At 39.3% G+C, this 56,875-nt stretch carries 47 protein-coding genes and 2 pseudogenes; 42 read left to right on the top strand and 7 right to left on the bottom strand.

Going from position 1 to position 56,875, the window contains the following annotated elements; all coding sequences use genetic code 11:
• Window positions 1-466, bottom strand: a 466-nt coding sequence (locus tag G622_RS25425) for an IS91 family transposase (RefSeq protein WP_044957905.1), incomplete at its 3' end; no start/stop codon positions are given.
• Between the two features lie 296 nt (window positions 467-762).
• Here G622_RS25425 and G622_RS0116050 point away from each other — a divergent pair.
• The 3 genes from G622_RS0116050 (at window position 763) to G622_RS0116060 (ending at window position 3,096) form a co-directional block, all read left to right on the top strand.
• On the top strand, window positions 763-1,542 hold the full coding sequence (locus G622_RS0116050) for a CheR family methyltransferase (RefSeq protein WP_026511548.1): 780 nt from the start codon (window positions 763-765) through the stop codon (window positions 1,540-1,542).
• A 61-nt stretch (window positions 1,543-1,603) separates the two neighbouring features.
• A complete protein-coding gene (locus tag G622_RS0116055) occupies window positions 1,604-2,584 on the top strand; it encodes a phage tail tip lysozyme (protein ID WP_026511549.1) in 981 nt (326 codons plus the stop codon).
• 38 nt (window positions 2,585-2,622) lie between these two features.
• Window positions 2,623-3,096, top strand: coding sequence for a hypothetical protein (locus tag G622_RS0116060; RefSeq protein WP_026511550.1), 474 nt, complete (start codon window positions 2,623-2,625; stop codon window positions 3,094-3,096).
• Between the two features lie 362 nt (window positions 3,097-3,458).
• Here the strand turns inward: G622_RS0116060 and G622_RS0116065 are convergent, their stop codons facing one another.
• Window positions 3,459-3,719 (bottom strand): hypothetical protein, encoded by a 261-nt coding sequence (locus tag G622_RS0116065; protein WP_026511551.1) that lies wholly within the window; start codon window positions 3,717-3,719, stop codon window positions 3,459-3,461.
• A gap of 294 nt (window positions 3,720-4,013) precedes the next feature.
• Between G622_RS0116065 and G622_RS23265 the strand changes: the two genes are divergently transcribed.
• From G622_RS23265 to G622_RS0116130, 13 genes are all read left to right on the top strand, one after another.
• Window positions 4,014-4,472, top strand: a complete 459-nt coding sequence (locus tag G622_RS23265) for a CAP domain-containing protein (protein WP_049945906.1) — start codon at window positions 4,014-4,016, stop codon at window positions 4,470-4,472.
• 280 nt (window positions 4,473-4,752) lie between these two features.
• Window positions 4,753-6,444 carry a DUF3502 domain-containing protein gene (locus G622_RS23270; RefSeq protein ID WP_049945907.1) on the top strand — a complete coding sequence of 564 codons (1,692 nt, stop codon included), beginning with the start codon at window positions 4,753-4,755 and terminating at the stop codon, window positions 6,442-6,444.
• Window positions 6,445-6,593: 149 nt separating this feature from the next.
• Window positions 6,594-7,736, top strand: a complete 1,143-nt coding sequence (locus G622_RS0116080) for a glucose-1-phosphate adenylyltransferase (protein ID WP_026511552.1) — start codon at window positions 6,594-6,596, stop codon at window positions 7,734-7,736.
• Window positions 7,736-8,854 carry a glucose-1-phosphate adenylyltransferase subunit GlgD gene (glgD, locus tag G622_RS0116085; protein WP_026511553.1) on the top strand — a complete coding sequence of 373 codons (1,119 nt, stop codon included), beginning with the start codon at window positions 7,736-7,738 and terminating at the stop codon, window positions 8,852-8,854. The genes G622_RS0116080 and glgD overlap by 1 nt, the downstream gene beginning before the upstream one ends.
• Window positions 8,855-9,024: 170 nt before the next feature.
• Window positions 9,025-10,446 (top strand): amidophosphoribosyltransferase, encoded by a 1,422-nt coding sequence (locus G622_RS0116090; RefSeq protein ID WP_026511554.1) that lies wholly within the window; start codon window positions 9,025-9,027, stop codon window positions 10,444-10,446.
• 204 nt (window positions 10,447-10,650) lie between these two features.
• Window positions 10,651-10,929, top strand: coding sequence for an HU family DNA-binding protein (locus G622_RS0116095; protein WP_022761419.1), 279 nt, complete (start codon window positions 10,651-10,653; stop codon window positions 10,927-10,929).
• 455 nt (window positions 10,930-11,384) lie between these two features.
• Window positions 11,385-12,878: an ArnT family glycosyltransferase gene (locus G622_RS0116100; protein WP_026511555.1), complete on the top strand. Its 1,494-nt coding sequence runs from the start codon at window positions 11,385-11,387 to the stop codon at window positions 12,876-12,878.
• A gap of 148 nt (window positions 12,879-13,026) precedes the next feature.
• Window positions 13,027-14,616, top strand: a complete 1,590-nt coding sequence (locus G622_RS0116105; protein WP_026511556.1) for a helicase HerA-like domain-containing protein — start codon at window positions 13,027-13,029, stop codon at window positions 14,614-14,616.
• A gap of 117 nt (window positions 14,617-14,733) precedes the next feature.
• Window positions 14,734-16,701, top strand: coding sequence for a hypothetical protein (locus G622_RS0116110; protein ID WP_026511557.1), 1,968 nt, complete (start codon window positions 14,734-14,736; stop codon window positions 16,699-16,701).
• A gap of 67 nt (window positions 16,702-16,768) precedes the next feature.
• Window positions 16,769-17,830: a glycosyltransferase gene (locus G622_RS0116115; protein ID WP_026511558.1), complete on the top strand. Its 1,062-nt coding sequence runs from the start codon at window positions 16,769-16,771 to the stop codon at window positions 17,828-17,830.
• Window positions 17,831-17,842: 12 nt separating this feature from the next.
• The gene (locus tag G622_RS24835; protein WP_049945908.1) at window positions 17,843-18,361 is read left to right on the top strand and encodes a hypothetical protein; all 519 of its coding nucleotides are present in this window, start codon (window positions 17,843-17,845) and stop codon (window positions 18,359-18,361) included.
• 136 nt (window positions 18,362-18,497) lie between these two features.
• A complete protein-coding gene (locus tag G622_RS0116125) occupies window positions 18,498-19,982 on the top strand; it encodes a methyl-accepting chemotaxis protein (protein WP_026511559.1) in 1,485 nt (494 codons plus the stop codon).
• 30 nt (window positions 19,983-20,012) lie between these two features.
• Window positions 20,013-20,264, top strand: coding sequence for a hypothetical protein (locus tag G622_RS0116130; protein ID WP_026511560.1), 252 nt, complete (start codon window positions 20,013-20,015; stop codon window positions 20,262-20,264).
• A 56-nt stretch (window positions 20,265-20,320) separates the two neighbouring features.
• Here G622_RS0116130 and G622_RS24840 read toward each other — a convergent pair whose 3' ends face one another.
• Window positions 20,321-21,361: a CPBP family intramembrane glutamic endopeptidase gene (locus G622_RS24840; protein WP_049945909.1), complete on the bottom strand. Its 1,041-nt coding sequence runs from the start codon at window positions 21,359-21,361 to the stop codon at window positions 20,321-20,323.
• Window positions 21,362-21,628: 267 nt separating this feature from the next.
• Between G622_RS24840 and tnpA the strand changes: the two genes are divergently transcribed.
• Window positions 21,629-22,084 carry an IS200/IS605 family transposase gene (gene tnpA / locus G622_RS0116140; protein WP_026511561.1) on the top strand — a complete coding sequence of 152 codons (456 nt, stop codon included), beginning with the start codon at window positions 21,629-21,631 and terminating at the stop codon, window positions 22,082-22,084.
• Between the two features lie 145 nt (window positions 22,085-22,229).
• Here tnpA and G622_RS24845 read toward each other — a convergent pair whose 3' ends face one another.
• Window positions 22,230-23,762, bottom strand: a complete 1,533-nt coding sequence (locus tag G622_RS24845; RefSeq protein ID WP_026511562.1) for a GGDEF domain-containing protein — start codon at window positions 23,760-23,762, stop codon at window positions 22,230-22,232.
• 380 nt (window positions 23,763-24,142) lie between these two features.
• On the opposite strand from G622_RS24845, the gene G622_RS0116150 reads away from it, so the two are divergent.
• The 10 genes from G622_RS0116150 (at window position 24,143) to G622_RS0116195 (ending at window position 39,559) form a co-directional block, all read left to right on the top strand.
• The gene (locus tag G622_RS0116150; protein ID WP_155831527.1) at window positions 24,143-25,621 is read left to right on the top strand and encodes a hypothetical protein; all 1,479 of its coding nucleotides are present in this window, start codon (window positions 24,143-24,145) and stop codon (window positions 25,619-25,621) included.
• A 319-nt stretch (window positions 25,622-25,940) separates the two neighbouring features.
• Complete coding sequence (locus G622_RS0116155) at window positions 25,941-26,888, top strand: TAXI family TRAP transporter solute-binding subunit (RefSeq protein ID WP_049945910.1); 948 nt, start codon at window positions 25,941-25,943, stop codon at window positions 26,886-26,888.
• Window positions 26,889-27,992 carry a GNAT family N-acetyltransferase gene (locus tag G622_RS0116160; protein ID WP_026511565.1) on the top strand — a complete coding sequence of 368 codons (1,104 nt, stop codon included), beginning with the start codon at window positions 26,889-26,891 and terminating at the stop codon, window positions 27,990-27,992. It abuts the gene before it with no gap.
• 7 nt (window positions 27,993-27,999) lie between these two features.
• Window positions 28,000-28,947 (top strand): phosphatidylglycerol lysyltransferase domain-containing protein, encoded by a 948-nt coding sequence (locus G622_RS0116165; RefSeq protein WP_026511566.1) that lies wholly within the window; start codon window positions 28,000-28,002, stop codon window positions 28,945-28,947.
• A gap of 26 nt (window positions 28,948-28,973) precedes the next feature.
• Window positions 28,974-31,898 carry an MFS transporter gene (locus tag G622_RS0116170; protein WP_026511567.1) on the top strand — a complete coding sequence of 975 codons (2,925 nt, stop codon included), beginning with the start codon at window positions 28,974-28,976 and terminating at the stop codon, window positions 31,896-31,898.
• Window positions 31,895-33,547, top strand: a complete 1,653-nt coding sequence (locus tag G622_RS0116175; RefSeq protein ID WP_026511568.1) for a PP2C family protein-serine/threonine phosphatase — start codon at window positions 31,895-31,897, stop codon at window positions 33,545-33,547. Before G622_RS0116170 ends, G622_RS0116175 begins: the two co-directional genes overlap by 4 nt.
• A 326-nt stretch (window positions 33,548-33,873) precedes the next feature.
• Window positions 33,874-36,213: a glycoside hydrolase family 127 protein gene (locus tag G622_RS23290; RefSeq protein ID WP_044957904.1), complete on the top strand. Its 2,340-nt coding sequence runs from the start codon at window positions 33,874-33,876 to the stop codon at window positions 36,211-36,213.
• A 130-nt stretch (window positions 36,214-36,343) separates the two neighbouring features.
• The gene (locus G622_RS0116185) at window positions 36,344-36,814 is read left to right on the top strand and encodes a GNAT family N-acetyltransferase (protein ID WP_026511569.1); all 471 of its coding nucleotides are present in this window, start codon (window positions 36,344-36,346) and stop codon (window positions 36,812-36,814) included.
• Between the two features lie 144 nt (window positions 36,815-36,958).
• Complete coding sequence (locus G622_RS0116190) at window positions 36,959-38,551, top strand: hypothetical protein (RefSeq protein WP_026511570.1); 1,593 nt, start codon at window positions 36,959-36,961, stop codon at window positions 38,549-38,551.
• Between the two features lie 150 nt (window positions 38,552-38,701).
• Complete coding sequence (locus G622_RS0116195; RefSeq protein WP_026511571.1) at window positions 38,702-39,559, top strand: aminoglycoside 6-adenylyltransferase; 858 nt, start codon at window positions 38,702-38,704, stop codon at window positions 39,557-39,559.
• A gap of 218 nt (window positions 39,560-39,777) precedes the next feature.
• Here the strand turns inward: G622_RS0116195 and G622_RS0116200 are convergent, their stop codons facing one another.
• Window positions 39,778-40,842, bottom strand: a complete 1,065-nt coding sequence (locus G622_RS0116200; RefSeq protein WP_026511572.1) for a hypothetical protein — start codon at window positions 40,840-40,842, stop codon at window positions 39,778-39,780.
• A gap of 331 nt (window positions 40,843-41,173) precedes the next feature.
• On the opposite strand from G622_RS0116200, the gene G622_RS0116205 reads away from it, so the two are divergent.
• The 7 genes and pseudogenes from G622_RS0116205 to G622_RS0116235 all read left to right on the top strand — a co-directional run bounded on the left by G622_RS0116205 (window position 41,174) and on the right by G622_RS0116235 (window position 47,068).
• Window positions 41,174-42,151, top strand: a complete 978-nt coding sequence (locus G622_RS0116205; protein ID WP_026511573.1) for an aminopeptidase — start codon at window positions 41,174-41,176, stop codon at window positions 42,149-42,151.
• 177 nt (window positions 42,152-42,328) lie between these two features.
• The gene (locus G622_RS0116210; RefSeq protein WP_026511574.1) at window positions 42,329-42,685 is read left to right on the top strand and encodes a hypothetical protein; all 357 of its coding nucleotides are present in this window, start codon (window positions 42,329-42,331) and stop codon (window positions 42,683-42,685) included.
• Between the two features lie 14 nt (window positions 42,686-42,699).
• On the top strand, window positions 42,700-43,248 hold the full coding sequence (locus G622_RS0116215; protein WP_026511575.1) for a DUF2087 domain-containing protein: 549 nt from the start codon (window positions 42,700-42,702) through the stop codon (window positions 43,246-43,248).
• Between the two features lie 313 nt (window positions 43,249-43,561).
• Window positions 43,562-44,548, top strand: a complete 987-nt coding sequence (locus G622_RS0116220) for a serine hydrolase domain-containing protein (RefSeq protein ID WP_026511576.1) — start codon at window positions 43,562-43,564, stop codon at window positions 44,546-44,548.
• Window positions 44,549-44,807: 259 nt separating this feature from the next.
• Window positions 44,808-45,758 carry an L-lactate dehydrogenase gene (locus tag G622_RS0116225; RefSeq protein WP_026511577.1) on the top strand — a complete coding sequence of 317 codons (951 nt, stop codon included), beginning with the start codon at window positions 44,808-44,810 and terminating at the stop codon, window positions 45,756-45,758.
• Between the two features lie 503 nt (window positions 45,759-46,261).
• Window positions 46,262-46,429, top strand: a pseudogene (locus G622_RS0116230) (ATP-binding cassette domain-containing protein); the annotation flags it as partial.
• Between the two features lie 42 nt (window positions 46,430-46,471).
• Window positions 46,472-47,068: a hypothetical protein gene (locus G622_RS0116235; RefSeq protein ID WP_026511579.1), complete on the top strand. Its 597-nt coding sequence runs from the start codon at window positions 46,472-46,474 to the stop codon at window positions 47,066-47,068.
• A 101-nt stretch (window positions 47,069-47,169) separates the two neighbouring features.
• On the opposite strand, the gene G622_RS0116245 is transcribed toward G622_RS0116235, so the two are convergent.
• Window positions 47,170-48,021 (bottom strand): LysR family transcriptional regulator, encoded by an 852-nt coding sequence (locus tag G622_RS0116245; RefSeq protein ID WP_026511580.1) that lies wholly within the window; start codon window positions 48,019-48,021, stop codon window positions 47,170-47,172.
• Window positions 48,022-48,175: 154 nt separating this feature from the next.
• Here G622_RS0116245 and G622_RS0116250 point away from each other — a divergent pair, with 154 nt between their 5' ends.
• The 8 genes and pseudogenes from G622_RS0116250 to G622_RS23305 all read left to right on the top strand — a co-directional run bounded on the left by G622_RS0116250 (window position 48,176) and on the right by G622_RS23305 (window position 54,531).
• Window positions 48,176-49,033: an aldo/keto reductase gene (locus G622_RS0116250; protein ID WP_026511581.1), complete on the top strand. Its 858-nt coding sequence runs from the start codon at window positions 48,176-48,178 to the stop codon at window positions 49,031-49,033.
• Window positions 49,034-49,080: 47 nt separating this feature from the next.
• Entirely contained in the window at window positions 49,081-49,707 is a 627-nt protein-coding gene (locus G622_RS26610) for a DUF4405 domain-containing protein (RefSeq protein WP_049945911.1), read from the top strand.
• A gap of 24 nt (window positions 49,708-49,731) precedes the next feature.
• The gene (locus tag G622_RS0116260; protein ID WP_026511582.1) at window positions 49,732-50,178 is read left to right on the top strand and encodes a flavodoxin family protein; all 447 of its coding nucleotides are present in this window, start codon (window positions 49,732-49,734) and stop codon (window positions 50,176-50,178) included.
• Window positions 50,179-50,879: 701 nt separating this feature from the next.
• Window positions 50,880-52,214, top strand: coding sequence for a hypothetical protein (locus tag G622_RS0116265; protein ID WP_026511583.1), 1,335 nt, complete (start codon window positions 50,880-50,882; stop codon window positions 52,212-52,214).
• A 102-nt stretch (window positions 52,215-52,316) separates the two neighbouring features.
• Window positions 52,317-52,637 (top strand): annotated as a pseudogene (locus G622_RS23300) (PDDEXK nuclease domain-containing protein); the annotation flags it as partial.
• Between the two features lie 15 nt (window positions 52,638-52,652).
• Complete coding sequence (locus tag G622_RS0116275) at window positions 52,653-53,216, top strand: hypothetical protein (protein ID WP_026511585.1); 564 nt, start codon at window positions 52,653-52,655, stop codon at window positions 53,214-53,216.
• A gap of 24 nt (window positions 53,217-53,240) precedes the next feature.
• Window positions 53,241-53,792, top strand: a complete 552-nt coding sequence (locus G622_RS0116280; protein WP_044913552.1) for a GNAT family N-acetyltransferase — start codon at window positions 53,241-53,243, stop codon at window positions 53,790-53,792.
• Window positions 53,793-53,871: 79 nt separating this feature from the next.
• A complete protein-coding gene (locus G622_RS23305) occupies window positions 53,872-54,531 on the top strand; it encodes a flavin reductase family protein (RefSeq protein ID WP_049945912.1) in 660 nt (219 codons plus the stop codon).
• A 370-nt stretch (window positions 54,532-54,901) separates the two neighbouring features.
• Here the strand turns inward: G622_RS23305 and G622_RS0116290 are convergent, their stop codons facing one another.
• Window positions 54,902-56,680, bottom strand: coding sequence for a sensor domain-containing diguanylate cyclase (locus G622_RS0116290; protein ID WP_026511587.1), 1,779 nt, complete (start codon window positions 56,678-56,680; stop codon window positions 54,902-54,904).
• Window positions 56,681-56,875 lie beyond the last annotated feature (195 nt).

Here is a 56,875-nt window from a genome sequence, read left to right on the forward strand (position 1 = left end):
GATTCCATTCCAAAGGACGACCAAATGTGTGAAGGACCAGAATGTAACCAGGTGTAAAGTTCTGACTCTTGTTGATTTTGTAGAACATCCGGTTAATAACACTGCTGACAGCTTCGAAAAGACAGTTAAGAAGGTCGCGATCTTCGAGAAAGAAATGGCGTAATTCTTTTGATATGGTGAATACGCAGTGACGGTGCTGACAGTTTATGAGCTTAAATGACATAGCCTGAGAACGTTTCTGTGAATACATGGCACCACATGTAGGGCAGAATCTTGAATGACAACGAAAGGGAACAAATTTGAGAGTACCACAATCAGGGCAGCCGTACATAGCGCCGCCATAAGCAGGATCCCCGCAATTGATCATCTTATCGATGTTTTCCATTTCGGTCTTGCGGGGATGAAGAGTATATTGAATTTCTTCATAATGATCGCGGAACAGATCTTGTAGAGTATTTCGTTTCATAAAATCATTATGAATGAGTTGAGGCAAAAAACAACCCCACCCCTCATGATTGAGGGGCAGGGGAGTTGAGGTGCCGTAGGCACTTTTTTATCTTATGGGTATACCTCAGGATTTCCTGTAAATTAAAAACACTCTATGAGGATGCACAGCTCATGTGCCTGACTCCGATAATTTCAAAAGAGTAATATTTACTTAATTTTGTTTATATTTATTTAATTTTACACAAACAGCAGGGTTAGTTATACTTGAACTAAGTAGTAGTTGTACTATTTTTGATTTATAACGGAGGCTTACAAATGGCTGTAGATTACGAGTGGTTCAAGGGTGAAGTTTTTAAACTTACAAAAATTGATCTTAATGCTTACAAAGAAAAGCAGATGAAGCGCAGGATTGATACACTTATAGGTAAGACAGATTGTAAGGGATATGATCAATATATGGATCTTATCAAGAAGGATCAGACTGCCCGCGAGACGTTCATCACATATCTGACCATCAATGTGTCTGAGTTTTTCAGAAACATCGATCAGTGGAATCTTATGGATAAGCAGATGGTGCCTGAACTTATTAACAGATTCGGCAAAAATCTGAAAATCTGGAGTGCTGCATGCTCAACAGGTGACGAGCCTTATACAATTGTAATGCTTCTGTCTAATCATATGCCACTGAATCAGATAAATGTAATGGCATGGGATATTGATACTGTTGCTTTGGCGAAAGCGAGAGCAGGCGTATATGATGCTAAGGAAGTATCCGGAGTTCCGGCAGATCTGAAGAAGAAATATCTCACTCAGGAAGGCGATAAGTGGCGCGTTAGTGATGATATCAAGAAGCGTGTAAACTTTAAGCAGGCTGATCTTTTGAGAGAGCCTTATCCGAAGGATTATCACCTGATTGTTTGCCGAAACGTTCTTATCTATTTTACTGAGGAAGCGAAGGACGAGATCTTTAGAAAATACTATAATTCTCTGGCTCCCGGTGGAGTTCTTTTCATTGGAAGTACAGAGCAGATAATTAATTACAAGGAGATTGGATTTATAAGAAAGAGCTCATTCTATTATGAGAAGCCTATGTAAAGACGCTGGTGTGACGCCTTTTGGCTAAAATAATTTAACATTTTAATAAAGGGGAAAGGGTATGAAAAGAGTAAATCATTTTTGGGGAAAATTATTTGCAGGATTATCGATTATTGTAGGATGCAGTCTGTTTATGCCACATGGAGGTGTAAAGGCTGCATCTTTGCGTGGTCAGAACAATGAGGAAAAGATATTTTATTTTCTCAGGGAAGAGATGCATTTCAACAATGCCGCAGGTTCAGGGGCTCTGGCGAATGTAGAAAAGGAGTCATCATTTAATCCTAATGCCAGCGGTGATGGAGGTACAAGCTACGGAATTTGCCAATGGCATAACGACAGAATGTCCAGATTAAGAGCCTGGTGCTCAGACCATGGATATGATTGGAGAGATCTTGAGGGACAGCTTTTTTACCTTGAGTATGAGCTTGAGACTTATTATCCCAATACGCTTTCAATGATAAAGGGATCTGGTAACTCGGCAGGAGGAGCTTACGAAGCGGGATTTAACTGGTGCTACTACTATGAAATCCCTGCTGACAGGCTAAATACCTCAACTGAAAGAGGAAACCTTGCGAGGGATGTATACTGGCCTAAGTATAAAAAGGTAAAAACAAAGCTCTCAAAAGGAAAAAGCTACGCGGCAGATGGTATGGTGTTTAAGGCAGTAGGTGATTTTGAAGTGGCCTTCAAGGGTGTTGTTGATGAAGAGGCCATAGAGATAGATATACCAAATAAAATACAGATAGGGGATGTCACAGCAAAGGTGGTTCAGATCGCCGCTAATGCCTGCAAGGACAATACTAAACTTGAGACACTGACTATTGGTGCTAATGTAACTAAAATCGGCAAAACAGCCTTTTATGGATGCGAGAATCTGCAGGAGATCAACATCAAATCCAAGAAGATAAAGACCTTCTCAAAAAAATGCTTTAAGAAAATAAGTGATGAAGCGGTGTTCTATGTAAAGGGCGGTGTAAAGAAGGACTATGCCGGCAAAATCAAAAAGGTAGCACCAAAGAGCATAAAGGTCAAAAAATTGTAACAAGAATTTTGATGAGTTTTTCTATGAGGGTGGGAAATATGCATCATAATAATATCTATCTGATTTATACGCTGGGAATATTCTTAATAGGCATGGGATTCTTTATAGTAGGGGAGTTTAACAGACCGCCTAAGCCTGAACTTAAGGATCCAAGTCTTATAGGACATGAGGATGAAGAGGAAGAAAGTACAGAGCCGGGAGTAGCTGAGATTTCCGGCGAGGATATTCAGATGCCTGTTCCTGAACCTGAAGAGCCGACTATTGAAAACATTGCTCTTGTTAATTCTGAAGAGGGTGAGGATGAGGGAGAAGAAGAGGCAGAGGAAACTTCTGAAGAAGAGGAAGAAACTGAACCTCCGATTTACGACGGCCATGAAGAAGAGAGAATCGAGCTTATAAAGGAAAATTATGTTCTTCAGGAAGCCTATGACAGCTCACGCACAACAACCTTTATTGGATTTGCCTTCTGGGGAATGTCCCTTGTCTGCGCAATCCTATATTTTAGAAGTTAAACAGCTTCACTAGTGCTGCTGTCATTAAATACCTCGACTTTTTGCGAAGTATAAATTGTTCTTCTGCAAGGCGGAGGAATGAGTCGTACCGGGCGGTACGGCGATTGACGCCAACGCAGCAGAAGACAATTTAGACAAGTAATAAAGTCGACTTATTTGATGACAGTAGCACTAGGCCATATAAAACTTCACTAAATGGCATTGAATGGTTAACACGAAAACCACCGAATCCATATAAGTACTCCAATTAAAAACGCACTCCGGAGTTCACCGGAGTGCGATATTTTTACCCTCAAGAAGAAATCTGATGTGCTTTAAATCCGTAGTGTTTTTTTACATTTAGTCTGCCCGACGGATAATGCTCACGCATTTATGGGCTTCCAAGTAAGTTCATAGATGCTTTCCATAAGTTTTCTAAGCTCATTTTTCATGGACTGACAAGCACTGTTTTCATCCTTGAAACACATGAGCCCAATCTTTTCTGCATGATCTAAGAAATAAACCTCCCAAAAATCTTTGTTTTTAGTCAGACATACCTTGCCGTCAATCGCTTTGCCAATCTCATAAAGCTTGGATGGAACGAGATGGTCTGTAAAAAACTCTTTTAATTCTGTTACTGTCATACCTGCCTCCAATCAACGGCTTATGCAGAAATGTTATCTGTAAAACCCTTATACATAGTTTTTAAAACTACATATAGGTTAACACATAACCTATAATACTTCAATATATTTTAAACAAATTAAGTGAAATTGCACAAAAATAGAGGGAACGAAATCGGTATAGTTTCTGCAATAATCATAAAAATACTGATTAAGACAAAAATTTACACATATTTTATAATATTTTGAAATTTTTATACGATAATAGATTTATAAGATTTCTTTGGTTGAAGAGGTTTTATGAGGGGGATACAAATGAATAATGAGAAGACAGCACTATTTAAGATGTACTTTATCTTGTGTCTGGTGATAATGGTGTTCATCAGTCAGGGGATAACAGTACAGGCAAAAACAGTAAACACGGGTGAAGTAGTTGCGTACATGAATGCACTGAGAGGAGAATTGGGACTCCCGGCTTTTACGGTGAGTGATTCCTTAAATCAGGCTGCTTCAGTACGGGCAGGTGAATTAGCCGTCAGATTCGATCATACAAGACCTGACGGAAGTGCCTGGTACACTGTAGGCACCGGAGTTAACGGTGAAAATCTTGCAAGAGCAGATAAGGAAGAAGAGAAAGGTACTCTGAATATTATCGCCGGATGGTACTTGAGCCCATCCCACAGAGCAAACCTTTTAAGCGGATCAACTCAAATCGGGATAGCTGCCTATGAGGATGCCAACGGTGTTGCTTATATAGCCTGTGAATTCAATTGAATATTGTAAATGAAATCAAGGATATGTATTTATGATTAACTCTTAAACGGTTTAGTATAAATACATATCCATTTTTTATGCCTTATTGAGCAGAGCACTTTGGCAGGCTTCTTCTTGTTGTAATAAATAAGTTATGAAAATGTAATAATTATATCTGTTTATTTGTGACATAATTAAAGTAGATTATTATTGCATTCATAATAAATCCAATTGCTTTAGCTAACGTATCTGAAAATCCTGATGATGTAATGAACTGAGACATTGATTTTGAGGTAAACCGATGATTAAAAGAGTAATGGCATTTGCGCTAAGTATAATGATCACTTTTTTAGCTTCAGGCTGTAGCAGCGCGGCAGCGGACGAAAATGCGAAGGAAAGTGCCGCTGAGGAAAAGAAGGGCTTTGTGGTTTCTGAGGAACTGCAGGAATCCATGTCTAAAGACAATTCATCAGATGAGGGTGACGATAAGGGCTTTGATGTTTCCAGACTTGATACCTCTGAGCATGTTGTCATTACTTATCTTACAATAGGGGACAAACCATCAGGGAAGGCTGAAGAAAGACTCCTTGCTACAATTGCGGAATTAAATGAGATTCTAAGTGAAAATGTAAATGCGGAATTAAGCATAGAGTATATCAGTTGGGACAATTATCTTGAAAAATACAATGAAAAGCTTTCAAAAAAGGATGGAAGCATCGATCTTGTAGGAGCTTCTACGAACTGGCTTGAGGGATGGCAAAATGTAAAAAAGGGAGTTTTTCTTCCTTTGCCGGTCAGTATGCTGCAAAAGTATGCGCCCAGAACCTATGAGTCAGTTTCCCAGGAACATTGGGATATGTGTAAATATAATGATGAAATTTATTTCATGCCTGAGGACAATTATACTCAGTGGACTAACCACGGCTTTATTTACAGAATGGATTTTGCCAGGGAAGCAGGACTTCGAAACGGTGTAGAAGATTGGGAGGATCTTACGGATTACTTCAAATACATCGTGGAGTTTCATAAAGAATTGAAAGTTCCGTGGGATGCTGATGGAACCCAATATATAAATATGACAAACGGATGGCTGTCATCAAACACAGACTTTATTCCCGTCAGCGGCTTTTGCAGTGGGGATATGTTCGGAGGATCCCTTGATGAGCCATACACAATCTATGCTCCCGTGATGACAGATACAGATGTTTACGTTGAGTATGCCCAGCTTATGAAAATATGGGATACGATAGGCGTATGGCCTACTAATGTTTTGAAAAATTCTAGTGCCGATAATCGTGCAGAATACAGAAAAGGGCTGGTAGCGGCAGAAGAGCATCACACGCAGACCTTTGCAAATCTGTGCTCTGACAATGAAGAAAACCAGCTATATATAGATAATCCGGATGCAGAATCAGCATTCTTCGCTTTTGGAATTGATAATGATAACATTGTTTCATCGACTATCACTCATGGTGCAATGAGTATTTCAGCGGGTTCCGGGAATCCTGAGAGAGCACTTATGGTCTATGATCTTCTAAGAAATGATCCAACATGCTATAAACTATTGTGCTATGGAATCGAGGGAGTGTCTTATTCGATAAATGAAGAGGGGCTAAGAGATAGGCCTGAAGGATTTGATCCCGATAGTGACAATATCAATGCCCTTACCAACTTCTGGTGGGGAAGAAATGATGATATTGAAATCAGAGACGCTGAGACAAACTGGGATGTAATCGATGAATTATACACGATCTATGACAGGGAAAAGACAGAGTACCCTTATGGACAATTTGTTCCGGACGATTCTGAAATATCAGCAAAGCTTGAGAAGTGTAATCAGATCTACTGTGATTATATGAAAGAGATATCCTACGGAAAATACAGTGGGACTGCAGAGGCTATCGTTACAAAGATGCAGGAAGAGCTTGCACTTGAGGGAATTGATGATATTGTAGTCGCACTACAGGAGCAGATTGATTCATTATACAGATAATATCTATTAATTTGATCAGCGCACAGGAAGAGTTTTTACTGATTAATTTTTGCTATAAAGAGCCTGTTTCTCCATTTTTGATTGAAATAATTATATAATACGCTTAGAATAATGTTATAAATATTTTATATAAAGAGAGGGGATATAATATGGCTCAAACAAACATGTTGGCTATGATACTTGCAGGTGGCAGGGGAAGCCGTCTTCATGAGCTCACTAACAAGGTGGCAAAGCCAGCAGTAGCATACGGTGGTAAATACCGTATCATTGATTTTCCGCTAAGCAACTGTGCAAACAGTGGAATAGATATAGTGGGAGTTCTTACACAGTATGAATCTGTACTGCTTAACAGTTATGTAGCAGCAGGAGGACGCTGGGGCCTTGATACCAAAGACAGCGGTGTATTTGTTCTTACACCCAGAGAGAAAGCTGATTCAGGTTTTGATGTCTATCGTGGAACAGCAGATGCTATTTCTCAGAATATCGATTTTATCGATGCCTATGATCCGGAATATCTTTTAGTTCTGTCCGGAGATCACATTTACAAAATGAATTATGACAAGATGCTCAGATTCCATAAGGAGCATGGCGCAGATGCAACTATTGCGGTAAGAGGTGTACCTATGAAAGAAGCCTGCCGTTTCGGTATCATGAATACCGCAGAGGATGGCAGAATTGTGGAATTTGAGGAGAAGCCTCCGAAGCCGAAGAGCAACCTTGCATCAATGGGAATTTATATTTTCAACTGGAAGACCATGCGCAAGATGCTTATTGAGGATATGAAGAATCCTGATTCAAGCCATGATTTTGGTAAGGATTTTATTCCTGTAATGATAGAACAGGGCAAGGCACTTTATGCTTATGAATTCTCAGGATACTGGAAGGATGTTGGAACAATCGATTCACTTTGGGAAGCTAATATGGATCTTCTTGACAGTGAAAATGAATTGAACCTCGATGATACTTCCTGGAAGATATATACCGAGGATACAGGCATAACACCCGCATATATTGGTGAGACAGCAAAGATAGACCGCGCATACATAAACCAGGGTGCAGCTATTAAAGGTGAGGTTAAGAATTCGGTTATTTTCCCGAAGGTAACCATAGAGCCCGGTGCAAAAGTAACTGATTCGGTTCTTATGCCCGGAGTTACAGTGTTTGAAGGGGCTACGGTAAACAGAGCTCTTGTAGCTGAAAATATCCGCATTGGTAAAAATGCTAACGTAGGAAACAAGAAGAGTGAGGAAATCCTCCTTGTTGCTAAAAATGTAAAGGGGGAGGATAAATAATGGCAAATAGAGCATTTGGCGTGATTAACTCCGCCGCTAATTATATTCGTGTGGAAGGACTTCATGATTACAGACCTATTGGTGCATTTTCCTTCCTTGGAAGATTTCGTGTTATTGATTTTCCTATTTCAAACATGAGCAACAGTGGTTTCGACAGAATTCAGGTTTGCTTAAACAGCAGACCCCGCTCCATAGTTGAGCATATAGGCTCAGGAAGACATTACAACATCAATTCCAAGCGCGGCGCAATTCAGATGTTTTTCACACAGAATAACGGAGCAAGCTCAATCTATAATACAGATATCAATGCATATATTGAAAACCTTGAGCAGATAGAGCGTATGCCTCAGGATTACGTAGTAATAGCGCCAAGCTACATGATTTATAAGCAGAACTTCCAGGAGCTTCTTGATCAGCACGTTGCGTCAGGAACAGATATCACACTTTTGTATCATAAGGTTGATCAGGCCAAGGAATTCTACAGAGCCTGCAATGTTGTGACACTCAACAGACAAAAGGGTGTAGAATCTCTGGAACGCAACATGGGTACAGCTAAAGAAAAGAACATCAGCATGGATACCTATGTTATGAGTAAGGAAATCTTTATCGACCTGATAAAGAAATCAAGAAAAGAATCATCAGCATATTCACTTGCAGATATGATAGGTCTTGCCTGCAATGAGCTTGATGTAAGAGGAATTCAGCACAAAGGATATTTTGCAGCAATCACAAGTCTTGATGATTATTATCGTGCCAATATGGAGATGCTTGATTTTGCAACTTCAATGGAGTTCTTTAAGTCAGATTGGCCGTTCTATACCAAGACAACAGATGCATGTCCTACACAGTATTTCCATGGAGCGAAGGTTACAAATTCACTCATTTGTAATGCCGGTCTTATCGAGGGAACTGTAGAAAACTCAATTATTGGACGTAACGTTCACATCGGTAAGGGCGCAGTAGTAAGAAATTCAATTGTTCTGGCATATAACAACATCGCAGATGGTGTTTATATCGAAAATGCAGTAATTGATAAATGGGCTGATATTAAACATGTAAAAAAGGTTGTTTCCAATTCAGTAACACCTGCTTACGTAAAGAGAAACGACAGACTCTAATAGATGAATGTACAAAACCGGCATCGGATACTCGAATATCCATGTCGGTTTTTTATATAAATAAATTGTATTCGTCTTTTTTTAGGTTATTGTAATGCAATTTTGGACCTCTTTATGCTATTATTGTTGCTGTAGTATTTTTCTGAATATATATCTGTTTGGAGGTTCCCATGGGTGGTTTTTTTGGAGTTGCATCGCGTGATAGCGCAGTCTTTGATCTGTTTTACGGAACAGATTATCATTCTCATTTAGGTACTCGCAGGGCAGGACTTGCCGTATATGACAAGAAAAAAGGTTTTGACCGTGCAATACATAATATCGAGAGATCTTATTTCAGACCGAAATTTGAAGAGGATATGCTCAGGATGGAGGGGAATCTTGGAATTGGCTGTATTTCTGATTTCGAGCCTCAGCCTCTTATTGTCCGTTCACATCACGGTACTTATGCTATAACAACAGTTGGTAAGATCAACAATATCGAAGAGATAACAAACAAGTTATTTGCGGATAACAGATCGCACTTCCTTGAGATGAGCGGAGGCGATATAAATCCTACGGAGCTTGTTGCATCTATAATTAATCAGAAGGTTACGATAGTTGAAGGAATAAGGTATGCCCAGGAGATAATCAAGGGCTCCATGACGCTTCTTGTCATGACTCCTGAGGGAATATATGCGGCAAGAGACAGGTTCGGAAGGACACCTGTGGAAATAGGACACAAGGATGAAGGCTTCTGCGTATGCTTTGAGAGTTTTTCGTATTTAAATCTTGGTTACGATCCCTATAGGGAGCTGGGCCCCGGAGAAATAGCATATATCACTCCGGAGAGTGTTGAGATAGTGGCACCGGCATTTGAGGAAATGCGTATCTGTACATTTTTATGGATATACTATGGATTCCCGGCATCATCCTATGAAGGATTTAATGTAGAAAATATCAGGTATGGCTGTGGTAAAAAGCTTGCCGAGAGAGATATGCAAAGGGGATTGCATCCTGATCTTGTAGCAGGAGTTCCTGATTCAGGTGTAGCACATGCAATTGGTTATTCAAATGCATCAGGGATACCTTATTCAAGACCTTTTGTAAAATATACGCCTACCTGGCCCAGATCATTCATGCCTACAATTCAGTCAAGGCGTGATCTTATTGCAAAGATGAAACTGATTCCGGTTAATCAGCTTATAAATAATAAGAGCCTTCTTCTTATAGACGATTCTATCGTAAGAGGAACTCAGCTCAGGGAGACAACAGAATTCCTTTATAAGAGCGGAGCAAAGGAAGTGCATATAAGACCTGCATGTCCTCCGCTTATTTATGGCTGTAAGTATCTCAATTTCTCAAGATCGAATTCCGAGATGGAACTCATCACAAGACGGGTTATTGAAAAGCTTGAAGGCTATCCAAAGCCGGGTGAAGAGACTGTAAGAAAATATACTGATCCGGATTCACCCCGCTACGAAGCAATGCTGGAAGAGATAAGAAAGGAACTTAATTTTACTTCACTCCACTATCACAGACTTGATGATATGGTCGAGGCAATACCCCTTGAACCATGCAAATTATGTACCTACTGTTGGAGCGGAAAGGAATGATTTTAGGCTAAAAAACCACTATTTAATGGAAGTTTCAATATCTGTTTTTCACAAGAATACACTGTTTTTTTGATTAAATTCACCAAAAAGCGCATAAATAGGCAAAAAATCGGGTTTTTTTCTTGAAAAAGGCTTGTTTTTAGGGTTTTCGGGTGCTAGTATAGTCAATGTAGTTAAATTTTCTTATATTTGGAGGAAAACAATATGAACAAGACAGAATTAGTAGAAGCAATCGCAAAGGAGACAGGCCTTTCAAAGAAGGATTCTGAGAAGGCAGTTAAGGCTTTTGTTGATGTTGTTTCAAAGCAGCTCAAGAAGAAGGATAAGGTTCAGCTTGTTGGCTTTGGTACATTTGAGACCACAAAGAGAGCAGCTAGAACAGGTAAGAACCCTCAGACAGGCGAGAGCATCAAGATCCCTGCTTCTGTAGCTCCTAAGTTCAAGGCTGGTAAGGCTCTTAAAGATCTTGTTAATAAGAAATAATTGTTTTTTTATGGAGAACCGGTAGTCATATGGCTGCCGGTTTTTTTCTGTATTTTAGCAGAGCATTTGACGAGGTTTCGAGGCATGCAAGTACCACTATGAGTCTTTTTAGAGCTTGTTAATCGTATATAACAGATTGTATGAAGTTACTGATAAATGTATAATAAAATTTAATTGGGGATGTTTTATATCGGTTTTGAGTATTATAGTGTCGAGTAAACTATGAAAACTAATGACCTTCCTGAAGAATTCACTGCTAGTGTCTTGTCTGAATGACAATTTGATAAATTACTTGTCTAATTCTCAATATGCTTCGTCATCTTCAATCGCCGTAGCCACCGCTACGACTCATTCAGATTCCTAGCCTATTGAGAATGATACTTCGTAATTAAATCAAAAGTCACTCAGACAAAACACTAGCGGATTCTTTAGGACATTGTATGATGGGGGATTGTATGAAAAAAGGTTATCGAAGCATGTTCTGGGTTTGTCTGATGGTCGTATTCGTCTTTATTGACGCATATATGATATTTCACAATCTTGGAAAGGGGTATCTTATCCAGACAGATGAGGCTTATCATGCCACTAATGCGTATGAAATGTTTAAGCAGGGGAACTGGATGATAAATACCTATCGCTATGCGGCGGATTATTTTAATTCCAAACCACCGATAAGTCTGGACGCCATGATATTATCCTTTAAAATATTTGGAGTGAGTTCTTTTGCGGTAAGGTTCCCATCGGCACTCATGGGCATAATGACCTGCTTACTAATAATAGGTTTCTTTTTCTACACAAAGGATTCATATGCAGGAGTGTTCTTTTCTGTACTCTTTGGGGCATGCACTCCGTTTTTTACCTTCCATATGTATCGTGCAGCAGAGATGGATGCACTTTACAATCTATTTTTTACGATTTCAATGTTTTCTTTATATCTCATGTCTTATAGATATAGTTTCATGTATCTCTATGCGATTTCCATGGGAATGGCATTTATGTGCAAAGGCCCCCATGCAGCGCTTATTTTTATCATAGGTCTTTTATATATCCCAAAAATCAGAAATTCATTTGGCTTCATAAAGAGAGTTGTGGTTTCCGTAATCCTTGCGGCAATGCTGCCCATTATGTGGATGATAAAAAGGTATTTCTTTGATGGCTTTGAGTTTCTGAATGCGCTTTTTGTTGGAGAAGTTGCAGACAGAGTATCATCAGCAGACAGTAGCTTCTTAGAGCCTCTTAATGATTTCTTCACATCAAATATTGTAATGATTTTCGCTGTGGCACTGCTTTTTATTGTTATAGGATTGATTGTAAAAAGAGATAAAGCAAATTCTGAAAAGCTGATGTCACTAAGAGTATTTGTAAGTGAAAACAGTTTATTCCTTTTATGGACGATAGTACCGGTTGCTTTTTTTTCACTGACAAGAAGCTATCTGACCTGGTATACCTACACTTCACAGATTGCTATGTGTATTCTTACCGCTAAGCTTATTTCATTTTTTATAAATGATATATGTAGTGAACAACTTATCTCTACGGTAGTTATATCGGGAGTAGTAGTGGCCATGTGTATATATTTCATGATTCCCACTATAAGGACCATAAATCTTGCGGGAACAGGTGGACATCCCGTAGATCAGTTTGTGGAGGATGTACAGGATTTTGCAGCTGTAAACGGGAAAAGCTATGCAGGAAAAAACGCCTACCTGATCTCTGATTTTAGAATAAACAAAGCTGTGTCAGATCACTGGGAGCCTGAATATGTGGCTCCTGCTGAGATGTATCTGGATGTTATTCCCGTGGACGGAACCGTTGAAAATTTCCTCAGTGATCCTGATTCAATCCTTATAATAGATAAGGATCTGTGGGAAGATTATGCAGATGTTCTTACAGGGCATGTGATTCTGCATGACAATTCATATCTGATATTTAGTAATGAGATGTATTAATAGGTTATTGCTTACTCTGCATGCGAGCACCATAAGGTGTGAACAGTAATGCTGATATGGGAGACTGCTGCTTGTTGTTTTGTGGACGATTTAACGTTAAAATAGAAGTGACGTTTACTTGAAATTTCTTATGACAGGAGGGCGTAAAATGGTTAAAGACGGTAAGGTATTTGTCGCAAGAACAGATAGTGGGGATGAAATATATCTTCTGCCAAAAATGGCGAACAGGCATGGACTTATTGCGGGAGCAACAGGCTCTGGTAAGACTGTAACCCTGAAGGTTCTTGCGGAATCCTTTTCTGATATGGGAGTTCCGGTATTTCTGGCCGATGTAAAGGGTGACCTTGCCGGAATGATACAGGAAGGTTCAGGAATGGAGGAGAGGATAGAGCGGCTTTCTCTCCGGGATGCCGGATTTGAGTATAATAAGTACCCGGTGACATTCTGGGATTTGTTTGGTGAAAAGGGAATTCAGCTTCGTACAACGGTTACGGAGATGGGACCGATTCTACTTTCACGTATTCTTGGACTTAACGAGCTGCAGAGTGATATTCTCACGATTGCGTTTAAGATTGCGGATGATAACGGCCTGCCACTCTATGATACAAAGGATTTAAAGGCTCTGCTTAATGAGCTTTCTGAAAATAATAAAGATTATGCAGCGGATTATGGTAAAATGAGCCCAGTGTCCATCAGCGCTATTCTAAGGAGCGTTGTTGCGCTTGAAACTCAGGGGGCTGAAACTTTCTTTGGTGAGCCTGCACTTAATCTTACTGACTGGTTAGTGACTGATACCAGAGGAAAGGGAATGATAAATATCCTTGATTCCGAGAGCCTTATAAATAATGGAGTTTTATATTCCACATTCCTTTTGTGGATGCTCTCAGAGCTGTTCGAGACTCTGCCTGAGGTTGGGGATATGGAGAAGCCTAAGATGGTATTCTTTTTTGATGAAGCGCATCTTCTTTTTAAGGATACTTCGAAAGCACTTCTGAATAAGATAGAGCAGGTTGTAAAGCTTATTCGTTCTAAAGGTGTCGGCGTATATTTTGTAACTCAGAATCCAAGAGATATTCCTGATGGAGTTTTGGCACAGCTTGGCAATAAGATTCAGCACGCCCTTCATGCGTACACTCCTGCGGATCAGAAGGCAGTTAAGGCTGCAGCTGAATCGTTTCGTGAGAATCCGGAATTCAAGACCTTTGATGCTATAATGGAGCTTGGAACAGGTGAGGCAGTAGTGTCATTACTTGATGAGAACGGAACACCTGAAATTGTAAAGAGAGCATTTGTGCTTCCCCCAATGAGTAAGATTGGCGGAATAGATGATAGTCTCAGAGACAGTACAATAAAGGGAAGCCTTTTGTACAGCAGATATGCCAATGCGATAGACTCAGACTCAGCTTATGAGATCTTAAAGAGAAAGGGTGCCATGTTAGCTGAAGAGGCGGAGAGAGAAAAGGCAAGAGCTGAGGAAGAAAAAGCCAAAGTATTGGAAGAAAAGGCAAGACAGAAGGAGCTTACAGCTGCTGAAAAAATCAAGGAAAGAGAGAGACAAAAGGCCGAAAACGCAAAGAAGAGAGCGGCTAAATCCGTAGCCACCACAGTCAGCGGAACTGTAGGCAGAGAAATGGGTAAAGCTGCCGGACAGGGCTTTGGAAAATTTGGCAAAACACTGGGTGGAAACCTTGGTGCAAGCCTTGGAAGAGGCCTCATTGGTACTCTTTTTAAACTGTGAGAACTTAGATAGGTACTTTTGAGCCTGGTTCGAACAGTTGTTACGCTGAATTAATGAAGCGTAACAACCTCTGTATAATTTGCGAGGTTATATAAATATATTATCAGGAGACTATAAATGTGGTTTTTAATACCAATTTCGTTTTTTATTACTGCGGCACTTTTGGCAGTCAAATTCAAGGAAAGCATTTGTGATACCATCGCGATCGCAGGTGCGATCCAGATACTTACTTTATATGTACTGGCTATGTTCAGGGGACTTAAACTGGTATATCTGACTTCTGCATTTACAATAGTAATTTTTGCAGTACTCATACTGGCAGATTTTCTTTATAAAAAGACAAGTCCTGAAAAAAGAAAAATAGTATATATAAACAGAAATAGAAGAGTATTATCAAGAAGTCTTCGGGCTGTAACAAAGCCCGAAGTTTTCGTTTTTGTACTGATACTTGCGGCTATAACATATCTTACAAGAAATCAGATTTTTACCTGGTGGGATGATATAAATTTCTGGTCCAGTGATGCAAAGCAGCTTTTTTATCTGAATGGTTTTCCCGGAAAATATGGGAATGTATCTCCTGAATTCGGGGATTATCCTCCTGTAACATCTCTTTTTAAATGGGTATTTTTACAGATAAGTGCCTCGAAGTACAGAGAAAGCCTTCAGTTTGCAGGGTATTATGCCTTAAATGCAGTTTTCCTTATGCCGCTTGTAAAACCTGTCAAGGGATGGATGGCAGCTCCTGCCACAATTCTGGTTATGCTGGTACCCGGGATTGTGAACGGAATTATTTTCTATGGGACTCCTGCTGATATCACAATGGGAATAGTGTACGGGGCGCTTTTATATGCAATCTGGGACAGGGAAGGTCACAGGGATATTTTTTATTTTGGCCGCATAGCCCTTTATACATCGGTGATTCTACTCACTAAATCTGTTGGTATTGAGTGGGCAATTTTTGCTCTCTTTTTCTATTTTGAAGTAAATAATATCAGAAATATCGGAATGCTGTTAAAGACAGCTGCTTTTTCCGGTGTATTCTATGGAAGCTGGCTCATATTCTGCCTCATAAACAGAAGAGTTGCAAAGGCAACGGGACTTGGTATAAAGATGGTGGGAGGTGCTTATGCGGTACCTGCCAATGCCCTTGAAAAAGCAAAATATTTCCTGCTTGGCATGTGGACTATGCCCATGCATGCAGATCATAACTTTACTTTTGACCTGTCGATAGGGGCTATGATAATAATCATTTTTGTGGCACTTTTCATAGTCATAAAAAACAGGATGATAGATGAAGAGCTGTCCAAGGGGATGGTGCGCTTTTTTGTTATCTCATGTATTTTTACATATGCTATAATCTTTATTGCCCATATTTCATTGTTCCAGGCAGAGAATCAGTATCTTGACGCATTTGCCATGACTAATTCTGCGTCCAGGTATGGAGCACCGTTTACATTAGGAAGCATATATCTTCTTCTGGGAATAATTCTTGACCGGGCAGGTATACAGATTGCAGATAGGGGAAACTTATTTGCAGATAAGTACAGGAAAGAAATCATTTATATAATGGCTGCGGCATTTATTCTCCTGACAACAGACTATGTGGGAAGTTATAACTGCCTTTGGGGATATAAAAATAAGCTTAGTGAAAATGAAGCTTATAATGCGGCAATGCTTGATGATGGCGGGCACCGTTTCATGGAAAGCGTTTATGGACACAGGAATCTGTGGGGACACAGGGTACTGAATCTTAGAAGCGGAAATGTGAATCACTGGGTGCATGATGCTTATATCAGCAAAGCGGTTTCACCTGTGCCTGCAGTTTATGATACACTTACCGGAGCTGAAGATGCAACTGCCATTAAGGACATGATAAAAAGGAGCCACGCGGAATATGTTTTCACTGAATCTCTGACTGAAAATGATCCTGCTCAGGGGAGCGATAACATAAGTGAAAATGATGAAAATGCGATAAGATCATCATTTAATGAGCTTACTGCGGATGGAGAGTTTGAGTTTTGGAAAATCTATAAGGTAGAAGAAAAAGACGGTGACATAACTCTTTCGTCTGTATATTTGTATTAAATCTGATAGAAAGAATCAATGTCTTATAACATTCGCTTATGCAGGCGAATATAAGCATTTATGAGAAATGAATAACTATACAATACCAATAATTATTCCGGCTTACGAGCCTGATGAAAAGTTAATAACGCTTTTGGATGAGCTTAAAAATGCCGGACTTTTTCCTGTGATCGTTGTGGATGACGGATCTGATAAAAGCAGCTTTGGTCATTTATTTGAGGAAGCAAAAGATAAGTATGGAGCTCTGGTGCTCAGACATGCAGTGAATATGGGGAAGGGCAGAGCATTGAAGGATGCATTTAATTACTGTCTTAACGAATATTCTGACATGATAGGCGTAATTACAGCAGATTCAGACGGGCAGCATACTATTACAGATATTAAAAGGATAAAGGCTGAGCTTCTTGAATTTAAGGATTCACTTATACTTGGATGCAGGAACTTTGATGAGAGTGGTATACCTGCAAGATCTGTTTTTGGCAATAAGGCTACCAACAAGGTTATGGGAGCTCTCGCCGGGGTAAAAGTAAGTGATACACAGACTGGTCTTCGGGCTATACCTGCAGAGTTTATGAAGTATCTTCTGAATGAAAAAGGAGAGCGCTTTGAATTTGAAACAAATATGCTCCTTGCCACAAAGACTCTTGGGATTCCTATAAGAGAGGTTGAGATTCAGACAATATATCTGGAAGAAAATAAGTCGAGTCATTTCAGACCAATCAGAGATTCAGCCATGATATATGCTATTTTTGTGAAATTCATTATATCATCACTGTCCGCAAGTGTGCTGGATATGCTGTTGTTTGCTCTTTTCTGCAGAATCCTGAAAAATGCAGGGCAGCTTCCGGTGGGATATATAATGCTTTCAACGGTAATGGCGAGAATCATATCTGCCATCTATAATTTTTCAATCAATTATAAGGTTGTTTTTAAGGGACATGGAAGCAGACTGGCAGCAGGACTTAAGTATGCGGCATTGGCAGTAGTGATAATGCTTCTTAGTGGATATGGTGTAACTTTTTTCCACGGCATGATACCTTCAGTGCCGGAAGTGGTAGTGAAGATACCTGTTGATTGCATATTGTTTTTGCTCAGCTTCTTTATTCAAAGGGAAGTAGTTTATAAATAATGGAATGATAAAATGAAGAGAAGAAAAAGACCTAAATCCTTCAATATGGGAATGTTGGCACTGTTTTTTATATGTGCTGTTTATCTTGGAATTTATCCCCAGGTTTCTACTGAAGAAAAATCGGGATTAACATCAAGTTTTTCATCTGAAAGTACGAGCTATGAAAAGGCTGAGAATTCAGCACAGGTCATATCAAATGATGCTAAAGGTGATGAAGCAGATGCAGCAAAAGCAGCCATTGAAGCAATTGAAAGTAAGACAAAAAGTGCCTACAGCTTTCGGAGTGCTGATAAGCTTGAAGGTCATTACAAAAAGCATGGTATAGAGATGGGATTTTCATCTGAGACGGAATATCTTGAAGCTGCCAATGCGCTTATAAATAATCCCGATGCGCTTCATAAGACTGAAGCAGAAGATGGTGATGACATCTATTACCTTGAAAAAACGAATGAAATAGCCTTTGTATCTACCGACGGCTATATTCGGACTTACTTTATATGTTCCGGAAAAGCATACTATGATCGGCAATAAGATTATAAAGTAATTATAAAGTATTGAATTCTTTATTAAGTGAAATTTAAGAACTGTATTTCGTCTATTCTGATAAAATAATATATGTGTAAAAGTTTTGTAGCTATTGTCATATTATTTATGTCAGGAGGACAAAATGGATAGTAATCAATTTTCTCGTGCTAATCAGCGAGCGCTTACAGTTTGCCTCATTGTTGTGGCGACTTGTGCGCTCGCATTTATTTTTGAGGGAATAACGGATGGATTTTCAGCTGGGAGAATCATTGAAATCTGTGCCGTTGTTGCCAGTGTTGTGGTCATGTCCGCAGGATATTTTAAGTTTAAGGAAAACCGTATAGGATCAGCAATGATCATGCTGGGGGCTACTGTAACATTTGTGATCATAATGCTGGTTGAAGTTCAGCTTTATTTTGTTATGTTTGGGCTTCCAATCCTGGTATGTGGAATCATTTTCATGAACAAACGCATTATTATCGGCGGAAGTGCAGTAATACTGATTATGTATGCGATATGTGCTCTGAGAGTTCTTTCAAGTAATGGCAGGAGTGGGACGGAAATCGCTCTTACAGGAATTGCTACTGTTCTTGTTATCCTGGCTGCATATTTTGCACAAAATCTTCTTAGTACCTTTAACGAGGAACATTTTGCAACGATTGAAGAACATACTCAGGTCCAGGAGGCTGCAAGCCATGACATGGGCAAAATCGCGCGAAGTATTTCAAAGCATTTTGATAAGGCACAGGGAAGCATAGAGGAACTTGAAAGCATAATAGAGAATACCAGTGCAGGTATGAAAGACATAGCAGCTTCCACAGAAAGCACAGCAAATGCAGTGACGGATGAAGCGCAGAAGGTTGCTGAGATCAGAGAGCAGACCCAGGTGGCTGATACTCAAAGACAGCAGATGATCGAGGCATCTCAGAGTACCAAAGAGACTGTTGCAGATGTTGCCAAGACCATTGAAGTTCTTCGTGATAAAGCAAGAGGAGTTCGATCAGCCAGTCAGATTACAGCTGAATCAACTAAGGCAGTTCTTGATAAGGTAGAAGAGGTTCAGAAAATTTTGGGATCCATTATGGCGATATCAAAACAGACTAATCTACTTGCCCTCAATGCTTCAATAGAGGCAGCAAGAGCAGGAGAAGCCGGAAAGGGATTTGCGGTTGTTGCGGATGATATAAGACATCTTTCTGAACAGACAAACAATGCTTCCAACGAGATAACCAAGATTATAGGCGAACTGACAGATGATGCGAACAAGGCGATGGAGAGCATAGATAATACAGTAGAGTCAGTAGAACTTCAGAACCAGGTTATCCGTGATACAGCAGCTTCCTTTGAGACTATAAATCATAATGTTGAAGACCTCATTGATAAGATAAATGATATCGGAAACAGCATGGAGCTGATTGATAATTCAACAAATGAGATCAATGATAATATCTCCAATCTTTCAGCCACAAGTCAGGAGGTTGCGGCATTATCAAATGACGGACTTAAAAACGCCAGGGATGCGGTAGATAAATTCGAGAGTTTCAGACATTCATTGGATGGAATATATAAGCAGGCCCAGCGTCTTAAGGAAATAAATTTTGATTCAGATGATTCTGACGATGAATAATCATCAATAGATATAAGGAGGTATTTTTATATGAGAGTATTATTTGCAGCCGGACGTGTTCGTGAGGTCACAGACGTGGAAGTAGTTGGAATGGATGTCGGAGATGGACAGATCATTGGCACCCAGGTTAATTTCATTATGGCTAATGGAAACAAAGTAGAATATATCTACAGTCAGGCTGTTTCTATTGAAGAATCCGGGCAGAGAGCAGTAGAATTTGTTCAGGAGCTTTATAAAAATGGATTTGCAGATTTCTCTCAGGAAGTTGTTGAGATGCTATAAATAAAATAATAGTGTATAAAAATACCACCGGACTGTAAAAGCCTGGTGGTGTTTTTTTATGCGAATACCATTATGAATGCGGTAAGAGCGATGCAGACAATAAACAGGATTATCATTCCCGGATTCAGAAGAGCATCCTTGCTGATATTTTCCTGTATCGGAGCAGAATCTGATGTTCTCAGAATATTCCCTTTTCTAACGAATCTTATCAGAAGAATCAATCCTACAAAAGCTACAATGTATTGTATAGAGCTGTAGATAATGTTTCCTGTAGTCACTTCACTGAGGTTTGGGTTTATCAGGATAGGAACGAAAGCCCCAAAAAAGTTGAAGGTTACATGCATTATTATTGTGTATATGAGCTTTCTGGTGTAAATATAAACATATCCGAGCATAATACCCAGGAAAAATGCATAGAAAAACTGGAATATATTAGTGTGGATAAGACCAAATATCAGTGCTGAAATAATAATGGCATTCCATTCTCCGTATCTTCTGCTGTAACCGATGACGGCATATCTGAAAAGAATTTCCTCAAAAATAGGAGCGAGTATAACACTTAGGAGAAGAACTGCCGGCAGCGGCATGTTTACAAGCATTTCGGACAAATAATCATCCATCGTAACACCGGAAAGGACAGAAAGTACCGAAGCAAGGCCTGACCCGATCAGAGATCCGATTATTCCCATAGGAAACATAAACAGAATAAAACTTAATAATTCAGAGAGTTTCAGTGATCGCTGCATGGATTTCTCATAGGGGGTAGAAAACTTAAAACCGGTAAGAGCCGGTATATCTCTGAATCTCGGGGAATTTAGAACAAGTATCGTGCACGGAATAGCTATAAAATATCCTGCGAGCATTGTCAAAAGATTAGTCAGGGTGGCGTTATTTCTGAATTCAATAATTGCACTCTGCATGATCTGAGGATTTATGGCTATGCCTGATGCAAGAGCAACCTGAGATGCTTTGAATGTTGCAAAAAATGCATAAACAAACATTCCTATGAACATGACGATAGTTGCCAGAATATTTGAAAAGACCAGATAAAATACAATTGAAAGGCCAAGATGTGAAAATTTATTTTTGACTGACATGATAAAAAATATCTCCTCTGTAAATTCGATGAATAATTATCTACGTGATTGTGATTATACGAAATTAAGTGATTTGTGTAAAGAAAGACGCCATGTAATCACATGGCGCCTTGAATTATGGGTCGTGACCCAGTTGAGCGCGCAAAGCGTGCGAAATATCAACCACCCGCTATGCGGGTGCGCGGTGTTTGTTATACAAAAAAATCACCTTTCCGTTATAATGTGGTTGTTCAAGCCTAAATTATAACGAAAGGAAAGGTGATTTTAATGGCAAACAAGTCATATAGTTTAGCACACACAAAATGGATGTGTAAGTACCACATTGTGTTCACACCTAAGTATAGGAGAAAAATAATCTATAATCAATATAAGGCGAGTATAAGAGATATATTGAAGCAATTATGCGCATACAAAGGAGTAGAGATTATAGAAGGACATTTAATGCCAGACCATGTACATATGTTGGTCAGTATTCCTCCAAAGCTTAGTGTATCGCAGTTTATGGGATATCTAAAAGGAAAGAGTGCATTGATGATTTTTGATCAGCACGCAAATCTAAAGTATAAGTTTGGAAATAGACATTTCTGGGCTGAAGGATACTATGTTAGTACAGTAGGCCTCAATGAGGCAACAATAAAGAAGTACATTCAGGATCAAGAGAAACATGATATAGCAATGGATAAACTGAGTGTGAAAGAGTATGAGGACCCCTTTAAGGGGTAGCCGGTATTACAAGCGCCCTTTCAAGGGCTGCGACGAGTCAAAGGCGTTAGGGCTTGAACAAAGTGAAAGCCAGCGTCTTTAGGCGCTGGCCGGTAACAGCCCCTTATAGGGGCGAGCAAACCACCCGTTGGACGGGTGGTGCTGATTACCGTCTTCGTCTTTCCAAGCCTGTTTCCTGATAGAATTTAGTTTTTTCATCATACATTCTGGAATCGGCTTTCTTCTTTAATTCATCTATAGTGTCACCCGGATAATCCCTATGGGCGGCGTAGCCGATAGATAATGCAAGACTGTTATTATAATTGCCTTTCCAGGAGGATGCTGCTTTCTTGATCTTTCTGTCTATTTCTGAAATATTATATGAATGTATGACGGCGGTAAATTCATCACCACCTGTTCTGTAGACTTTTCCAAAAGTTCCGAGGGCAGATGAGATACATTCTGCGGCAGCTTGTATAAGCTCATCACCTGCATCATGCCCAAAAGTATCATTTGTATATTTCAATCTGTTGATATCGATTGAAGCAATCACAAAATCATCCTCTAGCGGCTCATCCTTGTACCTGGCAAGATCGTTATCAAGGCTTCGTCTGTTAAAAAGCTGAGTCAGTTCATCAGTCAGAGAAATACGGATCAGATGCTCCTCACGATTTTTATCCATATTGATATTCTGAACGGTATATACGACAAGATAAGGGATACCGTTTTCGTAGGACTCAGCATTAATATACTGGGCGCGAAACCATCCGGTATCAACATTTACGAACTCACCATAAATAAATCTTTTTCCTGTCAGTCTTTTTTCCAGTGTCCTGAGATTGGTAAACTCAAGAAATGCGTCAAGATGCTCCGGGGATACATGCTTTTTAATCTTGTGATTCATCACGGTATGAGCATGCTTTTCAAAATCCAGATCGTGATATTTGTAGGACTGATCGCTTAATGACATCTCTTTCATTGATTTAAGGTCAATCAGGTTCACGTTATCATAAATCTCAGTCATAGAAAAAAGAATGGACATCTGCTCATTCAACCTTTCAGCATAGTCTGATACTTCTTTATTTTTAGTTAAAAGCACAGTGAAATAGTCATAGAGAATTCTTGTTATGGTAAGGCCTCCTACAAGCATTATTATCGTTTCAATAGTGTAGCCAAGCATAGTATTTTTGAAGTACTCAAAGGGAGTATTGAAATCGGAATTAATACTTGCGTTGTGAGGAGCTATAAGCCAGGTGGAAATCAGCATGGCAAGATAATTTGTAATTAGTGAAAAATAGAACATTATCGGTTCACTAAAAAGTATGCTGAGAAGAGGAATAAAGAACCAGGTAATATGAATGTGAATATGCTTATATACCATGAACATCAAAAGAAGCTCCATGGATACAATTGCATAATATCCTGCGAACTCTGAGTAGGGCCATTTTGTTATTAGTAATTGATGTATGAGTGCAAGCAGAAGCATGCAGGATGAAACTGCGAGACATGTAAAATATGTAGCTTCTGCAAAAACACCAAAATAAATGCCTGCTGCAATTGCAGGACCAGTCAGAATACAGAACCAAAGTACAGTATTCAAATATCTATTTACAAGCTTTCTATTGTCACGAAGAAAATCCTCGTAACTTTTTATTCCTATAATATGCTTTTTGATTTCCGAAAAGCTCATTCTTTCCATTTAATTCACCTGCTGGTACCGATAGGTTATTGATAACATTTTACACTAGAGGATTGTAAAAAAGGCTTATATATCAAATCTTTTAGAGAATATTTAGAAATTAAGGTGAGGAAAACGCAAAATAATGATATGAATCGAGGTCATGAAATAATACTTCATTTCTGATTAGATTTTATGAAAATTTAATACAGCACGGCAGAAACCATCAAGCCCTACATGTTATGATTTGAAAAGAGGTTTTTGTTGTGTTTCTTATGTGTCTTATGTATTTATGGGGTGGAACCATCATGACGAAGTCATGATTCGGAATGGTTCCAACCGATTGGGCAGGATTACGAAGTAATCATGCGGTACATATGATGAAGAGAGAGGGAAAAAGAATGAAGAAGAAAAGATTATTTCAAAGGCAATTGATTTGTATGATTTTGTCACTTATTCTTGTGATGTTTACTGCATGTGGAAGTGATAGCGGCGCTGATGATCCAAACCTTGGTTTATATGAAGCCACCACAGCCAATATGAGTGGATTTGAATTAGGGGTTAAGGATGTTTTCGAGGATGGTTTTTCAATAGAATTAAAGAAGAACGGTAAGGCACACCTTCAAAGTGGAGATGAGGGAGGCGATTTTAAGTGGACCCTTGAAGGTGAAACATTCCATGGTGAAGGAGGCGGAGCCACTTTTGACGGGACCCTTAAAAATGGAGTTATGGTTCTCGAAAATGTTGAGGGATCCGGAGTTACCCTCACACTTGAGTGCAGTGACATAATTGCCTCATTAAAAGGAAAAGAAAAAGCTGTTTCATCAGAGGAGAGTGATAATCAGACAGCTGAGGTTCCTGAGACCATAGAAGAGGAAATGACAGCTACCACTGATAGTGTAGAGGATAACGGATTAAATATAAGCCTTGATTCAAAAAGCTCTGTAAGCGGATATTATGATGCTATTGCAGCTTCAGTAAATGACGGGGACGAGGTTTATATTGAACCCGGAGAATACCTGAATGTATATGACGATGGTTCACTCAGCATGTATGTTGCGGAGCAGAATCTTGAGTTTGCTACAACAATAGAAGACAATAAATTTTATCTGAACGGAGACACCAAGGTTGGAGAAATAGCAGAGGATGGTAGCATCACTCTTAATCTCTCCGATGATGTCAAATATGTTTTTGCAAAGGAAGGCAGTGAAAAGTGGAATGAGTGGCAGGCATCCCTTGAAGAGAATACAGAATATGAAGAGAATGAAGGGTATGCTGTAGCAGAATATGATTTTAATGAAGCTGTTAAACTGGTGGGTGATTACGAAGGTTTCATGCTCTATAGGAATGATGCATATTTTAATGGTAAATCCTTTGAGAATATCGGAACCAATGCCTTTGCAAGAATTGTAATAGATCCAATGGGAAAGCCCCAGGTTTATATTCGCACCATAATGAATGATGCTTCTAATGTAAAGAACCTGGATGCAGAGTTCAGGGGCGATGGATGGCTTACTGTTACGGGAACAACAGGTACAGATAACGGTGATAAGGAGTGGACAGCCATAATAAGCCCGGCTGTTGGAAATGCTCCACTTAATATTGATGCAACATTGACATCAGATTATGAAACTGTTTTCTTTACACTGTTTCTGAAACCCATTAATTCAGATTGGGATTACAGTTATCTTGATGATGATATAACAGAGGATGTGTTTAATAATTTTGTCTACAATCTGCAGATAGCTGAAGGAGATCAGATTGAGGATAAGCTGCAGTTTTATCAGAATTATTGGGATAAGAAGCATAAGGAGGGTGAAACCTTTACCATGATCACGGATCAGATGCCGGATCCGTCACTGCTCAATTTATATAAGTAAAACCGCCTTTCATGCCAACCGGCAATGACATTAACAAGATGGCAGTAAATAACATATCTAAAGGTCTATTATGCGTATGTATAATAGGCCTTTTTATTTTGAATAAATATTATCTATTTTTAATTCATAGTTTATAAATCTATAACTTGTGTATGTAAAAATGTAGGAGAGGCATATTTTTGTTATTGCCATCATGTTTTTTATAAAGATACCGAATTATTTATAAAGTTATCTTGTATCAGGAAAGGTTAATTGGAAGAATATGATAACTTCTCAAAGGGGTTCAAAATTATCTCTAATGGCGAAAAGGCTGCTAGCTATGTTTATTGTTGTTGCCTTGATGGCCTCACAGGCAGGATGCGGCAATATCATAAGTTCAAAAAAGAAAGAAATGATCTTTGCAACTGGAGGAACATCCGGAACTTATTTTTCTCTGGGTGATGCCATGGCAAATATTCTGAATACCAAGCTTTCAAACAGTACCCTTGCTATTTATTCAACGGGAGGTTCAGGAGAGAATATCAGGTTGATTTCTGAGAGGAAAGCTGACCTTGCAATAGTTCAGAATGATGTAATGTACTACGCCTATACAGGGACAGACTTATATGCTGATAAGGGAACATTTACAGAGTTCTCAGCAGTAGCAGGAATTTATGACGAGTGTGTTCAGATAGTAACATGCAGGGATGATATACATACCGTAGATGATCTTCGTGGGAAAATAGTTTCCGTTGGAGACTCGGGATCCGGAGTGGAGTTCAATGCAAGACAGATCCTGAGTGCATATGGGATGACCTTTTCTGATATACATGCTGAAAATTCTTCATTTGCCAACAGCGCTGATAATCTTGCAGATGGATCTATTGACGCTGCTTTTATTGTTGCAGGACTTCCTACAAAAGCAGTAATGGACTTGTCTGAGAAAAATGCTGTGCATCTGGTTGCTATAGATGATGAACATGTAAAGATTCTTCAGGAGAATTATAGCTTTTATACAAGATCAACTGTTCCTGACGGAACATATCCGGGACTAAATGAAAGTACTGACACAGTTTCAGTAAGGGCTACACTTATAGCTTCAAACAGGTTGGAAAGAGATAAGGTTTATGAATTTCTGACCCTTCTGTTTAGTGAAAAAGAAAAGATTTCTGCAGGAGAGAAAAATTTTTCGACCTTTGAACTTGAGGACTCTCTTAATGGAATAGATATTCCATTTCATAAAGGTGCCCGGAAATACTATGAGGAACAGGGTGTGGAGGGATTCTGATTGTTAAGAAATATACTAAAAGGAGAAACCTGTGCCGGTTGCAGAATATGCTGTATCTATGATGATTCTGATGTATGGGACGCACCGGGTTTTACTGAGAAGGAATTTAGTAAAGCTAAAGATAAGACAGAAGCATTATTTAGCCAAAGAGACGATGGGCTTTATTATCTTCAAATGGAAAAGGACAGCGAGGGTATTTATACCTGTCCCTGCTTAAGTGATAAAGGCTGTACTTTAGGTGAAGATAAACCCTTTCGCTGCAGATTGTGGCCTTTGTATCTTATAAATACTGAGCACGGCTTAGGAATAGCACTTTCTCCGGTTTGTCCGGAGGTGTGGAAACGTAAAAGTGAAGATATTTTTGAAGGCATACGGGATCAGATACCGTTTCTGTTGGAGACGGCAGGAGAAGATCCTTCGCTTGTCGAAAAGTGGAATCCTGAATACAGAATGATAGCACTTCCTGATGAAGCCGGTGTTTATCATTATATTCCTGATGAAGAGGGAACGGAAATCCATTTGCATCTAAGAGATATGTCCGTAACAGAATTGCAGAATCTGTATAAAGAAGAGTTTGTTTTTGATTTTCCTGAAGATGAATTAAAAAAGCTTGATCTTATGATTGATCTTAAAAACCAGGGAAAATACGTTACATATGCTTTCTTTGACAGAGGTGTATATGTGGGCTATGCGCTTTTTGACATTAACCCTACAGGCAAAAAAATATATCTCTTTGATTATCTTGGTGTCACACCTTCTCTTAGAGGCAAAGGATATGCGACCATGATACTTGATTTAATAAGGGCACATTTTGCCGGCAAGGTATCTTTAGCAGGAGAAGTGGAAGACCCGTTTATGACGGATGATCCGGAGATAAAGAGAGATAGAGAAAGACTTATGAATTTCTATATCACAAACGGATGGCAGGATACAGGGATTTCGATGTTTTTGTTTGATGTGGACTATCGTATTTTATATTATCCCAGCGGGGAAGCGATAGAACCTATGGAACTTGTGGATTATTATCGGAGACATTTTATTGATATGGTGGGAGAAGAGGAGTTTGAAGGTAACATGAGGATAAATTCTATAACGGAGATATAAGGATTTTATGTATATTGATAAGTTAACGTTACTAGCTGAAGAAGACAAGGAAAGGATTATTGAACTTGGATATTCGCCTGTTACTGTAAATGATAAGGCAATATTTGATCCATATTATGGAAAAATGAATGAAGACTGGTCATCTCCTATGAGTTTTATGGCAATGATCGCATGGGAAAGTGTACTCTCCTTTTATTATAAGAAGAGCAATGATTATCTTACCTTATTAGGCTGGGATGCCTCAGATGGCAGAATGACAATGCTGCCGCTAATCGGACATTATGACGAATCGTCTGTGAAAGATGCTTTTTATGAAGCAAGAGAGGATCATGAAAAGCTCGGTTACAGTCTCAATATCACTGATATGAGAGAGTGGATGAAACCGTATTATGAAGGAATTCCGGATACTAAGTGGGAAAAGAAAGAAAGTGATTCATTTTACGACTATGTTTATGATAGCAGATACTTTGATTCTTTCAGTGGCAAGTCCGGGCAGAATCTTAGATTTTTTCTGAAGAACTATGACTACACAGTGGACGAAGTTACGCCGGAGGATCTTGATACACTTAAGGATTTTATAAGGGCTAACTGGTGCTCGGTTAAGGATTGTTCTTATTGTAATTATGGATGTTCAATCAATTGTCTTGAACAGGTTGTGCCTGTTCTTTCTGAGCTTAATGGCTTTGGGATAATTGTGAGGATAGACGGAAAAATTGCCGGCTTTTGTATAGGTTCAAGGAGTGGGAATCAGTCAATACTTCATTTCCAGACTACTGCCGGCAACTATAAGGGACTTGGGGTATTCATGTATTCAGAGTGCAAAAAGCGCTTCCTTTCGGGAATTGATAAGATTAGTCTTGGTGAGGATATGGGTATTTCCGGAATCAGGACTTACAAGCAAAGACTTGCCCCTTATGAATGGATACCCAGGTTTGAATATGATCTTAAGGACTGAAAACATTTTTTGAAAAGAGAGCAGCCATGAATAAAAAAATAATGAATAAAAAGAATTACATTATTACCGGAATTGTGGCCTTTATTTTCCTTATCATATTTTCATTTAGCAGGGAATATCTGATGGTAAGCCCTTTTGATGAATTACCCTACGAGGGCATAATTTATGCAACTCTGGATAATGAGGGGAATACTTATGTTGTAGATAAGGCAGGCCAAAGGCTGTTGAAGGTTTCACCTGATAACAGGATGATATGGAAAAAGGAGGCATCTTCAGGGCTGTTCAATGGGATAAAAAAGGTTGTCACTTCGAACGATCATATCTTTCTTCTGGATGTTGAGAGCGGTGAAGGAATACGTATTAAAGGTGAGAGCATAGTTGAGCTTAATTCAAGAGGCAAAGCTATTGAAACTGTTGCAAAATTTCTCTACTCTGAGCTTACAATTCAGCAGCACATAGTAGGGATTTTTCCTATGGGAGAGCAGGGAATTGCTTATATATATAAAACGAATGACAACATACGTCTTTTAGTACCGGGGGAGAGTGAGACCACATATCCTCTTAAGGGAGCAGGTATCTTCTTAAGAAGCAGTGCTTTTGATTCAAGCACGGGAACTGTCTATTACAGCACCTATGATGGGAAAATCAAGCGATATGTTGATGGTGTTAATGATAAAGTGCTCTATGACAGCACCTCTTCAGACGCTTTAAGCATTCCTGCTGATCTTAGTTTTTCTGATGGAAAATTATATGCTACTGATATCGGTCTTCGATCAGTAATAGTTGTTGACACCAAGAGCGATGAAGTGTCTCTTATAGAAGAAGCCGGAAATCTGGTGGAAAAAGAGATAGCATATAGCCTTAATGCGGATAATGGACTGGAATGTGTGACTGATTATTCGGTCAAAAAATACCTTGGGAATAATGAATATGATTATTTTGTTTCCTGTAAACTGTCATCTTTGATCGTATTTAAGAGTATTATTTCAAAAATTTCGATTGTATGCTTCATACTGCTTGTGGTTGCCTTAGCCGCAGCTATTGTTATTTATATCTTCAAAGAAAAGAGTATGTACGCAAAGATTATTCTTGGTATAGTGGCAGGTTCATTTATAATCGCTGCTCTTTTGGTTGCAGTTCTTGTGCCGAGATTCCAGGAAGAAATAACGGAAGCTTTTTTTGAAAAGGCTGACCTTGTAAGCGACCTGACATCTGCCATGTTGCCAATAGAGTCATTATCAAGACTCAACAGTGCAGACGATTTCATGAACGAGGATTATCAGGAAATCAGGAATGTTGCAAGGAATGTATTTCTTACAGAATCTGAAAACTTGAGTGACCTGTATTGTGTTTTTTATCAGGTTGTGGATGGCATGTATGTTATGAGCTACAGTCTTACGGATATTGCAGGTGCTATTTACCCCTATGACTGGAGTATAGAAGGCTCTCTTGAGGAAAAGGTTCTGACCACTAAAGAGGGTGAGAGATACATGAGTAGCACCAGTGAAGGTGAGTATCTCTTTTCATATAAACCTCTCATAAACGAAAACGGGGATGCTGTAGGCATTATCGAAGTTGGTAAGGATATGGCTACATTTCGCCAGGAAGTAAATACAATGGTTATTGATGCTTTTATCAATACTATTGCTGTGACGGTGGTGCTTATCCTTTTCATAATAGAAATTGTTTATTTTGTTAAAGGCAGAAATGAATATAAAGAAAAGCTGGAGAATGGCGTGGAAGGCGCATCTCCAATGCTTCCCTGCGAGATTATGAGAATGGTTTCATTTCTTGTATTCTTCCTGACTAATTTAAGCACGGCATTTCTTCCGCTATATGCCATGGAAATATCTGAAAAATCATCAGCTATGCTTGCTCCTGAAATCATGGCTGCTATTCCTCTTTCAGCAGAGGTTATCACCGGTGCTGTATTTTCTGTGCTGGGTGTAAATATTATTGAAAAAATAAGTGAAAAGCGGACGATTATAATTAGTTCGGTACTTTTTACAGGAGGTTTTGTTCTGCGCATTATTCCAAACATATGGGCGCTTATTGTAGGTAATGCAATTATTGGTGTGGGCTGGGGGATGATACTTCTTGTAGCTACCTTGAGGATTACTAATCTTCCGGAGGAAAAAAGGGATATTGGGTTTTCCCAGTACAATGTGGCTTCGCTTAACGGTGTCAACTGCGGAGTTGTTTTCGGAGGATTTTTAGTTAACTGGATGAATTATCAGGGCGTGTTTATGATTTCGGCAGTCTTTAGTATTTCTATGCTTATTCTGACTTTGACATATTTTAATGACACAAAGACAGAAAAACTGGAGGAAGATGCAGAAGAAGAAAATGAACCGATCAAAGTGTTCTCGTTCGTTCTTAATCCTAAGGTATTTTCACTCTTATTTATGATAGTTGCGCCTATCCTTATGAGTTCATATTTCCTGAATTATATGTATCCTATTATAAGTTCTGGTTATGGACTTTCAGATACTTATATTGGTTATTCATATCTCCTGAACGGACTTTGCGTTATGTTCTTTGGCGAATTATTAACTTCCTTCTTCATCCGGATAAAGAGGAAACCGGAAGGTCTTCTTACGGCATCACTTCTTTATGCCCTGGCATTCTTCATTGTGATCCGGTTTGAGAGTATACCTGCTCTGTTTGCAGCTCTTGCGATACTTGGTATTTCAGATAGCTTTGGCCTGCCGCTGCAGTCAGGTTATTATACGGAATTGGATATTGTTCAGAAGTACGGGTACGACAAGGCTCTTGGTGTTTATAATCTGATCATAAATGTGGCGCAGTCCATTGGTCCGTTTGTATTCAGTTATGTACTGATTGCCGGAATGGGAAGAGGACTTACCATAGTCCTTATTACACTGGTTGTGCTTGCGTTCATATTCATTTTTATAGGGAAAACTGTTGATAAGAAAAGGAGCACCGTATGAGTAAAAAAGGATTTGGAATAGGAGTAAAAATCTGTTCACTAATTGCTGCTGCTATGTTGGTTTTGTCCGTTGTACTCATTGTATACAGCTATCTGGTACATAGGCAGAAGGTAGATGATTATTATGGAGAAAATGCTTCGCGACTGGCCTTATCACTTGCGAACCAAACCGATGGTGACTTTATCAGAGAATTAAGAGAATTGGTTGATGAAGAAGACTTTAAACAAGTGCGTGAAAAAGCAGTTGAGACAGGCGACTGGACTCTTGTTGATGACTATCTTGCGAAAAAGGGAATTAAAGAGAAATACGATAGTCTCTTGGCATCTTATGAAGGCTTTTTGAAAGATATGAATGTAAAATATTTGTATATTCATTCGATAGAAGGCCCAATAAGTGTATATCTTGTGTCTGCAACCGGTGGCCTCGAGGGACTTGGATTTATTGGAGATAATGCAGAAGAATTTGCGATGTATTCAACAAATGTCCATATCGATCCTGCAGTATCCAATATGGATAATGAATGGGTATGCTCTGCCTATGAGCCGATATTTGATTCTAATGGTAATGCAGTAAGTACTGTAGGTGTCGATATTGATATGAACCAGGTTGTGGGTGACAGACTGCACTTTTTGTATCGCATGGTAATCTGCGGGATAGTTATTACTTTGATCTTTGTGGCTCTGGGTATCTTAACTATAAGGAAAGTTGCTGTAATGCCTATTGAAGCACTTTCCAGGGGAACAAAATCGTTTACAAACGAAGAAACAGGCTATTCAAGGGAGAGTGTAATATCTCTTGATATAAATAGTAGAGATGAGCTTGAGGAACTATACACAGATATCAGGTCTATGCAGGTAAAGATTCTTGACTATATTGAAAATATTACAAGGATCACTGCTGAGAAGGAGAGAATCGGAGCAGAACTGAATGTTGCTACCCAGATTCAGGCGGATATGTTGCCGCGAATATTCCCTCCATTCCCGGAAAGAACGGAATTTGACCTATATGCTACAATGAGCCCGGCTAAGGAGGTAGGAGGAGACTTCTATGACTTCTTCCTTATAGATAATGACCATCTTGGTCTTGTAATTGCTGATGTATCAGGAAAGGGCGTTCCTGCAGCACTATTCATGGTCATTGCCAAAACACTTATTAAGAACAGAGCACAGCTTAGTAACTCTCCTGCTGAAGTACTTAGCTATGCTAATGACCAGCTGTGTGAGGGTAATGAAGCAGAGCTTTTCGTTACTGTCTGGTTTGCAATGATTGAAATTTCTACAGGAAAGGGGCTTGCTGCCAATGCCGGTCACGAGCATCCTGCTATAAGCAGGAACGGTGGAGAATGGGAGCTTGTTAAGTACAGACATTCACCGGCAGTTGCCACAATGCAGGGAATGAAATTTAAAGAGCATGAATTTGAGATTCATCCTGGTGACAGACTTTTTGTATATACGGACGGTGTAACAGAAGCAACCAATAGTCAGAATGAGCTGTTTGGTGAGGAAAGGCTTGTCCAGGCTCTTAATAAAGAGAAGGTGGATACTCCTGAAAAACTTCTTAAGAATGTCCGGGAAGATATAGATACGTTTGTAGGTGATGCACCGCAGTTTGATGACATAACGATGCTTGGAATTTATTGGAAAGCCTGAGATATCAGGCAATTTCTAATGTCGTTTACGACAAGTAAACAGAAATATTTATGAAGTAAAAATAACTTTAGATTAAAAGGATTGTTTCTTTAAGAGACAGTCCTTTTTAATTTGAGCAGAACACTTGGAATGGCATTTTTCACGAGCCTTGTCGGGACTGTTTAAACTATTCGTTTTTGATAATAAAGAAGCAATATATGAAAGGTAATACTAACAGGTCTGTGATATCATTAAAAAAATTTTGTTTTGAGTTTAAAAAGTGTATTGAGTTTGAGATACAGATAATTGAGAATAGATATTATTGAATATAAAGGGGAAATATTAGAATGTTTGAAGAGTATAAACTTTCACAAGTATTAGCGATAGATGAGTATTATCAAAACGCTCTTGAAAAGGATGTAGCTTATTTAAAGAGCATTGATCCTGACAGAATGCTGGCAGGTTTCTATGAAAATGCAGGCCTTGCACCAAAGAAAATGCGTTACACCGGTTGGGAGAACATGCTGATAGGTGGGCATACTATGGGACACTATCTCACGGCTGCTTCTCAAGGTTATGCTAATCCCGGGACAGCAACTGATGATAAGAAGGCTCTTATCGAGCTTATTAAAAAGATGGTGGATGGTCTTTATGAGTGTCAGCAGCATTCCAAGGGGAAGCCTGGATTTGTGTTTGGAGCAGCTATTCTCGATAGTAATAATGTAGAGCAGCAGTTTGATAACGTTGAGGAGGGCAAGACCAATATTATCACAGAGGCATGGGTTCCGTGGTACACCATGCATAAGATTCTGGACGGACTTGTTAACACATATATACTCACAGGCTATGAGACTTCACTTAAAGTAGCAGAGGGAATCGGAGACTGGAGCTATGGCAGGACATCCTCCTGGTCTGAGGATACTCATAGAACAGTTCTCGGAATAGAATATGGCGGAATGAATGATGCCCTTTATAAGCTCTATAATCTCACAGGTAAAAAGGAGCATCTTGAGGCAGCACACGCTTTTGATGAGGATGAGCTTTTCAAAAAGATTCTGACAGGTGATGCAAATGTGCTTAATAACCGCCATGCCAATACCACAATTCCCAAATTCCTCGGTGCGCTTAACAGATATATGACTGTTGGGGAGTCTGCATCGGAATATCTTGAGTATGTTAAGGCATTCTGGGACATGGTGGTTACAAGGCATACCTATGTAACAGGCGGAAACAGTGAGTGGGAGCATTTCGGAGAGGATTATGTGCTTGATGCTGAGCGCACCAATTGCAACAATGAGACCTGCAACACCTACAACATGCTTAAGATGAGCAGAGATCTGTTCCGCATTACCGGGGATAAAAAGTATGCTGATTATTACGAAAATACCTGGATTAATGCCATCCTTTCTTCACAGAATCCGGAGGATGGAATGACCATGTACTTCCAGCCCATGGCTACGGGATATTATAAGGTATATGGACAGCCCTTTGATAAATTCTGGTGCTGTACGGGAACTGGTATGGAGAATTTCACCAAGCTTGGTGACAGCATATATTTCAAGGATGAAGAAGGTATTATCGTTAATCTCTATGTGTCATCAGAGGTCACTGACGATGAAAAGAAAATATCCATCCGTCAGGACACAAAGATACCGATTGAAAACACAGCATTTTTTACTATCAGCTGTGAAAACGAGAGTCTCTTTAGTTTGAAATTCAGAGTTCCTGACTGGGCAAAGTCCTACACTTGTAAGGTTGTAGAGAGCGAAGATACCTTCGAAGCAGGAACCGATGGATATATTGAGATAAAGAGGCAGTGGAATGACAAAGACCAGGTAGAGATCACTTTTGAGATGATGACTGTGGCAAAAACTCTGCCTGATTGTGATAACGTATTTGCATTTAAATACGGTCCTGTTGTTTTATCTGCAAACCTTGGTACTGAGAATATGGTTGATGGTACTACAGGTGTTGATGTTACCATTCCTACAAATAAGATTGCAGGAAATGAGTATCTCACGATAAATGAGGGCAGCGTAACTGATTTTGTAAGTAACATAGATAAGCATATGGTAAGGGAGAACGGAACACTTAACTTCACCTTAACAGGAACTGACAGAGATCTTCAGTTCACACCTCATTATAAAAAGACAAGGGAACGTTACGGAATATACTGGTATCTTTTTGATGACAGCAATTCAGATACAGATGAGGTTGAAAAGAGAAAGGCGGAAGAGGCTCGCAGAGAGAGCATCATCGATACTGTACAGCCTGGATACGGACAATACGAAAATGACGAACTTCATGCCATGGAGGACAATGGTTCTGTAGGAAGTACAGCACAGGGGACAACAAGAGCAGCAACTCCAAACGGAAGCTTCACCTATCACATGAAGGCTGTGGAAGGCGCAGACCTTCTTTTAGAGGTACATTACCTTAGAGAGGATAACGGCAAGCAGATTTGCATAAGGATTGGTGATGAGACCATTTTTAATGGCAAGCTTCATTACACAGGAAGAGAAGAGGAGTATTTTGTAGAATATCCTATTTCAAAAGAAATTATTGCTAAAGCTCTTGAGCACAGAACTGTGGGTGGAAGTGAAGTCTTTACGGTACCTGTTACATTTAGTGGCTCATTCGTAATCGAGTCAGCAAGAATATTTGGATTTGTATATATGAGAAAGTAAGAAAAAGTAATTCCTGCCACTATTGGCTAAACGGCCGGTAGTGGCAGGATTTTTTGAGGCTTTAAAATCTGGCAGTAATTGGAGATAATATAAGAAGGTAAATTGACAAGTACAGGGGGATGTGGGGAAAATGGATATTTCATATAAAAAACTTACAGATACAGAATTAGACTGTTTTATCAATATGAGGATTACACAGTTGACTGAGGAATATACATCCACAGGAAGGACTGTGCCTGAAGGTGTTGACCTGAAGGCAGCATTATATGACTATTACAACAGACATATGGCTGATGGGACATTTGTTTCATGGCTTGCCATGGATGGAGATAAGATTATAGGTACAAGTGGCATGTCTTTTGTTGAAAAACCGCCGTATTTTACCTGCACAACAGGAAAACTCGGGCTATTGTCAAGCATGTACACAGATCCTGATTACAGGCGAAAAGGAATAGCAAAAGAGCTGCTTCACAGAGTTGTAGAAGAGGCCAGAGCTTACGGATGCGGAGCAGTTCACATTACTGCTTCCGATATGGGAGTTAAACTCTACACCGCCTATGGCTTTAAGCATAATGGTAACTTTATGCAATATAGCCTTTAAATGCGGGGGATTCTGTTTAGTATATATCAAAAGAAAAAGTAAAATTATGAAAATAGCTTCGGACAAAGTGGAAAATTTAGTTTTAATTAAGGTTGGGGTCTTATAGTATCGCTAATGAAAAAACAGATAAGGAGACTTCAATAAATGAAAATGAATAAGATAAAGAAATTTATATCTGTTGCAGGAATTATGATGATGTGCTTTTCGTTGTCAGCATGTGCAGATGAATCAACGGTAGCATCGGGGACAACTGTCATCGAGAATGAAGATACCACAACTGATGATACTAAGCAGGAGGATGCGAACAAGTCGGATGGAGAAAACAGCGAAGTAGAGGCTCAGGATGGTGAAAAGCCGGACGGAGAGATACCTCAGGGAGAAAAGCCAGATGGAGAGGCGCCGGGAAATCCACCCGATGGAGAGAGACCGGGAAATCCCCCTGATGGAGAGGCACCCGGAAATCCACCTGATGGTGAGCCTAAAGGAGGTGCTCCCGGAGGTGGATTTGGTGGTGGAAGCAGTAGTGCGGATATTGATTATATTGCATCAACAGTCATTTCTTCTGCGGATAAAGAGAGCGGAGAAAACTATGAGAGCACGACCGCTGATGAAAGTGCACTTCTTATAACTACATCTGATGAAGTGGAAATAACTGATGCGACTGTTACTAAAACAGGAGATTCAGATGGCGGAGATAACTGTAATTTCTATGGACTAAATGCAGCAGTTCTTGTAAAGGATGGCACAACAACTACTATAACAGGTGCAGATATTACATCAGATGCCGACGGCGCAAATGGGGTATTTTCCTATGGTGGTAATGGCGGAAAGAATGGCGAAGAAGGTGATGGTACAACGGTTGTAATCTCTGATTCAACGATCACAACAACAGGTGATGGTTCAGGTGGTATTATGACAACCGGAGGTGGAATCACAAAGGCTTCAAATCTTACGGTTACAACCAGTGGAAGATCTTCTGCAGCTATCAGAACTGACAGAGGTGGTGGAACTGTTACTGTAGATGGTGGAACATACACAACAAACGGGCTTGGATCACCTTCAATTTATTCAACTGCAGACATAACGGTTTCTGATGCAAAGTTAATCTCGAACCTTTCTGAGGGCGTATGCATAGAAGGTGTTAACTCAATCACTCTAAATGACTGCGATCTCACTGCCAATAATACAGATACTAATGGGAATGCTACTTTTTATGACAGTATCATGATATACCAGTCTATGTCAGGAGATGCAGACAGCGGAACTTCTACATTCACGATGAATGGTGGAACTCTTACCAGTAAAAACGGTCATGTTTTTCATGTGACAAATACCAATGCTGTGATCAATCTTAATGGAGTGAATATTGTAAATGAGGATACTGATAATATTCTTTTGTCAGTTTGCGCAGATGGTTGGAACGGAGATTCAAATATTGCAACTATGAACGCAACAGGTCAGGAGCTGGAAGGAACAATTCTTGTAGGAAGTGATTCCAGGCTCACACTTAACCTTACCAAAGGATCATCTTTTACAGGAAGTATCAGCGGAGAGATTGTAAATACCAAGGGTGATACAGTTTCAACAGAGGTAGGAGAGGTTGCTGTTAAGTTGGATTCAGACAGTACATGGACACTTACAGCTGATACTTACATTTCATCTTTTGATGGAGATACATCAGGTATCATATCTAATGGATATAAGCTCTATGTCAATGGAGAAGAAATCAGTTTATAAGGATCCGGATTTCTGATATTTCTTGTTTGGGTATATGTTATGCTCCAAAACCATAATGCAAAATGATAAAATCATCATAAGTGATTAACCGCACGCGGTATCACCTGGATGAAAAATGTTTTAAGAAGCATTCTGAGAAAGTTGGGCGATATGAAAACTTATGATGAGATGTATGAACTGATAATAAAAACGGCGAAAGAAGATGAAAGAATTCGCGCTGCAACAATGGAGGGCTCTGCAGTCACACCGGGAGCGTTACGAGATTGTTTTTCAGACTTTGACATAACCTTTTTTGTTTCTGATATCAGAGAATTCACATCTGATAAGGATTATATGAAAAGATTTGGTGATATCCTTATCATGCAGACTCCGGATGACTGGTACATGGAACCCTATGATTACAATGGAAAAAGTCGATATGCTTATCTGACGCAATATAAGGATGGAAACAGAATTGATCTGACTTTTATTGATGTATCGGAAATAGGAAAACAGGAAGAATTTAACGAGCCTCGAACTGTTCTTATAAACAAAGATAATTATAAAGAATTAAAAGACATTACGGCTAATTATGTATTTTTTATAAAAAAGCCCAGTGAATTTGAATTCTATAATACCGTAAATGAATTCAGGTGGGTCAGTAATTATGCCACAAAGGGACTTTGCAGGCAGCAGTTTTACTATGCGAAATACTCTATGGAGCATCTGATGATGGATATGTTCATGAAGATGATTAATTGGAAAATAGGAGTCTGCAATGATTTTAAGGTAACAACAGGCGCATTTTCCAAGTATCTCAAGAAATACCTGACTGAGGATGAAATGAACCGCTTTGAAGGAATTTTTGCAGGTGGGACATATGAAGATATGTGGGAGAAAATCTTCCTCATGTACGATTACTTTGAAGATTTATCGGTTTTTGTTGCGGATAAACTTGGGTTTGAGCTCGATATTAATGAATCCAGGAATGTCCGCGACTTTATGAAAAGAAGACGTGAACTCTCATGAGAATAATTTTTTATACGAAGGTATTGCATTTTGTACATGACGCCTGCCGTTTTTTAGGACAGTTTCCTCTTTTGCCCTCAAGAAGTCATAGGTTTTTGTTTTTCCTCAGAAAAACAGAAACCGTACCGGACCAGGTTCTCGCGAAGCGAGGGACGTATCCTGCCAAAGGCAGGATTTTTGAGGGCTGTTTCCTCTTTTGCCCTCAAAAAGTCATAGTTTTATGCTTTAAACTCCGGAAGGGGACCAAGACTTTCAACAAACTCCTTAAATCTTGGAAGGCAAATAGAAATACTGCCACGGTTTGAAGCATCAATAATTCCTTTTTCTATTAGTCTGCTTCTTGGAATTGACCAGGAACTATGTGTAGATTTTGTTATTTCAAGTAGTTCTGTCACCTCCATTGTTTCCTTTTTTATAATGAATTGCAAAAACCATTTATCCTTCGGGGCAAGCTCGCTCCATATTTTTTTATAGACCTTCTCAGAAAGCATCTCATCGAATTTTCTTAAGACTTCTTTTGTCAGATGCTTTTCCTTTGAATCCCACATGTATTTACCAAGAGTCTGATAAGCGTATGCATAGCCCTTAGTTAAAAAAGCCATTTTTTCAGCTTCTTCAAAATCGATTCCAAGCGTATCCTGATAATCATCTCGTATGTAGGTCATGTTAAGAGGTGACATCTCGTATTTGCTTGCCCTAAGGAAAAAGGTAAGTCCATCAGCATTCTCCAAGCTTTCTATATCCTCATAGAGACCGGCAACAATTACAAAAATAGGAAGTTCTTCTCGTATATATATCTGGAACTGCTGAATAAAATCGATGATTCCTTTTGTCTTTCTTGCTTCATCTATTGTGACAAGGAGTCTTTTCCCTCTAGCTTTTAATTCTTTAAGCAGAACCTGCAACGCATAGTCCAGACTTGCTACAGGTTTTTTCTTAGCTATATTTAACCCAATTCCAAAAGCTGTAAGATTAAGATTTGCATCTATAAATTCAGATATCATCGGAACTGAACTATATAAATGTGCAACGAGCTCACTTATTATATCTGAGTCAGATCTGATACCTATCACTATCCAATCATCGTCTTTTTTAAAGTGCTGTTCAATCGCAGTCAAGGTTACTGTTTTTCCGGTTCCTCTTATTCCTGTAAGCTTAAATGCCTGCTCGTCCGGAGCATCACTTTCCAAATCTTCTGCAATGCTGTCAATTATGTAATTTCTGCTAAGATACTTTGACGGTATCTTTCCAAAACTTATAGTATATGGATTCTTTGTTGCCATGATATTTTTACCCTTTGTAATAGTTATATAATTTGCCTACAACTATATAATACTATATAAAAATGTCATTTTCCAGAATATCTATATAAATCTATATAAAAATTCTATATTCTAGAATGCCTATATAATATCAATAATACATTTAGATAACTATCTAAATAATATTGACAATGTATATTTATAGATGTATAAATAAGAAAAATAATTAGACATACATCTAAATAGATAGCAATAGATTCGTAAAGCGTAATAAATGGAATCTATGGTCACCACAAGATTTATCAAAAAATGTCTTGTGCTCAGATGAAATTAAGAATTTAGGAGAATGGATATGAATCAAAACATTATTGAAAAAATGGTTAATGCCATGAAGATAACCGGTGATGACACAGTTTTACTTAATTACTGGAGTGAGGGTGATGACAGTGATCTTAAACTGTTTGAAAGTGTTTTCAGTGACAAAGGGGTAAAATATAAGACTATAGATTTCACAGAAGAATATCTGATTCAGCTTGCACAAAATGGAGCTGAAAATATAAATGACAACTTTTTTAATCCTTATAAAGAGTGTACAGTTGTTGTAGATATACTTCAAAGACCTGCGGGGATGCCGCCAAGAGGGCTTGATAAAGAAAAATATCCTGCTTTTGCTGAGGTTCTCAGGGCGTTGTTTTCATTCATGAGCAGTCATGATAAGTTAATACAGATTACTATGCCATCACAGACTAACGCTGCACTTGCCGGCGAAAACTTTGAAGAGTATAAGGTTAAAATGGAGAATGCTTTTAATGTGGATTACGAAGCACTTGCCGCAGACTGCAAAAAGAAGATTGACAGCTTTAATACAAATAAAATAACAATAAGAACCGGTGAGGATTGCACTCTGGTCATGGATGTTACAGGAAGAGAGTGGATCATAGATGCCGGCGAGGGTGCTTTTCCCTGTGGAGAGATTTATATAGCACCTTTAGAAGATAAGACAAGCGGAACTGTTTTTTATAAGAATCTGTTCATTGAAGATGTTGGAGTATTTGACGATGTTATAATTACTGTGAAGGATGGGCGAGTGACAGACTCTAACTGCACAGCTTTTAATGAGTTTCTTTCCGGGCAGGAGGAAGGAGCCAGGGTAGTCGGAGAGCTTGGGATAGGCATGAATCCTGCTGTGACATACTCCGGAAAAGGGGCATCTCTTGATGAAGATGCACTTGGAACATTTCATATAGGACTTGGAATGAACTATTTGTTTGGCGGAACTAACAAAACCCGTTTCCATATGGATTTTGTTAATTTTGGAGAAATTCTTTAAAGCCGGATTTTTGCAGGCTATTTCCGCTTTTGCCCGCAAGAAGTAAGATTTTTAATACATGCAAATAAAAAGGATATAAAATTATAGCAGCAGGTAAATAACAGTAAATGGCCTAAAGAGCAGTGAACTTTCTTCATACAAACACAACGAACATATTGATGAAAAAGGACTTGTATTATGGAAAGCAAGATTAAAGAACTAAAAGAATTTATGGCAAAAGGGAAGAAAGAAGCTCAGGCGCAGATAGCTTCTCTTATGGCTGACGACAGAGAGGACGAAGCGAAAGCATATCGCGCGGCACTGAATATTTATGATGTTTTCACGTCACTTATTGATGTTCCGTTAAAGCAATCCGGTGGAGATGAACAGGCTTTTAAAGATGGCTTTAAGAAGCTTTCAGTTAACATTCCTACGCAGTGGAGGAATTCTCTGTCTAAAGCAAAAGAGCATGATGACGCAGAAAAGATCATGATAGAAGAAGCAAAACTAAAGGTAGCAGACAGTATCATAGCGAAATTTGACGAATTATTTTGAGCCGGGAGGGGTATATGACAGATAAGGAAACAATAGCCTTTTTTAAATGTCTTGCCGATAAATCACGCCTGTCTATATTAAAGTCGCTTATGGTGGAAGATATGTACGTTGAGCGGCTGGCAGAGCGTTTGGAGCTGACCTCTGCCACAGTTTCCTTCCATCTTAAAAAACTTGAAGATGCAGGCGCGGTCAAATCCTACAAGGAACAGTACTATACCATGTATTCCATAAATAAAGAGCTTTTTTCAATAAATATCATTGATATATTAAGTGAAAAGACCTCCGAAAGTGAATTACAAAAAGAGCGTGATGATGCATACCGCAAGAAGGTTATTGATGCTTTTTTCGAATATGGTAAACTCAAATCTATTCCCAGTCAGCGTAAGAAGGAAAAGATTGTTCTTGAAGAAATAGGAAAAGCATTTAAGAAAGGAAAAAAGTATACGGAGAAAGAAGTGAATTTAATCATTGCCGATTTTCATGATGATTTTTGTACTCTTAGAAGGGACATGATCGCAGAAGGAATTTTGGAGAGAAAAGATGGTGTGTATTTTCTCTCATAATAGAGAAAAAGTTAATTGAAAAGACTTCGCTTTTGACTCCCAAACCATGGAAACCTCCGGTGGCGCAAACTGTTTAAATGAATAATTTTGTTTTTTCCTAAGATGCCTAAAGATAAATCTGCATTCATCTCGGTTTTTGGGGCAAATCAGATTGGAGAATTTCGGCCACAGTGGACTATAAAATGAGTTATGAGCATATAATATAGTGCTGACATTTGTAAGTTACTTGCAATTTTACTTGAAAAGAATTTTTAATTCGATTAGCCTTTTCTTAGGACGTCCAAATCTTACCTAAGAGGAGGCTTTTTGATTTATGAATAAGGAGCAACTGCATAACTTCATTTTGCAAAGCACAGGAAATGAGAGCAATATTTGTCAGGTATATGCCATCAAAAATGGAAAAACTGCATTCGATGATTGCTGGCATGGTTTTAAGACCGAAGATGCGATGAATGTTAATTCCGTAACCAAAGGAATCATGGCGCTGCTTGCAGGTATAGCTATGGACATGGGATACATAAAGAATGTTGATCAGAAGGTTATGGATTTCTTTCCGGATTATACTGTTAAGCGTGGGGAGAAAACGATCTATGAGGTGACAGTCAGACATCTTCTTACGATGACTGCTCCATATAAGTACAAATCTGAACCATGGACCAAAGTATGTACATCAAATGACTGGACACTGACTGTGCTTGACTTTCTTGGAGGTCGCAAAGGTATAACAGGAGAGTTTAAATATGCCACGCTTGGGATTCAAATTCTTGCAGGCGTAATAGAGAGATCCACCGGGGAAAAATGCATTGATTTTGCCAATAAATATCTTTTTACTCCACTGGGGCTTTCTGAACGGATACTGCATGGTGACAGCTCCAAAGAGGATCAGTTTGATTTCTTTATGAATAAGAATCCTAGAAAACCTGAGTGGTATTCTGATCCGCAGCAGGCGGTGACTGCAGGCTGGGGATTGTGCATGTCTGCAAAAGAGATGGCGGTAATAGGAGAGCTTGTGCTTAATGGCGGAATGTATGATGGGAGAAGAATAATATCGGAAGAATATCTGAGTGATATGCTTAAAGTCCATCTTAAGCTTGATGAGAGAATGGGATTTATGAACTATGGATATCTGTGGTATAAACCTTTCGATGACAGGGATGTTTTTGCAGCGATAGGTGATTCCGGTAACATTATCTATGTTAATAAAGAAAAGAATATTTCTGTAGGCATGACCGGAACATTTAAACCCAGGATTTTTGACAGAGTGCAGTTTATAGAAGGAAAAGTCCTTCCGGTTATCTGAATGTAACTTTGAAATAAAAGCTTTTGGAATTCCTTTTTAGAAACTCAGCTCCTTTGCTTCAAAAGAGCTAGGGCTGTCGAGAGTTCTATTTGCGTAAAACAGCTGAGTAATGGCATTTTAAGTAAAACTTGATTGTTCATCTGTATGCACCAGCCACAATTAAGAGTCGACTCTGAATTTTTTCAAAATGTGGTTATAACAACATATTATTAGGCTAAATCATATTAAAATGACATCATAAAACAAGGAGGTAAGAATAATGGCAGTAATTAACGGTAGAAAAGCAGCGGTTATAGGATGTGGATTTGTTGGAGCGGCATCTGCTTTTGCAATCATGGAGAGCGGATTGTTTTCCGAAATGGTTCTGATAGATGCCAATAAGGAAAAAGCAGAAGGCGAAGCTCTGGATATCAGTCATGGACTGCCATTTTCAAAGCCTATGCAGATCTATGCCGGTGATTATCAGGATATTGCTGATGCAGCTGTTATTATAGTAACAGCAGGAGCAGGACAGAAACCCGGTGAGACAAGACTTGATCTTGTAAAAAAGAATGTTGGAATCTTCAAGTCTATAATTCCACAGATAGCTGAGGTCAATAAGGACGCAATAATGCTTATAGTGGCAAATCCTGTGGATGTTTTGACATATGCAGCCTGGAAGCTTTCAGGATATCCGGAAAACAGAGTGTTTGGCTCAGGTACAACACTTGATACTGCAAGATTCAAATACCTTCTTGGACAACATCTTTCGGTGGACAGCAGATCTGTACATGCTTTTATTATTGGGGAGCATGGAGATAGCGAGATTGCTGCATGGAGCAGTGCAAATGTATCAGGAATACCTATTCATGATTTCTGCGAGATGAGAGGACATTTTGAGCATGAGAAAGCCATGAAAGAAATTGCTGACAATGTCAAGAATAGCGCATATGAGATAATTGAGAAGAAGGGGGCAACCTACTACGGGATAGCAATGTCGGTGAGAAGAATCTGTGAAGCTATAGTACGTGATGAGAAGACAATTCTTCCTGTGTCAAGTATTCAGCATGACAATCATGGTATTTCAGACGTCGCACTGAGTATGCCGGCCATAGTAGGAAAGAATGGGGTTGAAGGAACCGTTCCGATAAGCCTGAATGAAAATGAAGAAAAGGCTCTTAAGCTATCGGCAGATACGCTTAAAAGCGTAATAAGTGAAACTATGCTATAAGAAGATTTTAAATATCATGATTATGATAGATTCTCTAAAAGAAATCGAAAAGTAAGTGTAAAACAGTCCTTTATCAGTGTAAGTGATGAGGTCTGTTTTTTTATTCAATAGAAAATTCCTTCGGATTTCCTATTGAATAAAAAGCGCTCCGCTATGGATGCGACTGGTGCGCAGATGAGTTTTGCAAGCTAAAGCTTGCGCGCACCAGCGCGCAAAGAGTCGCGAGCGACTCTTTGCTCTTGGCAAGTGGAAGCGAGGATCTTGATGCCTTATATGAAATATTTTAATTTTATTTTATTTTAATATTTTCTATCAATATACACGTTATAATCAATATAACGTATATTTTTTTTGAAATGTGGATGAGTATTGAATAAGGGGCATTCCCCTTGTTTACAGCAGGAATGTTCATAAGTCTGTTTCTATAGTTGTATCATATCTTCTGCTCAGAAAAAGAGAACCGGACTTCTGATAAAAAGTTTTTGGAAATATGAGGTGGGGAAATGGAATTATTAAGAATAGAAAACGTTGAAAAGTATTACGGCAAAGAGGGCAATATTATCAAAGCCGTTGATGGTATATCTTTAAGCGTGGAATCCGGTGAATTTGTGGCTATTATGGGGGCATCGGGAAGCGGGAAGACCACACTTTTGAACTGTGTATCCACGATAGCTTTTAAGCATTAAAATATACATACAGGAGGATAAGTTTATATGACGACTAATCAAAAGAAACAGGCAAGCTTATTGATAATGATTCACTTGGCACTAATGGCATTGATGATGATCGGTACCACCGGAGCCATGATACATTTTATTATCGACAGCATTAATGCCAATGCCGCAGGCTTTTCAAATCAGGCCAATGCTTTTATGATGCTGGTGATCCTGGCTATGCTGATTGTCGGTATTTTATACCTGGTAAAGGGATATACAAAGCAGGCGGCAGTATACTATAAACTGTTCCTGATCCTGAATGTTGCAGTATGTGTACTGACGATCTTTATTGATCTGTGCTTCTATCAAGTAAATATATGGATGATCATTATCAGTGTCCTTAATGTCTGTAAGACTATCCTTCTTCTCATTATGGCTTTTGGAAAAGACCTTGGAGAGAAAAAAACATGGACGATATTCTATATGCTTCTGACAGCAGATGGAATAAAGCTGATCTTAGCGATTATAAATATGGTAAGTATCGGGTTTGATTTCAGTTTTGCGGGATATGTTACCGCTCTGATTTCTGATGGGACGATCGGATTGGCTGCCAGAGGCAAGTATGAGAACAAAAAGATGCGTGGAAGGACATGATTTGTGTTGCAAATAACATTGGAGACCGGATATGACAGGTAAAACAAATGAGTTTAAGAAACTTGCCCTGCTTGCGAAAATGAAAAAACTTATTTGCAGAGCTATTTTCTAACTTTGTATTTTAAAGCTATTTTCTTATCTGATATCAAATAAAAAATAACAGTGGCACTGTCATCCGTAATCGGAATGAGTACTCTGTCTGGAATGGATCTGCCGGGGAGATTCATGCTTTCATAAGTGCGAATTGTTATATCGGTGGCAAAATTAGGCAGAATTGAGGATTCTATAAGTTGTTCAAGAGCGTCATAGTCGTTTTGTATTATGAACTTTGAATCGGGCATTTCTTCCATAACGAGTTTATCCCATATTCCTACTTCAGACAGCATTAAAAAGCTTTCGCCGTTTAGTTCACGGAAAGAAAGCTTTTTCTTTTTTGCAAACCGATGGCTCTTTGGCAGTGAAACGTAAAGCTGTTCAGAATCATATTTTTCGCAAATGAATTCATCATCCTCTAATGGACGGGAAAGGATAATGAATTGATATTGGTTGTTCCTTAGACCGGATATCAGTTCATCTTCTGACTTGTTTTCTGAGATTATTGACATGTCAGGGAATAGTGCTGAAAGAGAAGGGATAAACTCCATAAGAGGTCCCGGACCAACAGAACCGACTGCGATAGTTCTTTTACTCCTCTCAAGGGCACGAAGGTGATCTATCATGTGCTGTTCTTCATTTAGTATGCGTCTCGCGTAATCTGCAGCCAGTAATCCATTCTCGTTTAATGATAACCTGTTTTTGGTGCGCTCAAATATTGGAACTCCGAGAAGTTCTTCTAATTTCTGCATAGATCTTGTCAGTGATGGCTGAGTCAGATGGAGTTCTTCAGAAGCCTTTGACAAAGTACCGTATCTAGCGAAAGCATCTAATTGTTCAAGTAAATATATCTCTATCATATGAAAACTCCTTGGAATAACATTACTATACGTTTTAAGTATAGCACAATACCCAATTGGCATTGTACATATAAAAAAGCTGCTGATAAGATGGGATTGTAGGAACAAAAAATATTTGACTCGTTGATCTTTATATTAACAGGAGGTATACAAAATGGAATACGTAACACTTAATACAGGAGCAAGAATGCCACTTGAAGGCTTTGGAGTTTTTCAGATTCCTGATGCAGCAGAATGTGAGAGAGTAGTTTACGATGCCATAAAGACAGGCTACAGACTTCTTGATACTGCAGCATCATATATGAACGAAGAGGCTGTCGGACGAGGAGTTAAAAAAGCTATTGAAGATGGCCTTGTGACAAGAGATCAACTTTTTATCACAACCAAAGTATGGGTCAGCGATATGAAGACTGAAGAGACTGCATATGAAGCAGTAAAGACTTCCCTTAAGAAGCTTGATATGGGTTATGCAGACCTTATTCTTCTTCACCAGCCTATGGGAGATTACTTTGCAGCATACAGAGGAATCACAAGAGCATATAAAGAAGGCCTTACAAAGGCTATCGGTGTTGCCAACTTCTACCCTGCTATTCTGGCTAACTTCTGTGAAACCGTGGAAGTGATCCCTGCAGTTAATCAGGTTGAGCTTCATCCTTTCTTTGCACAGGAGGGCGCCCTTGAGAACATGAAAGCCTATGGAGTAGTGCCTCAGGCATGGGGACCTCTTGCGGAGGGAAAACATGGTATTTTCACAGATCCTGACCTTACAGCAATTGGAAATAAGTACGGAAAGAGTGCTGCACAAGTAGTCCTTAAGTGGAATGCTCAGAGAGGCGTATCTATTATTCCAAAGTCCACACATGTAGAGCGTATGGAACAAAATATTGATATATGGGATTTTGATCTTACAGATGAAGAGATGAAAACAGTAGCTTACAAAGACCTTGGACACAGCGAGATTGTAAATCATGATGATCCTGGTTTTGTAAAGTTTGTACTCAACCTGCACTAAGAGTATTACGGCACTTGTTAATTGAATTAGGGAATGATTTATTGTAAATGAAAACAAATACGATTGTGAAAGTTTTAGTTGATATCGGGATGACCATAATATTGATGCTGCTTATGGCTTATGAGCTTGTGGGAAGACAGGCTCATGAGTGGCTTGGCATGGGAATGATGGCTCTTTTCATCCTGCATCATGTGCTCAACAGGAAGTGGTCTAAAAGCATATTTAAAGGAAAATACGCATTGTTCAGATTATTTCAGACCATAGTTGTATTAATAATACTTATAACTATGCTGGGCTCCATGATAAGTGGAATCATGCTTTCGGAGTATGTATTTGCCTTTGTAAAACCAGGCAGCGGATATGAGATATTCCGAAATATCCACATGTTGAGCGCCTATTGGGGATTTGTATTTATGTCCATTCATATCGGAACAAATGTGGGTGTGATGACAGATCCTATCTGGTGGGGCATTGCAGCCTGGCCTGTAAATGAGTTCATTACATCTAATGATTTTTCGGATAAAACAGTAATTCCTTTCTGTACTTCATCAAGTTCAGGACTTGGACAAAGCGGTGAATTATTAGAAGAGATGGCCGGAAGGCATGAGATTCCGCTCAGGAGTATCCGAAGAAGATGTGACAAACTGGGTAAAAGGTCTGGAATTCTAATATAACAGCAAAATGATGGAGGATATAAAATGAGCATTTTATTTATCAATGGAAGCCCAAATAAAAACGGAAATACAGCAGAATTGGCGAGGGAACTTCTTGACGGCAAGGAATATGAGACATTGAACCTGATCGATTATAAAATTTATGCATATGGACAGGAATATTCTGATGATCAGTTCGATGATATTGTCGAAGCTATCAAAAAGGTGGACACTGTAGTTATGGGTTCACCATTCTATTGGCATAATATATGTGGCTTGATGAGAAATTTTCTTGACCGCTGCTATGGACCAATCGGACAAGGTGAGTTTAAAGGAAAGAAGCTGTATTTTATAATGCAGGGGGCTGCTCCGGAGAAATGGCAGTTGGAAGCCTGTGATTTTACAATGTCACGTTTTGCTGGACTATATGGTTTTGAGTATAAGGGGATGATTACGGATTCTAAAGAAGCTAAGAACATTAGAATGGAATAGGTTTTGAAACTGATGAAAGAGCGTTAAGGCACAGGGCGTATAAACTATATGGTTTATGCGTCTTTTTCTTTTACTCAAAAGTACAACGTCATCGTACTTTTATCTTCATAAGTCCAATTTTTGGTAAGACAAATAAGTGGTAGTAGATACTTTATCATTTCTCAGAATATCTCAGAATCAAAAATGTGCCTGACTTTTTGACTACTTTTCATGTCCATGATTTTCCTAGATATTCGTAGTTATTACACAAACTGTGATATTATAGTTCTGTCACCGTGATATGTGAACACTTTTCTAATCCCGCAACGGTGCGCATTACAGGAAATAACCCAGAATTTCAAGGAGCAAAGATAAATGATAAGAATTCTATTCGTCTGCCACGGCAGGACTCTGGCTGGCTGCGAATAACGCGGATATAGTGGTCTGAAACGCGGCAGGCAAGCATATTTCTATATATGGTTCGTATACGTTTCAGAGTACTAAAAACAGAAAAGAAAGAATAGTGTATGCTTAATTTGTAGCCTTCTGCATACCTTATAACGATTATCACACTTTCTAACGAATATACCGTTAAAGAGTATATTCATATCCGAAGACCAGTTATGGCCTGGGCTCCATTGTAAGATTGTCGTGTTGATGTCCAAGATGAGGTGACGTGGCGGTCTCAAATTAAAGAATAAATAATAATGTTGGGGGATAAAATGATAGATATATTTGAAAAAATATTATTGGGAGCGGTTGGACTTTTTGTTTTTCAGGAGTTTGCTTCATATATTTTAAATAAAATATTTCAAAAAGCGGAGAAAAAAATTCCAAGTATTTTTGGATTTGTAAAGAATAATTATATTAATAATTTTTACAAAGTAAAAAATTCTGAGGATTATAAAAAATTTGAGTATGAATATTTAAGAGAATATTATGGGGATTATTTTTTTTCTGACACAGTAACTGGAGGGAAAATACCTGTTTTTTCTGTATCATACAAAAATATTACGAAGGCGGATTCGTCAATTAGAGATTATGATATTTTAGGAAATAAAGAAAACGTAGATTTTGATTTTTCTCCTGAAAACCATCAGAAGTATAAAAGGAATAAGTATTATAGGGAATACCATTTTCTTGTCGGTTCTAAGATAAAAGCTCCCGATCGTCCGGGATATATGCTAGATGAATTGATATGTGATAAAGATGGGAAAATGGAACAGTTTAAAGGATACGTAGGTACATATGCTGAAAATGTGTATTCAAATCATGTGTTAGAGTATGAATTGTTTAAACTCTACAGAAAAAGAAAGAAAGGCTACAGATACTTGATAAAAAAATCAAGAATTCGTAATGCAATGCATAAATCTGTTTGTGGTAAAGATGAGGTTCAAGAATATTTTGATTCTATGAGAAAGTCATTATGTAGAGGGGAAGGTCGGGATTCTCTGTTGAGTGTTCAAATGCTAGTACTAATTAAAAATGATGATAATTATGATATTAAAATAATACAGAGATCTAAAGAAGTAGCGGTGGCACCGGAACGATTTCAGTTAGTTCCGTCTGGCGGTTTTGAAATACTAAATGATTCCGTCTCAGGTTATTCAAAATACGAGGTTGAAGATAATTATTCAGCGGGCTGCGCGGTGTTTCGTGAATATTTGGAGGAAATATTTGGAATAGAGGAATTTGAAGGAAGAGGAGTTGGGTCAGTAAATGAGGCGTTAATGAAGGATTTTCGAATACAAAAAATCAACCAACTTATTAAGGAAGGAAAAGCAGATTTTAGTTTTCTTGGTAGTGTTATTGATTTGGCAGGCCTCAGACATGAATTATCATTCGTGTTAGTAATATATGATGATGAGTATAATAATCAAAACCAGTTTATGGGAAATGAAGAATGCAAGAATAGGAATTTTATTTCAGGTGTCACATTAAAAAATTTTGAGAAACGTGATGATATTTGGGAAAACCTCCACGGACCTAGCGCAGCTATGTGGATGCTTTTTAAAAATAGTGAAATTTACAAAAAATTAGTAGAAGATATTGATTAAGATTTAGTTCTGGACAATGCAGATGTTTTCAGATTAGGTGTATGCTAGTTATTTTTATACGTGTTAAATATAAAGTCAATATTATTCCGAATTCAGAATAATATTGATATGCTTTTCTACAATATTACCCTGCACTGTTATGTTGTGATAGAGGTTAAAATCAGAGCCTTTGAGCCCGGAGATATGGGACAGATAGGAACGTATGTTGCTGCTGTCGATGGTATTCTCAGGAAGGATGGGGATGCTCCTACGGTGGGGTTACTTGTATGTAAAAACAAGGATAATGTGCTGGCACAGTATGCGGTGAACAGTTCCAATGCCCCAGTAGGTATATCAGAGTATGAATTATCGGATCTTATGCCGGAGAATTTCAAGGGGACTTTACCGTCTATTGAAGAAATAGAACGTGAATTAAAAGAATAAACGTGAGGATTAGATATGTATTATCATGCTTCCCGGGTTGAAGGAATTAAGCAATTAGAGCCGAGGGTATCGGATCATCATATTCCGCTGGTTTATTTCTCAACTAAAAGAGAAAATACGCTTGTTTATCTCAGCAATGCTATAGAGAAGTACTGCAGGGAAACAGGCTTTGTCTATGATGGAATATGGAAAAAATGGGGACCGTACGGTTTTACAAAAGATGGGATACAGCTACTACAGGAGTATTATCCTGACGCGCTTGAAAAGACATATAAGGGTGTTTCGGGATATATCTACAGCGTAGAAAGTATTACAGATTCCGGATTTGAGATCAGGATACCGGATGCTGCATCGAGCAACGAACCTGTAAAAGTAACAGGTTCGGAGTTTATTCTGGATGCATATGAAGCAATTCTCGAGGCAGAAGAAAAAGGGCTTATAGCAATTATGAGATACGATGAAATGTCTGAGAAAATGAGAGAATGGAACAGAAGAACAATCCTACAAGAATATGAAGAAGCTGTAGACCATCCAGAATATCGTCATTTTCTGAAGGAAAATTTTACGTACATTCAATAAGTATGGAGAAGGAAGTATGATCTTATGCCGGATTATTCAGAGGTCGTGATAGAGACAAGCAATTTGATCATGAAAAAGGCTGTATTTGGTGACTGGGAGCAGCTGTACCGAAATATAACAAGCCGACCGGAGTCTGCCATATATATGCTATGGAAGATCGATGATTCTGAGGAAGAATCAAAGGACAGGATGCTTCGGACTCTTGATTTTCAAAGTAAAGAAAAGTATGCGCTTACCGTATATCTGAAAACGGAAAGCGGATTAGAGGCCATTGGATGGGCATCCATGCGTGAGGTCAATACTGGTGTATATGAGGATATGGGAATCGCCATTGGACCGGACTTTGTCGGAAAAGGATATGGAAAACAGATTCTAAATGCATTGTGCGATGAGGCAAGAAATCAAGGTGCGAAGGAGTTTCACTGTAGTTGCCGTGAAAAAAATCTGGCTTCAAGAGGATTGCAGGATGCATGCGGGTTTAAGTTTGACTACAGGTCTGAGGAGAAAACAGACCCCAGAACGGGAGAAATATACGTGGTGGTGAACGCTAAAAAAGATCTTCAGTATGTAGTTTGATCATCTCGAATAGTCGAAGGTTGTCGATAAGACTGAAGTTAATTCTTATGTTGGCTTTTGTAAGGAGGGAAGGAAAAAGATGAAATACCAATACAAAGAAATGCCTGAATCTATGAGTGGGACATACGGAGAATTTGCAAAAAACTTCGGATTTGATTGGAAAGAATTTATAATGGGAATACCGACACCGATGTTTCTTGTCACAACCTATAAATCTAATGGACAACCAAATGCTACGATGCAGTCATGGGCAGGGTTTACGAGTGCGAATCATGGAGACGGGTATTACGTGATTCTATGCAGCGTGAATAAGAGAGGACATCTTTACCAAAGCTTAAATGAAAAGAAGGTAGCAGTGCTAAATTTCATGTCATCTGATTTATACGAAGCCTGCATGAAGACAATACAGAACAATCAGTTCGAGGCGGATGAGATAACTTCGTCAGGGCTTACTGCGGAGAAAGCTTCATGGGTAGAAGCGCCGATGGTCGCTGAATGTTTCATGAACCTTGAGTGTAGGTATTTGTGGGAGAAAGAAATTGTACCGGGTGATGATCATGTTATGATCTGCCTTGAAGTCGTAGGCGGGCATATAGAGAAGGATTATATGGAGGATATGTTTGGAGATAAAGGGGTTCTTTACAATGTCCATTATCCGATAAATCCGGAAGACGTGAAAGAAAAAGGTTGCGATTATGTGGCTGCACTTAGGAAAGCAAATCAATCCTACGAATATTGATGAGATATGAAATATATGCGCAAAACTACGATTGAAAAAACTTCTGAAGTGTAAAGGATACGAAAAATGATAAAGGTACTTTTCATCTGCCACGGCAGGGTACTAACTTGATGGCTGAAACGCCGTTTTTCATGCGGTTTTTTGAACTAAAGGTGATGAGTTTACAACAGATTTACAACATATAACATTTAGACAGATTTAATGAGAAAAGAGCTTGACCATATGACAGCATGCCAAAGAGGAATGCTGTTCAGATTGTAGACAAAGTTGAAATATTATAATGATGGCGACAAGTTATGCTGTGCAATTCACACACCTCACTTCTCGCCTTTCCCGGGCAAGCGCTGCCCAGTATGAATAGTGGCTTCATCTATGCCTTGACCACTCGGTTTCTTCCACCTTCCTTGGCGCTGTAGAGGGCCTTGTCCACGTTCGTGAAAATGTCCCTGACATAGGTGCTTCCGGGCGAAGTAATAACGCCGATGCTTATTGTGATATGACCAACCTCAGGGAATACATGATCCTCAGTCCGCTTTCGGATAAGCTCAGCTGCCTCCATTGCCTTGTCACTGTCCATGTGTGGAAATACGACGAAGAATTCCTCGCCGCCCCATCGCCCTGCTGTTGCCCCCTGATGCTCGCCAGAAAGCTCTTTTAAAAGAGCAGCCATTTCCTTAAGAACGGCATCACCTGCCTGGTGGCTGTAGTTGTCATTGACGGCCTTGAAATAATCGATGTCTATCATAAGAAGACTCACAGGGAAGCCCTCCGAGGATGAATCAGACAGAACGCTCTTGATAAACTCCTCAGTCTTCCCCCGGCTACAGAGACCTGTAAGTGCATCTGTCTCTGCCATGACTCTTAGTTTCTCATTGAGGAGGCGAAGATTCTTCTGCGCATCAGCAAGCTCTTCCATTGCAGTGTAGACCAGGCTCGTCAGCCTCTTAAGCTGCGCTGCGGGGCCTTTGAGCACGGAGTCATCTGCTATGGCCTGCGGGAACTCTTCTGCCGGAGCCTCACCCTCACGCATGGCTATGGAGAGCTGTGTGACATTGTGCTCTACAATCTCTCCGTTCTTCATATTGCGCATGATCTCTCCCCAGGTATAAAAACCTGCGGTTGTGCATAGCTTTTCAAAGGGCACAAGTTCAAGATCCCTGTAGTTGTCCCAGAATGTCTTTCTGACTATGCAGGAATAGATGAGGACTGCCTGCGGCTTAAACTGCCTTATCGCCTCAAGCCTTTCGTTGACCTTGTTTACTATGGTCAAAGGGTTGCCGTAGGAGAGCTGGATCTCCATCCCTTCCGTCACGTGGCCGTGGAGATTTAATGATCCGTCCTCCTCGATATGTATGGCGCTTCGAAGCCACTCATCGCCCTTGTACTCTGCAAGAAGCGGGAAAGTATACCCTTCTTGGGCATTGTTCTGAAGCCTTCTGTCTATATGAAGGAATCTCTCGTAGATCTCTGAAGCCGGCCTTCCACTGAGTTCTATGAGCCTGTGCCCATCTGCTTTGGTTACAGTAAACGGCACACCAAGAGCCTCCCACCCTATCACCTTATCCATGTCGACATGAAGGCCTCTGCCTGCAAATACAGTGACAAAGACAGAATCGTCTTTGATGCCTTCCGCATCAAAGACATAGTGGACGGCAGCATTCATGGCATGTCCGCCGGAATAGCCTCCAAAAATCAGTATATCCTTGTTGCACTCACTTATCTCATCAAAAAGAGCCTTGGTCTCAAGCTCCGTTCCCGGAAGGATAAATTCAGCCGCCTTGATATCGGGAATACTATCGAGATACTCCCGTATCTTCCTTCCCGTTTCGCCCTCATTCCCCTTCACGTTATCAAAACGAACAGCCTCTGCTTTTGTGCTCTCAAAAAACAGAGCCCCGATAAGGACCCCTTTTTTGACCACATGCCCTTTCATGATCTCACCTGCAGACATGGTTCCCACGATGCCCGCCTCCGGAATGAGATCACGAAGCGCTTTGGCAATTTCTTCAGTCCACTGCGCCTCCTCCAGCCCACTGTAAATGTGGATCAGGATGTGGCTGTACTTCCCGGTATCTCTTTCTTTTAATATGTCCTCAAGCTGGTGCTCAAGATCATTATTTTCCCTTAACTCAACAAGTAATTGTTTCAATTGCATCACCCTCACAAATAATCAGTTTCTGCTATACCTGTCGAAATTCATCCCTGCCGAAGCAGCACAACAAAAATCCGATATTATTATAGCATGATTTCATACCCATGTATTACACTGCACAAGAATTAAAGTTACCATTCACGTTTTATAATGCTTTTGTCTCGGAGCGCAGCGGCCTTCGCCCGCGCCCAC

The sequence above is a fragment of the Butyrivibrio sp. LC3010 genome, assembly GCF_000424385.1.
In the GTDB taxonomy this organism is placed as follows: domain Bacteria; phylum Bacillota; class Clostridia; order Lachnospirales; family Lachnospiraceae; genus Butyrivibrio.

Excerpts from the sequence above, each read along its gene's own strand:
- G622_RS0116125 (WP_026511559.1), top strand. The coding sequence starts at position 18,498 with ATGGATAGTAATCAATTTTCTCGTGCTAATCAGCGAGCGCTTACAGTT.
- G622_RS26610 (WP_049945911.1), top strand. The coding sequence starts at position 49,081 with ATGAAAACAAATACGATTGTGAAAGTTTTAGTTGATATCGGGATGACC.
- G622_RS0116265 (WP_026511583.1), top strand. The coding sequence starts at position 50,880 with ATGATAGATATATTTGAAAAAATATTATTGGGAGCGGTTGGACTTTTT.
- G622_RS0116165 (WP_026511566.1), top strand. The coding sequence starts at position 28,000 with ATGTATATTGATAAGTTAACGTTACTAGCTGAAGAAGACAAGGAAAGG.
- G622_RS0116095 (WP_022761419.1), top strand. The coding sequence starts at position 10,651 with ATGAACAAGACAGAATTAGTAGAAGCAATCGCAAAGGAGACAGGCCTT.
- G622_RS0116090 (WP_026511554.1), top strand. The coding sequence starts at position 9,025 with ATGGGTGGTTTTTTTGGAGTTGCATCGCGTGATAGCGCAGTCTTTGAT.
- G622_RS24840 (WP_049945909.1), bottom strand. The coding sequence starts at position 21,361 with ATGTCAGTCAAAAATAAATTTTCACATCTTGGCCTTTCAATTGTATTT.
- G622_RS23290 (WP_044957904.1), top strand. The coding sequence starts at position 33,874 with ATGTTTGAAGAGTATAAACTTTCACAAGTATTAGCGATAGATGAGTAT.
- G622_RS23305 (WP_049945912.1), top strand. The coding sequence starts at position 53,872 with ATGAAATACCAATACAAAGAAATGCCTGAATCTATGAGTGGGACATAC.
- G622_RS0116190 (WP_026511570.1), top strand. The coding sequence starts at position 36,959 with ATGAAAATGAATAAGATAAAGAAATTTATATCTGTTGCAGGAATTATG.
- G622_RS0116110 (WP_026511557.1), top strand. The coding sequence starts at position 14,734 with ATGTGGTTTTTAATACCAATTTCGTTTTTTATTACTGCGGCACTTTTG.
- G622_RS0116060 (WP_026511550.1), top strand. The coding sequence starts at position 2,623 with ATGCATCATAATAATATCTATCTGATTTATACGCTGGGAATATTCTTA.
- G622_RS0116050 (WP_026511548.1), top strand. The coding sequence starts at position 763 with ATGGCTGTAGATTACGAGTGGTTCAAGGGTGAAGTTTTTAAACTTACA.
- G622_RS0116215 (WP_026511575.1), top strand. The coding sequence starts at position 42,700 with ATGACAGATAAGGAAACAATAGCCTTTTTTAAATGTCTTGCCGATAAA.
- G622_RS0116175 (WP_026511568.1), top strand. The coding sequence starts at position 31,895 with ATGAGTAAAAAAGGATTTGGAATAGGAGTAAAAATCTGTTCACTAATT.
- G622_RS0116245 (WP_026511580.1), bottom strand. The coding sequence starts at position 48,021 with ATGATAGAGATATATTTACTTGAACAATTAGATGCTTTCGCTAGATAC.
- G622_RS0116130 (WP_026511560.1), top strand. The coding sequence starts at position 20,013 with ATGAGAGTATTATTTGCAGCCGGACGTGTTCGTGAGGTCACAGACGTG.
- G622_RS0116100 (WP_026511555.1), top strand. The coding sequence starts at position 11,385 with ATGAAAAAAGGTTATCGAAGCATGTTCTGGGTTTGTCTGATGGTCGTA.
- G622_RS0116250 (WP_026511581.1), top strand. The coding sequence starts at position 48,176 with ATGGAATACGTAACACTTAATACAGGAGCAAGAATGCCACTTGAAGGC.
- G622_RS24845 (WP_026511562.1), bottom strand. The coding sequence starts at position 23,762 with ATGGAAAGAATGAGCTTTTCGGAAATCAAAAAGCATATTATAGGAATA.
- G622_RS0116200 (WP_026511572.1), bottom strand. The coding sequence starts at position 40,842 with ATGGCAACAAAGAATCCATATACTATAAGTTTTGGAAAGATACCGTCA.
- G622_RS0116185 (WP_026511569.1), top strand. The coding sequence starts at position 36,344 with ATGGATATTTCATATAAAAAACTTACAGATACAGAATTAGACTGTTTT.
- G622_RS23265 (WP_049945906.1), top strand. The coding sequence starts at position 4,014 with ATGAATAATGAGAAGACAGCACTATTTAAGATGTACTTTATCTTGTGT.
- G622_RS0116155 (WP_049945910.1), top strand. The coding sequence starts at position 25,941 with ATGTTTATTGTTGTTGCCTTGATGGCCTCACAGGCAGGATGCGGCAAT.
- G622_RS0116170 (WP_026511567.1), top strand. The coding sequence starts at position 28,974 with ATGAATAAAAAAATAATGAATAAAAAGAATTACATTATTACCGGAATT.
- G622_RS0116055 (WP_026511549.1), top strand. The coding sequence starts at position 1,604 with ATGAAAAGAGTAAATCATTTTTGGGGAAAATTATTTGCAGGATTATCG.
- tnpA (WP_026511561.1), top strand. The coding sequence starts at position 21,629 with ATGGCAAACAAGTCATATAGTTTAGCACACACAAAATGGATGTGTAAG.
- G622_RS0116260 (WP_026511582.1), top strand. The coding sequence starts at position 49,732 with ATGAGCATTTTATTTATCAATGGAAGCCCAAATAAAAACGGAAATACA.
- G622_RS23270 (WP_049945907.1), top strand. The coding sequence starts at position 4,753 with ATGATTAAAAGAGTAATGGCATTTGCGCTAAGTATAATGATCACTTTT.
- G622_RS0116105 (WP_026511556.1), top strand. The coding sequence starts at position 13,027 with ATGGTTAAAGACGGTAAGGTATTTGTCGCAAGAACAGATAGTGGGGAT.
- G622_RS0116195 (WP_026511571.1), top strand. The coding sequence starts at position 38,702 with ATGAAAACTTATGATGAGATGTATGAACTGATAATAAAAACGGCGAAA.
- G622_RS0116150 (WP_155831527.1), top strand. The coding sequence starts at position 24,143 with ATGAAGAAGAAAAGATTATTTCAAAGGCAATTGATTTGTATGATTTTG.
- G622_RS0116210 (WP_026511574.1), top strand. The coding sequence starts at position 42,329 with ATGGAAAGCAAGATTAAAGAACTAAAAGAATTTATGGCAAAAGGGAAG.
- G622_RS0116235 (WP_026511579.1), top strand. The coding sequence starts at position 46,472 with ATGACGACTAATCAAAAGAAACAGGCAAGCTTATTGATAATGATTCAC.
- G622_RS0116280 (WP_044913552.1), top strand. The coding sequence starts at position 53,241 with ATGCCGGATTATTCAGAGGTCGTGATAGAGACAAGCAATTTGATCATG.
- G622_RS0116275 (WP_026511585.1), top strand. The coding sequence starts at position 52,653 with ATGTATTATCATGCTTCCCGGGTTGAAGGAATTAAGCAATTAGAGCCG.
- G622_RS0116080 (WP_026511552.1), top strand. The coding sequence starts at position 6,594 with ATGGCTCAAACAAACATGTTGGCTATGATACTTGCAGGTGGCAGGGGA.
- G622_RS0116205 (WP_026511573.1), top strand. The coding sequence starts at position 41,174 with ATGAATCAAAACATTATTGAAAAAATGGTTAATGCCATGAAGATAACC.
- G622_RS0116220 (WP_026511576.1), top strand. The coding sequence starts at position 43,562 with ATGAATAAGGAGCAACTGCATAACTTCATTTTGCAAAGCACAGGAAAT.
- G622_RS0116225 (WP_026511577.1), top strand. The coding sequence starts at position 44,808 with ATGGCAGTAATTAACGGTAGAAAAGCAGCGGTTATAGGATGTGGATTT.
- G622_RS24835 (WP_049945908.1), top strand. The coding sequence starts at position 17,843 with ATGAAGAGAAGAAAAAGACCTAAATCCTTCAATATGGGAATGTTGGCA.
- G622_RS0116115 (WP_026511558.1), top strand. The coding sequence starts at position 16,769 with ATGAATAACTATACAATACCAATAATTATTCCGGCTTACGAGCCTGAT.
- G622_RS0116065 (WP_026511551.1), bottom strand. The coding sequence starts at position 3,719 with ATGACAGTAACAGAATTAAAAGAGTTTTTTACAGACCATCTCGTTCCA.
- glgD (WP_026511553.1), top strand. The coding sequence starts at position 7,736 with ATGGCAAATAGAGCATTTGGCGTGATTAACTCCGCCGCTAATTATATT.